The organism is Streptomyces sp. UW30 (genome assembly GCF_008042075.1).
Taxonomy (GTDB): Bacteria; Actinomycetota; Actinomycetes; order Streptomycetales; family Streptomycetaceae; genus Streptomyces.
On the sequence record NZ_RDBN01000037.1, the window covers coordinates 1,117,133 to 1,174,184 of the forward strand.

General features: G+C 71.0%; 54 protein-coding genes and 1 pseudogene (1 of these 55 only partly in view). 37 read left to right on the forward strand and 18 right to left on the reverse strand.

Annotated elements, in window-relative coordinates:
• The coding region (locus EAO75_RS23760; RefSeq protein ID WP_410092474.1) for a hypothetical protein at positions 1-1,297 on the forward strand (1,297 nt) is incomplete at its 5' end.
• Positions 1,294-2,541: a type VII secretion-associated serine protease mycosin gene (gene mycP, locus EAO75_RS23765; protein WP_147997067.1), complete on the forward strand. Its 1,248-nt coding sequence runs from the start codon at positions 1,294-1,296 to the stop codon at positions 2,539-2,541. The genes EAO75_RS23760 and mycP, both read left to right, overlap by 4 nt.
• A 12-nt stretch (positions 2,542-2,553) precedes the next feature.
• Here mycP and EAO75_RS23770 read toward each other — a convergent pair whose 3' ends face one another.
• Complete coding sequence (locus EAO75_RS23770) at positions 2,554-3,555, reverse strand: serine hydrolase (protein ID WP_147997068.1); 1,002 nt, start codon at positions 3,553-3,555, stop codon at positions 2,554-2,556.
• Between the two features lie 149 nt (positions 3,556-3,704).
• On the opposite strand from EAO75_RS23770, the gene EAO75_RS23775 reads away from it, so the two are divergent.
• Positions 3,705-4,436 (forward strand): SseB family protein, encoded by a 732-nt coding sequence (locus EAO75_RS23775; protein WP_147997069.1) that lies wholly within the window; start codon positions 3,705-3,707, stop codon positions 4,434-4,436.
• A 3-nt stretch (positions 4,437-4,439) separates the two neighbouring features.
• Here EAO75_RS23775 and EAO75_RS23780 read toward each other — a convergent pair whose 3' ends face one another.
• On the reverse strand, positions 4,440-4,796 hold the full coding sequence (locus tag EAO75_RS23780) for a DUF1844 domain-containing protein (RefSeq protein ID WP_147997070.1): 357 nt from the start codon (positions 4,794-4,796) through the stop codon (positions 4,440-4,442).
• Positions 4,797-4,799: 3 nt separating this feature from the next.
• Positions 4,800-5,597 carry a 4'-phosphopantetheinyl transferase family protein gene (locus tag EAO75_RS23785; protein ID WP_187284559.1) on the reverse strand — a complete coding sequence of 266 codons (798 nt, stop codon included), beginning with the start codon at positions 5,595-5,597 and terminating at the stop codon, positions 4,800-4,802.
• Positions 5,598-5,920: 323 nt separating this feature from the next.
• On the opposite strand from EAO75_RS23785, the pseudogene infC reads away from it, so the two are divergent.
• The 10 genes and pseudogenes from infC to EAO75_RS23835 all read left to right on the forward strand — a co-directional run bounded on the left by infC (position 5,921) and on the right by EAO75_RS23835 (position 16,859).
• A pseudogene (gene infC, locus EAO75_RS23790) lies at positions 5,921-6,617 on the forward strand (translation initiation factor IF-3).
• Positions 6,618-6,726: 109 nt separating this feature from the next.
• A complete protein-coding gene (gene rpmI / locus EAO75_RS23795) occupies positions 6,727-6,921 on the forward strand; it encodes a 50S ribosomal protein L35 (RefSeq protein WP_147997072.1) in 195 nt (64 codons plus the stop codon).
• A gap of 101 nt (positions 6,922-7,022) precedes the next feature.
• Positions 7,023-7,406 carry a 50S ribosomal protein L20 gene (gene rplT, locus EAO75_RS23800; RefSeq protein ID WP_006141703.1) on the forward strand — a complete coding sequence of 128 codons (384 nt, stop codon included), beginning with the start codon at positions 7,023-7,025 and terminating at the stop codon, positions 7,404-7,406.
• 100 nt (positions 7,407-7,506) lie between these two features.
• Positions 7,507-8,355 carry a TrmH family RNA methyltransferase gene (locus EAO75_RS23805; protein ID WP_147997073.1) on the forward strand — a complete coding sequence of 283 codons (849 nt, stop codon included), beginning with the start codon at positions 7,507-7,509 and terminating at the stop codon, positions 8,353-8,355.
• Positions 8,356-8,408: 53 nt separating this feature from the next.
• Complete coding sequence (locus EAO75_RS23810) at positions 8,409-9,545, forward strand: ATP-binding protein (RefSeq protein WP_147997074.1); 1,137 nt, start codon at positions 8,409-8,411, stop codon at positions 9,543-9,545.
• Between the two features lie 136 nt (positions 9,546-9,681).
• Positions 9,682-10,803: a phenylalanine--tRNA ligase subunit alpha gene (gene pheS / locus EAO75_RS23815; RefSeq protein ID WP_147997075.1), complete on the forward strand. Its 1,122-nt coding sequence runs from the start codon at positions 9,682-9,684 to the stop codon at positions 10,801-10,803.
• A complete protein-coding gene (gene pheT / locus EAO75_RS23820) occupies positions 10,803-13,316 on the forward strand; it encodes a phenylalanine--tRNA ligase subunit beta (protein WP_147997076.1) in 2,514 nt (837 codons plus the stop codon). The genes pheS and pheT overlap by 1 nt, the downstream gene beginning before the upstream one ends.
• Positions 13,317-13,533: 217 nt before the next feature.
• Complete coding sequence (locus EAO75_RS23825; protein WP_147997077.1) at positions 13,534-14,607, forward strand: PP2C family protein-serine/threonine phosphatase; 1,074 nt, start codon at positions 13,534-13,536, stop codon at positions 14,605-14,607.
• Positions 14,608-14,887: 280 nt separating this feature from the next.
• Positions 14,888-16,228, forward strand: a complete 1,341-nt coding sequence (locus EAO75_RS23830) for a transcriptional regulator (protein ID WP_147997078.1) — start codon at positions 14,888-14,890, stop codon at positions 16,226-16,228.
• Positions 16,229-16,313: 85 nt separating this feature from the next.
• Positions 16,314-16,859, forward strand: coding sequence for an NUDIX hydrolase (locus EAO75_RS23835; protein WP_147997079.1), 546 nt, complete (start codon positions 16,314-16,316; stop codon positions 16,857-16,859).
• A gap of 30 nt (positions 16,860-16,889) precedes the next feature.
• On the opposite strand, the gene EAO75_RS23840 is transcribed toward EAO75_RS23835, so the two are convergent.
• Positions 16,890-17,147, reverse strand: coding sequence for a hypothetical protein (locus EAO75_RS23840; protein ID WP_147997080.1), 258 nt, complete (start codon positions 17,145-17,147; stop codon positions 16,890-16,892).
• Between the two features lie 192 nt (positions 17,148-17,339).
• The gene (locus EAO75_RS23845) at positions 17,340-18,212 is read right to left on the reverse strand and encodes a 3-hydroxybutyryl-CoA dehydrogenase (protein WP_147997081.1); all 873 of its coding nucleotides are present in this window, start codon (positions 18,210-18,212) and stop codon (positions 17,340-17,342) included.
• A gap of 193 nt (positions 18,213-18,405) precedes the next feature.
• Here EAO75_RS23845 and EAO75_RS23850 point away from each other — a divergent pair, with 193 nt between their 5' ends.
• Complete coding sequence (locus EAO75_RS23850; RefSeq protein ID WP_147997082.1) at positions 18,406-19,668, forward strand: glycoside hydrolase family 10 protein; 1,263 nt, start codon at positions 18,406-18,408, stop codon at positions 19,666-19,668.
• Between the two features lie 50 nt (positions 19,669-19,718).
• Here EAO75_RS23850 and EAO75_RS23855 read toward each other — a convergent pair whose 3' ends face one another.
• Together EAO75_RS23855 and EAO75_RS23860 are read right to left on the reverse strand one after the other, a co-directional pair.
• Positions 19,719-19,916, reverse strand: coding sequence for a DUF1918 domain-containing protein (locus EAO75_RS23855; RefSeq protein ID WP_147997083.1), 198 nt, complete (start codon positions 19,914-19,916; stop codon positions 19,719-19,721).
• Between the two features lie 94 nt (positions 19,917-20,010).
• Positions 20,011-20,973, reverse strand: coding sequence for a DMT family transporter (locus EAO75_RS23860; RefSeq protein WP_147997084.1), 963 nt, complete (start codon positions 20,971-20,973; stop codon positions 20,011-20,013).
• On the opposite strand from EAO75_RS23860, the gene EAO75_RS23865 reads away from it, so the two are divergent.
• The 3 genes from EAO75_RS23865 to EAO75_RS23875 all read left to right on the forward strand — a co-directional run bounded on the left by EAO75_RS23865 (position 20,972) and on the right by EAO75_RS23875 (position 23,763).
• Entirely contained in the window at positions 20,972-22,417 is a 1,446-nt protein-coding gene (locus tag EAO75_RS23865; protein WP_147997085.1) for a PLP-dependent aminotransferase family protein, read from the forward strand. The genes EAO75_RS23860 and EAO75_RS23865 overlap by 2 nt on opposite strands.
• Positions 22,418-22,569: 152 nt before the next feature.
• On the forward strand, positions 22,570-23,004 hold the full coding sequence (locus tag EAO75_RS23870; RefSeq protein ID WP_147997086.1) for a GNAT family N-acetyltransferase: 435 nt from the start codon (positions 22,570-22,572) through the stop codon (positions 23,002-23,004).
• Positions 23,005-23,169: 165 nt separating this feature from the next.
• A complete protein-coding gene (locus EAO75_RS23875) occupies positions 23,170-23,763 on the forward strand; it encodes a histidine phosphatase family protein (protein WP_147997087.1) in 594 nt (197 codons plus the stop codon).
• Here the strand turns inward: EAO75_RS23875 and EAO75_RS23880 are convergent.
• On the reverse strand, positions 23,745-24,188 hold the full coding sequence (locus EAO75_RS23880) for a DUF6314 family protein (RefSeq protein ID WP_147997088.1): 444 nt from the start codon (positions 24,186-24,188) through the stop codon (positions 23,745-23,747). The two genes, EAO75_RS23875 and EAO75_RS23880, sit on opposite strands and share 19 nt — an antisense overlap.
• Before the next feature lie 126 nt (positions 24,189-24,314).
• On the opposite strand from EAO75_RS23880, the gene EAO75_RS23885 reads away from it, so the two are divergent.
• Positions 24,315-26,792, forward strand: a complete 2,478-nt coding sequence (locus tag EAO75_RS23885; RefSeq protein WP_147997089.1) for an alpha-L-arabinofuranosidase C-terminal domain-containing protein — start codon at positions 24,315-24,317, stop codon at positions 26,790-26,792.
• A gap of 48 nt (positions 26,793-26,840) precedes the next feature.
• On the opposite strand, the gene EAO75_RS23890 is transcribed toward EAO75_RS23885, so the two are convergent.
• The gene (locus EAO75_RS23890; protein ID WP_147997090.1) at positions 26,841-27,524 is read right to left on the reverse strand and encodes a DUF6215 domain-containing protein; all 684 of its coding nucleotides are present in this window, start codon (positions 27,522-27,524) and stop codon (positions 26,841-26,843) included.
• A gap of 170 nt (positions 27,525-27,694) precedes the next feature.
• On the opposite strand from EAO75_RS23890, the gene argC reads away from it, so the two are divergent.
• Genes argC through EAO75_RS23915 form a run of 5 tightly spaced genes read left to right on the forward strand, consistent with a single transcriptional unit; the run spans position 27,695 to position 32,549 of the window.
• Entirely contained in the window at positions 27,695-28,723 is a 1,029-nt protein-coding gene (gene argC, locus EAO75_RS23895; RefSeq protein ID WP_147997091.1) for an N-acetyl-gamma-glutamyl-phosphate reductase, read from the forward strand.
• Complete coding sequence (gene argJ, locus EAO75_RS23900; RefSeq protein ID WP_147997092.1) at positions 28,720-29,871, forward strand: bifunctional glutamate N-acetyltransferase/amino-acid acetyltransferase ArgJ; 1,152 nt, start codon at positions 28,720-28,722, stop codon at positions 29,869-29,871. Before argC ends, argJ begins: the two co-directional genes overlap by 4 nt.
• Positions 29,868-30,782 (forward strand): acetylglutamate kinase, encoded by a 915-nt coding sequence (gene argB, locus EAO75_RS23905; protein WP_147997093.1) that lies wholly within the window; start codon positions 29,868-29,870, stop codon positions 30,780-30,782. The genes argJ and argB overlap by 4 nt, the downstream gene beginning before the upstream one ends.
• Complete coding sequence (locus EAO75_RS23910) at positions 30,779-31,984, forward strand: acetylornithine transaminase (protein ID WP_147997094.1); 1,206 nt, start codon at positions 30,779-30,781, stop codon at positions 31,982-31,984. Before argB ends, EAO75_RS23910 begins: the two co-directional genes overlap by 4 nt.
• A gap of 19 nt (positions 31,985-32,003) precedes the next feature.
• Entirely contained in the window at positions 32,004-32,549 is a 546-nt protein-coding gene (locus EAO75_RS23915; RefSeq protein ID WP_147997095.1) for an arginine repressor, read from the forward strand.
• A 161-nt stretch (positions 32,550-32,710) separates the two neighbouring features.
• Here the strand turns inward: EAO75_RS23915 and EAO75_RS23920 are convergent, their stop codons facing one another.
• The 6 genes from EAO75_RS23920 to EAO75_RS23945 form a co-directional block, all read right to left on the reverse strand.
• A complete protein-coding gene (locus EAO75_RS23920; RefSeq protein ID WP_261989391.1) occupies positions 32,711-33,514 on the reverse strand; it encodes an FAD:protein FMN transferase in 804 nt (267 codons plus the stop codon).
• A complete protein-coding gene (locus EAO75_RS23925) occupies positions 33,507-34,580 on the reverse strand; it encodes an FMN-binding protein (protein WP_147997096.1) in 1,074 nt (357 codons plus the stop codon). Before EAO75_RS23925 ends, EAO75_RS23920 begins: the two co-directional genes overlap by 8 nt.
• Positions 34,581-34,617: 37 nt before the next feature.
• Positions 34,618-36,000 carry a ferric reductase-like transmembrane domain-containing protein gene (locus tag EAO75_RS23930; protein WP_187284560.1) on the reverse strand — a complete coding sequence of 461 codons (1,383 nt, stop codon included), beginning with the start codon at positions 35,998-36,000 and terminating at the stop codon, positions 34,618-34,620.
• A 95-nt stretch (positions 36,001-36,095) separates the two neighbouring features.
• Positions 36,096-36,797, reverse strand: a complete 702-nt coding sequence (locus tag EAO75_RS23935; RefSeq protein WP_147997097.1) for a L,D-transpeptidase — start codon at positions 36,795-36,797, stop codon at positions 36,096-36,098.
• A 3-nt stretch (positions 36,798-36,800) separates the two neighbouring features.
• Entirely contained in the window at positions 36,801-37,388 is a 588-nt protein-coding gene (locus tag EAO75_RS23940) for a pyridoxamine 5'-phosphate oxidase family protein (RefSeq protein ID WP_147997098.1), read from the reverse strand.
• 128 nt (positions 37,389-37,516) lie between these two features.
• Complete coding sequence (locus EAO75_RS23945) at positions 37,517-38,365, reverse strand: hypothetical protein (RefSeq protein ID WP_147997099.1); 849 nt, start codon at positions 38,363-38,365, stop codon at positions 37,517-37,519.
• Positions 38,366-38,637: 272 nt separating this feature from the next.
• Between EAO75_RS23945 and argH the strand changes: the two genes are divergently transcribed.
• The 4 genes from argH to EAO75_RS23965 all read left to right on the forward strand — a co-directional run bounded on the left by argH (position 38,638) and on the right by EAO75_RS23965 (position 43,352).
• On the forward strand, positions 38,638-40,071 hold the full coding sequence (argH, locus tag EAO75_RS23950) for an argininosuccinate lyase (protein ID WP_147997100.1): 1,434 nt from the start codon (positions 38,638-38,640) through the stop codon (positions 40,069-40,071).
• A 151-nt stretch (positions 40,072-40,222) separates the two neighbouring features.
• On the forward strand, positions 40,223-41,194 hold the full coding sequence (locus EAO75_RS23955; RefSeq protein ID WP_147997101.1) for an aldo/keto reductase: 972 nt from the start codon (positions 40,223-40,225) through the stop codon (positions 41,192-41,194).
• Between the two features lie 80 nt (positions 41,195-41,274).
• On the forward strand, positions 41,275-41,826 hold the full coding sequence (locus tag EAO75_RS23960; RefSeq protein WP_222723981.1) for a TetR/AcrR family transcriptional regulator: 552 nt from the start codon (positions 41,275-41,277) through the stop codon (positions 41,824-41,826).
• Positions 41,823-43,352, forward strand: a complete 1,530-nt coding sequence (locus EAO75_RS23965; protein ID WP_147997103.1) for an MFS transporter — start codon at positions 41,823-41,825, stop codon at positions 43,350-43,352. Before EAO75_RS23960 ends, EAO75_RS23965 begins: the two co-directional genes overlap by 4 nt.
• Positions 43,353-43,500: 148 nt before the next feature.
• Here EAO75_RS23965 and EAO75_RS23970 read toward each other — a convergent pair whose 3' ends face one another.
• Positions 43,501-44,175, reverse strand: a complete 675-nt coding sequence (locus EAO75_RS23970) for a lysophospholipid acyltransferase family protein (protein WP_147997104.1) — start codon at positions 44,173-44,175, stop codon at positions 43,501-43,503.
• Between the two features lie 367 nt (positions 44,176-44,542).
• On the opposite strand from EAO75_RS23970, the gene EAO75_RS23975 reads away from it, so the two are divergent.
• The 3 genes from EAO75_RS23975 (at position 44,543) to EAO75_RS23985 (ending at position 46,845) form a co-directional block, all read left to right on the forward strand.
• Complete coding sequence (locus EAO75_RS23975; protein ID WP_147997105.1) at positions 44,543-45,718, forward strand: glycerophosphodiester phosphodiesterase; 1,176 nt, start codon at positions 44,543-44,545, stop codon at positions 45,716-45,718.
• 74 nt (positions 45,719-45,792) lie between these two features.
• The gene (locus tag EAO75_RS23980; RefSeq protein ID WP_147997106.1) at positions 45,793-46,302 is read left to right on the forward strand and encodes a sigma-70 family RNA polymerase sigma factor; all 510 of its coding nucleotides are present in this window, start codon (positions 45,793-45,795) and stop codon (positions 46,300-46,302) included.
• A 45-nt stretch (positions 46,303-46,347) separates the two neighbouring features.
• Positions 46,348-46,845 carry a GNAT family N-acetyltransferase gene (locus tag EAO75_RS23985; protein WP_147997107.1) on the forward strand — a complete coding sequence of 166 codons (498 nt, stop codon included), beginning with the start codon at positions 46,348-46,350 and terminating at the stop codon, positions 46,843-46,845.
• Here the strand turns inward: EAO75_RS23985 and EAO75_RS23990 are convergent.
• Both EAO75_RS23990 and EAO75_RS23995 read right to left on the reverse strand, forming a co-directional pair.
• Entirely contained in the window at positions 46,835-47,272 is a 438-nt protein-coding gene (locus tag EAO75_RS23990; protein WP_405579509.1) for a hypothetical protein, read from the reverse strand. The two genes, EAO75_RS23985 and EAO75_RS23990, sit on opposite strands and share 11 nt — an antisense overlap.
• A complete protein-coding gene (locus EAO75_RS23995; protein ID WP_147997109.1) occupies positions 47,253-47,612 on the reverse strand; it encodes a hypothetical protein in 360 nt (119 codons plus the stop codon). The genes EAO75_RS23990 and EAO75_RS23995 overlap by 20 nt, the downstream gene beginning before the upstream one ends.
• Before the next feature lie 69 nt (positions 47,613-47,681).
• Between EAO75_RS23995 and EAO75_RS24000 the strand changes: the two genes are divergently transcribed.
• From EAO75_RS24000 to cobT, 7 genes are all read left to right on the forward strand, one after another.
• Positions 47,682-48,329 (forward strand): HAD family hydrolase, encoded by a 648-nt coding sequence (locus tag EAO75_RS24000; protein WP_147997110.1) that lies wholly within the window; start codon positions 47,682-47,684, stop codon positions 48,327-48,329.
• Positions 48,330-48,646: 317 nt separating this feature from the next.
• Positions 48,647-49,681, forward strand: coding sequence for a methionine ABC transporter ATP-binding protein (locus tag EAO75_RS24005; protein ID WP_147997111.1), 1,035 nt, complete (start codon positions 48,647-48,649; stop codon positions 49,679-49,681).
• Entirely contained in the window at positions 49,678-50,403 is a 726-nt protein-coding gene (locus EAO75_RS24010; protein ID WP_147997112.1) for a methionine ABC transporter permease, read from the forward strand. The genes EAO75_RS24005 and EAO75_RS24010 overlap by 4 nt, the downstream gene beginning before the upstream one ends.
• Before the next feature lie 75 nt (positions 50,404-50,478).
• Entirely contained in the window at positions 50,479-51,312 is an 834-nt protein-coding gene (locus EAO75_RS24015; RefSeq protein ID WP_147997113.1) for a MetQ/NlpA family ABC transporter substrate-binding protein, read from the forward strand.
• A 161-nt stretch (positions 51,313-51,473) separates the two neighbouring features.
• Positions 51,474-52,112: a GNAT family N-acetyltransferase gene (locus EAO75_RS24020; protein WP_147997114.1), complete on the forward strand. Its 639-nt coding sequence runs from the start codon at positions 51,474-51,476 to the stop codon at positions 52,110-52,112.
• A gap of 114 nt (positions 52,113-52,226) precedes the next feature.
• A complete protein-coding gene (gene cbiE / locus EAO75_RS24025) occupies positions 52,227-53,435 on the forward strand; it encodes a precorrin-6y C5,15-methyltransferase (decarboxylating) subunit CbiE (protein WP_147997115.1) in 1,209 nt (402 codons plus the stop codon).
• Between the two features lie 368 nt (positions 53,436-53,803).
• Positions 53,804-57,052, forward strand: partial view of a nicotinate-nucleotide--dimethylbenzimidazole phosphoribosyltransferase gene (cobT, locus tag EAO75_RS24030; protein ID WP_147997116.1) — the 5' portion only. 855 nt of this gene lie beyond the right edge of the window; 3,249 of the gene's 4,104 nt are visible here — the first part of the coding sequence; its start codon is at positions 53,804-53,806; its stop codon lies beyond the right edge, outside the window.

The window sequence follows — 57,052 nt, forward strand, 5'->3', positions numbered from 1 at the left end:
GTCTTCTGTTTCTCCGTCTGCCCCGCCCGGCACGGACTGCTCCGACCAGGCACGCATACCCGCACCGAGGGAGCGTCATCCCGGCACGACGCGCGGCCGGCCCGCACCCGGCCGCCGTACGGGCGCCCCCGCCGAGACCGCCGCGGAGATGACCTTCCGCCTGCGCCCGATCCCCGCGGACCCGCCGGCCACCGACTCCGGCAACCGCCCCTCCACCGCTTGCGCGCAGGGTTCCCTCGGCACGCCTCCCCATCCGGGCCAGGCTCCCGCCGAGTCCCCCCGGCGCAGCCCCTCCGCTCCACTGCCTCCGATGCGTCCTGCTCAGGCGCCCTCGGCCGGCAACGGCTACGGAGGGTCGGGCTCCGCCGGTGCCTCGGGCGCGATGCCGTACGAGGCGGGCGGCCAGGGAACCTCCGCACCGTTCTCCCCCGACCCGTCTCTGTCCTGGAGTGCGCCGATGACGTCGGGTTCCGGGCGGCCCGTCGTGTCGTTCGGGGAGCCCGAGGGGTACGACGAGCAGGCGCGGCCGCGTCGGCTCGGGATGCGGATCCGGCCCCGGATCGCCGTGGCCGCCGCCTGTGTCGTGCTCGGCGTCGGGCTCATCGGCGGTGCCGTGACCGGAAGTTGGCTGGTCGGGGAGCCGGGTGACGACGGTGCGCGGGACACCTTCGCCGCGGCCGGGAACCTGTGGCACGGCGTTCCCGTCGACCAGCTGTTCCCGCCCACCGTGATCGGGAAGGGCGCCGGACCCGGCGGTGCCGACCGGATCTGGACGCGGATCGCCGTCGCCCCCGACACCGGCTGCGCCGGCGCCTTCGACCCGTTGCTGCGCAAGGCCCTCGCCCCCGTCGGCTGCGAGCGCCTCCTGCGCGCCACCTACACCGACGCCACCCAGAGCTACGTCACGACCGTCGGTCTGCTCTTCACCGACGCCGACGCCGCCGCGATGCGCTCGCTCGACAGCAGGTTCACCAGGGAGGGCCTCGACCGCCGTACGGACCTCATGCCCCGTCCGTACGCAGCGAAGGGCACCCCGGCCGCCGGATTCGGCGACGAGCAGCGCGCCTCCTGGACCATTTCCGTCCTCACCGACGCACCCGTCGTCGTCTACGCCGTCTCCGGCTGGGCCGACGGCCGCACCGTCGACGACCCCCAGCCCGCCGAGGAGGCCATGGACTCCGGCGCCACCACGGCCGTCGCCCAGGCCGGCCTCGGCCACGAGGCACAGGGCCTCGCCGACCGCATGGAACGCGCCCTGCGCAAGAACGTCGGTCCGTCCACGGAGCAGTCGTCATGAACGCCGGCACGAACCCAGGTACGCGGACCTGCCTGAACGGCGCGGCTTCCGGCGCCGTGACCAGTGGTGTGAAGCACCTCGTGACCCGACGCACCGGCCCCCTCGCCGCCCTCCTCGGCGCCTGCCTCGCCCTCCTGCCGCCCACCGCCGCGCACGCCGACTCCATACGCGCCCAGCAATGGGCCCTGGAGGCCATGCACACCGAGGAGGCCTGGCAGACCACCAAGGGCAGGGGCGTCACCGTCGCCGTCCTCGACACCGGTGTCGAGGCCGACCACCCCGACCTCGCCGGCAACGTCCTCGAAGGCAAGGACATGGTCGGTTTCGGCGCCGACCGCGGCGACCGCGCCTGGGCCCGGCACGGCACCGCCATGGCCGGCATCATCGCCGGCCACGGACACGGGGCGGGCGGCGGCGACGGCGTCATGGGCATCGCCCCCGAGACCAAGATCCTCCCCGTCCGGGTCATCCTGGAGGACGGCGACCCGGCCCGCGCCAAGGCCCGCAGCAGCCGCGGCAACGCCCTCGCCGAAGGCATCCGCTGGGCCGCCGACCACGGCGCCGACGTCATCAACCTCTCCCTCGGCGACGACTCCAAGTCCGCCCACCCCGAGGCCGGCGAGGACGAGGCCGTCCAGTACGCCCTGAAAAAGGGCGCCGTCGTCGTCGCCTCGGCCGGCAACGGCGGCGAGAAGGGCGACCACATCTCCTACCCGGCCGCCTACCCGGGCGTCATCGCCGCGACCGCCGTCGACCGCTACGGCACCCGCGCCTCCTTCTCCACCCGCCGCTGGTACGCCACCGTCAGCGCGCCCGGCGAAAAGGTCGTCATCGCCGACCCCGACCACAAGTACTACGAGGGCTGGGGCACCAGTGCCGCGGCCGCCTTCGTCTCCGGCGCGGTGGCCCTGGTCAAGGCCGCCCACCCGGGCCTGACCCCGGCCCAGATCAAGAAGCTCCTCGAGGACACGGCCCGAGGCGCCCCGGCCGACGGCCGCGACGACTCCCGCGGCTACGGCTTCGTGGACCCGGCCGCCGCCATCAAGAAGGCCGCCGGCATGAAGCCGGACGACCTGAAGGCCGCGGCGTACGGCGAGGAGTACTTCGGCTCGGGCCCGGACGCGGCCGAGTCGGACGACGACGCGACGAGCTGGACCGCCTGGCTCGCGGGCGGCGCCGGCGGCCTCCTGCTGCTGTCGTCGGTCGTCGTGTGGCGGGGCCGCCGCGGACGGTACGGCCTCTAGCCGACAGGTCCGCTACGAGGAGACGGCGGATGTCGCGGGAGCCGGGGAACCGGACGCGGCCTCCCCGGTGAACACCGACACCGCGGCTCGTGCCGCCGCCTCGACGAGCGAAACACCCTTCGCCTTCGTCGAGTTGCCGTCGGAGAGCACCGCCACCAGGTAGCCGTGGCCGGCCACCGTCACCCGCCCGATGCTGTTGATGTCCCACAGCCCGGTGGCGGTGCGCGGCAGCCAGCCGTTCTTCAGCGCCCACGCGGAGCCGTCGCCGGCGGCCGACACCCCCCACCGCTGGTCGACCGCGACCTGCTCCATCAGCCCCGTGAGATACACCCGCGAGTCCGCGCTCAGCTCCGAGTCCTCCCCGAACACCTGGCGCAGCAGCGTGAGTTGATCGGCCGCCGTGGTCTGGGTCAGTCCCCAGTACATGCCGTCGCCGCCGGCGGTGTCCGTGAGCCCGAGCCGCTCATTGGCCGTGTCCAGCCCGCCCGCCTTCCCGATCGTCCGCCACAGGGCCGACGCGGCGGTGTTGTCGCTGTTCTCGATCATGCTCGTGGCGTACGACTTCTCCGCCGCGGTGAGCTCGCGCCCCGCGTCCTGAGCCTGGAGCAGCAGCGCGGCCAGGATGTCGACCTTGACGATGCTCGCGGTGTCGAAGCCGCCGGTTTCGTACGCGGCGCTCGCATCGGACGTCAGGTCCAGCACCGCCACCGACACCGCGGCGCCGTCCTCGACGGTGACCGCCTTCATGGCCCCGGCCAGCAGCGCGTCGTGGTCCACCGTCGGCTCCGCCACCGGATCCACCGAAGCCTCCCCACCCGCGCGGGCCGCGATCGACGCCGAGGGCGACGGCGTCGCCGCCGACGATACGGCCCGTACCCCGGAGTGCGCCCGCGCCTTCACATACGCGGTGCCCCCGGCCGCGGTGCCCAGCACGACGACGGTGGCGAGGGCGCCGTGCAGCAGGGGGCGGCGTCGGGGGGTGCGGGCGCGGCGGCCGACTCTGGAGGACTCCATGCAGCCGATCTTCGGGGCTGCGTCTATGTGTGCCGTGAGACGGACGTTAGAGGCGTGTCAGAGAAACGGAGATTCAGGGGGCGGGTGTCACGCCCGGGTTACCGGGGCCGCACAAGCGCAGCAGCATCCCCCCGATAGGGTCGTTGACCGTGGCGAACAAGAACATTCCCGACTCTCCCTTCTCCGACGACGACGGCTGCGCCGACCCACGACTGACTGCCGCGCTGGCGGCCTGGGCCGAGGACCGCACCGCCGAGGGCCCGGTCCTCGAAGCGCTCAAGGGCGCCCGGCTGCTCGTCCCCGTCGTGGCCCTGCTCGGCGAGGTCGAGGAGGACGAGAACGGGCTGCGCCGCGAGAAGACCAGCGACATGGCCGTACCGACCCTGAAGGCCGGGAACCGCACCGCCCTGCCCGCCTTCACGTCCACCGACTCCCTCGCCCGCTGGGACCCGGCGGCCCGCCCGGTCGCCGTACCCCTGCACCAGGCCCTTCAGGCCGCCGCGCACGAGAAGGCGGACACGATCGTGCTGGACATGGCCGGTCCGGTGACCTACGAGCTGACGGGGCGCGCGCTGCTCGCACTCGCCGAGGGGCGTACGACGACGGATCCGCTGGTCGACCCGGCCGTGCGGGAGGCGGTGCGCGCCGCGGTGGCCGCCGTGCCCGCAGTGCTCCGCGCCCACCTCGGACCCGGTCGGGCCGACGGCACCCTGGCCCTCGTCGTGGACGCCTCCGCCGTACCCGCCGAGGCCGCGCGTGCGGTCGCCGATCGGCTCGCCGCCGACGAAACACTGAGGGCCCGCCTGGTGCGCGGCCTCGACCTGGCACTGCTGCCGGCCGGGACGACGCCACCGGGCGAGCCCCTGTACGTCCGAGGGTGAAACCTAGCCGTAGACCGGCCCGGTGTACTTCTCGCCGGGGCCCTGACCGGGCTCGTCCGGGACGATCGAGGCCTCGCGGAAGGCCAGCTGGAGCGACTTCAGGCCGTCGCGCAGCGGCGCCGCGTGGAACGAGCTGATCTCGGTCGCGCTCGCGTCCAGCAGCCCGGCGAGGGCGTGCACCAGTTTGCGGGCCTCGTCCAGGTCCTTGTACTTGTCGCCCTCGTCGGTCAGACCGAGCTTCACGGCGGCGGCGCTCATCAGATTGACGGCGACCGTCACGATCACCTCGACCGCCGGGACCTCGGCGATGTCGCGGGTCATGGCGTCGAAGTCGGACGGCGGCGGCGTACTGTCGGTCATCGCTCACATCTCTTTCAGGGCGCGGAACTCCCTCAGCGTAGTTGACCGGCCCAGGGAGCCCGGCGGGAGCGCCGCCAGGTGCCAGGCCTGGCTGATCGCAGGCTCCGGCGCGGAGGGGTAGCGCGTGACGGATACGTCGCCTTCCCCCGCCGTGGACCCGGCCGGGCGGCTGACGGCCACGGTCGTGTCGGGCAGCGGCGGCGGGTTCTCCACCGTCCACAGCCGCGCCGGGCTCGACGTCGTGTCCCGCACCCTGCCGCGCTCGGCCTCGGGTTCGGTGTCCCAGCGGCGCAGATCGACGCTCATCCCCACCCCCACGGCCTTCAGCACCGCCTCCTTGCGGGTCCAGCAGCGGTAGAAGCCGAGCAACCTCTCCCGGGGCTCCGTGAGCCCGTCCAGCCAGGCGACCTCCGCCGGGGCGAGGGCGCTGAGGCTGAGGCCGGGCAGGTCGACCGGCCGGTGCGTCTCGATGTCCACGCCGACGGCGGCCGTGCTCACCGCCAGGGCGCCGTAGCCCTCCGAACGGCTCATGCTGATCCACAGGGACGTCTCGGGCCACACCACACGCGGCGGCCCGTGGCCGGCGTCCCCGCAGCCGGGGCAGGGGTGGTTGCCCAGCACGATGTCGCCGCCGGGCACACCGAGCAGGTCCGCGAGGATCGTCCGCACCGCCACCCGCGCCGCCGTGAAGTGCGCCCCGAGCGGCTCCCGCAGGGCCGCTGCCCGCTGTCGCTCCTCCTCGCTGAGTACGTCACGATGGAGGACGTCCTCGGCGGACCAGAGCCAGATCGACGTGGGCATGCGGCCGACCCTAACCGCGTGGTTAGCGGTCCTTGCAGAATTTGGTACGCTGGTTCTCGACCGGTCGGTCATGTACCGACCCACAAGTGGAGGCTCCGATCTCCCACCTGGCCGTCCCCCGGGACGGCGGGTCACCCCGGTCAGGCGGCCACCATCGTTCCGTACGGACGATGGAGTCGCCCGAAAGCGCGCCCCGCGATCATTGCGGCGGTGCTCCGGCAGTGCTTTGGAGCCCCGTCTTGTGATCGTCCGGGGCATTTTTTGTGCTTCGGCGCGGTTAGGTCTGTCGAAAAGAGACAAACGCGGCCGTCCGCCAGATGGCCGTGTGGTGCTAACCGAGGAGGATCCATCAGCGCCGAGCCCCGCATCAACGACCGGATTCGCGTTCCCGAGGTGCGACTTGTCGGTCCCAGTGGCGAGCAGGTGGGCATTGTCCCGCTGGCCAAGGCACTGGAGCTTGCGCAGGAGTACGACCTGGACCTGGTCGAGGTCGCGGCGAACGCCCGTCCGCCCGTGTGCAAGCTCATGGACTACGGGAAGTTCAAGTACGAGTCGGCCATGAAGGCCCGTGAGGCGCGCAAGAACCAGGCGCACACGGTCATCAAGGAGATGAAGCTCCGGCCGAAGATCGACCCGCACGACTATGACACCAAGAAGGGTCACGTCGTCCGGTTCCTCAAGCAGGGCGACAAGGTCAAGATCACGATCATGTTCCGTGGTCGCGAGCAGTCCCGGCCGGAGCTCGGCTACCGACTGCTGCAGCGTCTCGCGGAGGACGTTCAGGAGCTCGGGTTCGTGGAGTCGAACCCCAAGCAGGACGGCCGGAACATGATCATGGTTCTCGGTCCGCACAAGAAGAAGACCGAGGCGATGGCCGAGGCCCGCCAGGCGCAGGAAGCCCGCAAGGCCGAAGCGAAGGCCAACCCCGGCAAGTCGCAGAACGCCGCGGAGTCCGACCACGAAGTGGACCACGAAGTGGACGACGTCGAGGCCCCTGCCGAGGCTTCCGCCGAGGCGTGATCCCAGGGACGCGAGTCCCCAGGATGTAACCGAAACAAGAGCGACGCTCCACCGTGCCCGGTTTCACGACCGGGCACCGGAGCGCCACCCATGAGGAGAGAACGGCGCTATGCCGAAGAACAAGACGCACAGCGGTGCCAAGAAGCGCTTCCGGGTGACCGGCTCCGGCAAGGTGCTCCGCCAGCGGGCGAACCGTCGCCACTACCTGGAGCACAAGTCGTCGACGCTGACGCGCCGCCTCGCCGGCACCGTCGAGGTCGCCTCCGGCGACGCCGCCAAGGTCAAGAAGCTTCTCGGTCGGTAGTCGGTTCGTCCCGCGAGTCGCGGGGCACCGCACGAAAGCACCGAAACCAAGCCGTTCTCGGGTCACGTCACCACACGGGCCCGGCTACAAGGAGTTAACAAGTGGCACGCGTCAAGCGGGCAGTCAACGCCCACAAGAAGCGCCGGGCGATCCTCGAGCAGGCCTCCGGCTACCGCGGTCAGCGCTCTCGCCTGTACCGCAAGGCCAAGGAGCAGGTCACCCACTCGCTGGTCTACAACTACAACGACCGCAAGAAGCGCAAGGGTGACTTCCGCCAGCTGTGGATCCAGCGCATCAACGCCGCTGCCCGCGCCAACGGCATCACGTACAACCGCTTCATCCAGGGTCTGAAGGCCGCCAACGTCGAGGTGGACCGCAAGATCCTCGCCGAGCTGGCCGTCAACGACGCGAACGCGTTCGCCGCGCTCGTCGAGGTCGCCCAGAAGGCGCTGCCGAGCGACGTCAACGCCCCGAAGGCGGCGTGACGCTGCGACGGCTCCAGCCGACGTGACTGAAGGGACCCGCAGGCCGAGGAGGTCTGCGGGTCCTGTTGTTCGTGAACCTCAGAACTCCAAGGTGAAGCCCATGCCCCCCGTCAGCCCCGAGCTGATCTCCCCCCGTTCCCCTCGCGTTCTGGCCGCCCGGCGGCTCGCCAAGCGGAACTTCCGGGGCAAGGACCGCCTGTTCCTCGCGGAGGGGCCGCAGGCGGTGCGGGAGGCGGCGGCCTACGCATCCACGCTCGTGGAGCTGTTCACGACCGTCGAGGCCGCGGAGCGGTACGCCGACATCATCGGCGAGGCCCGGGCCGCGGGCGCGCGCGTGCACCTCGCCGCCGAGCAGGTGATCGCGGACATCTCCACCACCGTCACACCGCAGGGACTCGTCGGCGTCTGCCGGTTCGTCGACACCCCCTTCGAGGAGATCCTCGCCGCCCGGCCCAAGCTCGTGGCCGTGCTCGCGCATGTGCGCGACCCCGGCAACGCCGGGACCGTGCTGCGGTGCGCCGACGCCGCCGGCGCCGAGGCCGTCGTCCTCACCGACGCTTCGGTGGATCTGTACAACCCCAAGGCCGTACGGGCCTCCGTGGGCTCCCTGTTCCACCTTCCCGTCGCCGTCGGTGTGCCCGTCGACCAGGCCGTGGCCGGCCTCCAGGGCGCCGGGGTGCGGATCCTCGCCGCCGACGGCGCCGGGGACCGGGACCTCGACGACGAGCTCGACAAGGGGAGCATGGGCGGGCCGACCGCCTGGGTGTTCGGGAACGAGGCGTGGGGGCTCCCGGAGGAGACGCGCGCGCTGGCCGACGCCGTCGTGCGCGTCCCGATCCACGGGAAGGCCGAGAGCCTGAACCTCGCCACCGCCGCCGCCGTATGTCTCTATGCGTCGGCCCGTGCACAGCGCGCCTCCGGAGGGTGCCGCACCGTCACCGAGAGCTAGTAGGGTGACCAGCTCGGGGGCCCCTCAGCCGTCGTGAGAGGTGGGGTACGGGGATGAGTGTCGGCACGAGCAGCGCACCGGGGGCACGGGAGGTGCGGCGGCAGTCCGCGTCCCGGTCCGGTGATCCCGCCGAGCTCGGCTTCGATCCCGACGACCTGCCCGACGGCCTCGTCGTCGCCGACGAACACGGGCACGTCATCTGCTTCAACGCCGCCGCCGAGCGCATCACCGCCGTCCGTGCCGCCGACGCCCTCGGGCAGCGCCTGGAGAAGGCCCTGCCGTTAGAGGACCTGGAGGGGCGGCGCTGGTGGCAGCTGACCGACCCCTACGGCGGGCTGGCCATCAGGCGCAGGCAGCCCGAGCGCAACCTCCTGCTGCCCGGCGGGCGGGAGGTGCTGGTCTCCGCGCGCTACGTCCGCACCGAGCCGACCGGGCCCGTCCGCCGCGTCGTCGTCTCCCTGCGGGACACCGAGGCCCGCCGGCGCACCGAGCGCAGTCACGCCGAGCTGATCGCGACGGTCGCCCACGAGCTGCGCTCCCCGCTGACCTCCGTCAAGGGCTTCACCGCCACGCTCCTCGCCAAGTGGGAACGCTTCACCGACGACCAGAAGCGGCTCATGCTGGAGACCGTCGACGCCGACGCGGACCGCGTCACCCGGCTCATCGCCGAGCTGCTCGACATCTCCCGCATCGACTCCGGGCGCCTCGAGGTGCGCCGCCAGCCCGTCGACATCGGCGCGGCCGTGGGACGGCACATGCAGGCCTACGTCGCCGCCGGCCAGCCCGCCGACCGGTTCCTGCTGCGCCTGGAGCAGCCGCTGCCCGCCCTGTGGGCCGACCCCGACAAGATCGACCAGGTGCTCAGCAACCTCATCGAAAATGCGGTGCGGCACGGCGAGGGAACGGTCACCATTGACATCACGGCCACGGCGTCCCCCCGCGAGGGCGAGGACACCGGCACGTCGGTCACCGTGAGCGACGAGGGGCCCGGTATCCCGGAGGAGTCCATGAACCGCGTCTTCACCCGCTTCTGGCGGGGCAGCAAGCGCGGCGGCACGGGCCTCGGGCTCTACATCGTCAAGGGCATCGTCGAGGCCCACGGCGGCACCATCACGGTCGGCCGCGCCCCCGGCGCCGGCGCACAGTTCCGATTTACGTTGCCCGTGGCGGCACCGGCCTTCCTGGCCTGAGGCACCACGGGCGCATTCGCATTCCTCAACCCCGTTAGACTCGGCCATTGGCACCTTTGTGTCCACAACCAGAGACGAATCGTCTCCCGGTCGAAGACGGGGCACTTCAGCCAGCCAATCGGAAGCACGGGAAGAGATGTCCGCACCCAATAAGTCGTACGACCCTGTAGAGGTCGAGGCCTTGAAACCGGAAGAGATCGAGCGCATGCGGGACGAGGCGCTCGCCGCCTTCGCCGCCGCGGACTCACTCGACGCCCTCCAGGAGGCCAAGGTCGCCCACACCGGCGGCACCTCCCCGCTGGCCCTCGCCAACCGCGAGATCGGCGCCCTGCCCCCGCACGCCAAGGCCGATGCCGGCAAGCGTGTGGGCCAGGCACGCGGCGCCGTGAACAAGGGCCTCGCCGCCCGCCAGGCCGAGCTGGAGGCCGAGCGCGACCAGCGGGTGCTGGTCGAGGAGGCCGTGGACGTCACCCTGCCGTACGACCGCGTACCGGCCGGCGCCCGCCACCCGCTGACCACCCTGTCGGAGCGCATCGAGGACGTCTTCGTGGCCATGGGCTACGAGGTCGCCGAGGGCCCGCAGGTCGAGGCCGAGTGGTTCAACTTCGACGCGCTGAACATCGGCCCGGACCACCCCGCGCGCGGCGAGGCCGACACCTTCTTCGTGCAGGGTCCGGACGGCGGCTCCGAGTCCGGTGTCGTGCTGCGCACCCACACCTCGCCCGTGCAGATCCGCTCGCTGCTCGAACGTGAGCTGCCGGTCTACGTGATCTGCCCCGGCGTGGTCTACCGCACCGACGAGCTGGACGCCACGCACACCCCGGTCTTCCGCCAGGTCGAGCTGCTGGCCGTGGACGAGGGCCTGACCATGGCCGACCTCAAGGGGACCATGGACCACATGGTCCAGGCCCTGTTCGGCGAGGGCATGAAGACCCGGCTGCGGCCCAACTTCTTCCCCTTCACCGAGCCGTCCGCCGAGATGGACATGGTGTGTTACGTCTGCCGCGGCGAGTCCGTCGGCAACCCCGACCGACCCTGCCGTACCTGCGGCAGCGAGGGATGGATCGAGCTCGGCGGCTGCGGCATGGTCAACCCGAAGGTGCTCACCGCCTGCGGCGTGGACCCCGAGAAGTACAGCGGCTTCGCCTTCGGGTTCGGCATCGAGCGGATGCTGATGTTCCGCCACAACGTCGAGGACATGCGAGACATGGTCGAGGGTGACGTCCGGTTCACCCGGCCGTTCGGGATGGAGATCTGATGCGGGTCCCGCTTTCTTGGCTGCGGGAGTACGTCGACCTGCCGGCCATCGAAACCGGCCGTGACGTCCAGGCCAAGCTCATTTCCGCCGGTCTGGAGGTCGAGACCGTCGAGCAGCTCGGCGACGGCCTCAAGGGCCCCCTCGTCGTCGGCCAGGTGCTGACCATCGAGGAGCTGACGGAGTTCAAGAAGCCCATCCGCTTCTGCACCGTCGACGTCGGCCAGGCCAACGGCACCGGCGAGCCCCAGGAACTCATCTGCGGCGCCCGGAACTTCGCCGTCGGCGACAAGGTCGTCGTCGTCCTCCCCGGCGCCGTGCTTCCCGGTGGCTTCTCGATCGCCGCGCGCAAGACCTACGGCCGTGTCTCGCACGGCATGATCTGCTCCACCAGCGAGCTGGGCATGGGCGACGACGGCACGCACGGCATCATCGTGCTGCCGCCGGAGACCGAGGTCGGCAAGGACGCCATCGAGCTGCTCGAACTGGTCGACGAGGTCCTGGACATCGCCGTCACCGCCAACCGCGGCGACTGCCTGTCCATCCGCGGCGTCGCCCGCGAGACCGCCATCGCCTACGGCCTCCCGCTGCGCGACCCGGCGCTGCTCGACGTGCCCGGCCCGAACGCCTTCGGCTACCCGGTGCAGGTCTCCGACCCGATGGGCTGCGACCGCTTCACCGCCCGCACGGTGAGCGGCCTCAGCCCCGAGGCGCGCTCGCCGGTCTGGCTCCAGCGGCGCCTGCAGAAGGTCGGCATGCGCCCGATCTCGCTCGCCGTCGACGTCACCAACTACGTGATGATGGAGCTCGGCCAGCCGCTGCACGCCTACGACCGGGGCCTGGTCCAGGGCACCATCGGTGTGCGCCGGGCCGAGGAGGGCGAGAAGCTCGTCACCCTCGACGGCGTCGAGCGGGAGCTGCACTCCGAGGACCTCGTCATCACCGACGAGCGCGGCCCGATCGGCCTCGCGGGCGTCATGGGCGGCGCCAACACGGAGATCGCCGACCACGACAACGTCGAGAACGCCTCCAGCGAGATCGTCATCGAGGCCGCCCACTTCGACCAGGTCTCCATCGCGCGTACGGCCCGCCGGCACAAGCTGTCCTCCGAGGCGMCCCGCCGCTTCGAGCGCGGCGTCGACCCGGCGGCGGCCGCCGCGGCCGCCCAGCGCACCGTCGACCTGCTGGTCCTGCTCGCGGGCGGCACCGCCGACGCCGGTGTCACCGAGGTCGTCACGCCGTCCGCGCCGCACACCATCACCGTCCCGGCCAACCACCCGGACAAGGTCGCGGGCGTCGAGTACGGCCGCGAGACCGTCGTACGCCGGCTCCAGGAGATCGGCTGCGACGTGTACGGGCAGGACGAGCTGATCGTCACCGTGCCGTCCTGGCGGCCCGACCTCCTCGAGCCGAACGACCTGGCCGAAGAGGTCATCCGTCTGGAGGGCTACGAGAACCTGCCCTCCACCCTGCCCAAGCCGCCGTCCGGCCGTGGCCTGACCCACCGTCAGCGCCTGCACCGCCGGGTCGGCCGCGCGCTGGCCGGAGCGGGTTACGTCGAGGCACCGAACTACCCCTTCGTCAGCGAGCAGGTCTTCGACCAGCTCGGCCTGGCCGCCGACGACCCGGCCCGCCGCGTCGTCAAGCTGGTCAACCCGCTGAACGACGAGGAGCCCGCGCTGCGTACGTCGCTGCTGCCGGGTCTGCTCGGCGCGCTGCGGCGCAACGACGGGCGCGGTTCGCACGACCTGGCGCTGTTCGAGACCGGGCTGGTCTTCCTCCCGAACGAGGAGCGGGGTGCCGCCGGTCATCTGCCGGTCGACCGCCGTCCGACCGACGAGGAGCTCGCCGCCCTGAACGCCGTGCTGCCCGAGCAGCCGCGGCACGTGGCCGTCGTCCTCGCCGGTGCGCGTGAGCAGGCCGGCTGGTGGGGCGCGGGCCGCCCGGCCGACTGGGCCGACGCGATCGAGGCGGCACGGCTCGTGGCCCGTGAGGCCGGAGCCGAACTGATCGTGCGGGGCGGCCAGTACGGGCCGTGGCACCCCGGACGCTGCGCCGAGCTCGTCGTGGTCGTCGCCGGCGCGGAGACGGTCGTCGGACACGCGGGCGAGCTGCACCCCCGGGTGCTCAAGGCCCTCGGTCTGCCCGCGCGCACCTGTGCGATGGAGCTGGACCTGGACGCCCTTGAGCAGGTCGGTGACGGCACGCCCCAGGCGCCGAGCATCTCCACGTTCCCCGTTGCCACGCAGGATGTCGCCCTCGTGGTGGACAAGCCGGTGCCGGCCGCCGAGGTCGAGGCCGCGCTGCGTGAGGGTGCGGGTGAACTCCTCGAGGGGATCCGGCTGTTCGACGTGTACGTCAATGACGAGCAGCTTGGTGACGGGAAGAAGTCGCTGGCGTATGCGTTGCGCTTCCGTGCGGGTGACCGGACTCTGACCGTCGACGAGGCTTCGGCGGCTCGGGACGCGGCGGTTGCCCTGGCGGGCGAGCGTACGGGGGCTGTCCTGAGGGGCTGAGTGCCGTGGGGGACTGCGTTGTTCGCCGGTTGCGGGTTGTTCGTGGCTGGTCGCGCAGTTCCCCGCGCCCCTGTCGGGGCGCGTTGCGGTCACCTCACTCAATAGGGTGACTTCTCCGGGTGATCCGGTACTTCCGGACCCTCACTCGACAGAATCGGACCGGCCTTTCGAGGTCGGTCCGATCTGCGTTGTCAGGGCCTATTGGGGGGCCATCGGCATGTTCCGCATCAAGCCTCGGGTTCCCCGCAAGGTGCTCGCATTGGGGCTGCCCACCGCGTGGGGCGCGATGGCGATCACCTACAAGCTGGCCTGCCCGCTCGCCCAGCAGGACAGCCTCGGTGCCCGGGTCGTCACGAGCGCCGTGTTCTTCGCCGTGGGGACCGGTCTGATCCTGCACGTCCGCCAGGCCCTGCTGCGTGAGCTCAAGCAGGTCCGCGAAGTCGCCGGTGCCGCGCAGAGCGTCCTGCTGCGGCCCCTGCCGCCGCGCATCGACGGGCTGAACGTCGCCGCCGCCCAGCTCTCCGCGGATCGCGACGCCCGCGTCGGCGGTGACCTGTACGAGGTCATCGCCACCGAGCAGGGCGTACGCGTGATCATGGGCGATGTACGCGGGCACGGCATCTCCGCCATCGGCACGGTCGCCGCCGTCCTCGGCAGCTTCCGCGAGGCCGTCCACGACGAACCCGACCTGGGCCGGGTGCTGCACAGACTGGACCGCGCCCTGGCCCGGCACCTGCGGGAGCGAGCACGGGACGAGCACCCCGCCTCGGGTCGTGAGCCCGACAACCCGGTCTCCGAGGAGTTCGTCACCGTCCTGCTGCTGGAGATCGCCCCGGACGGCGAGATCACCGCCCTCAACTGCGGTCACCCCTGGCCGTATCTGCTGAGTGGCACCTCCGTCGAACCCCTCGCCCGCACCGACCCCCTCCCACCGCTCGGCCCGTTCCCGCTCCCGGCCGAACCGACCCCGCTGCCCTGCGGGGCTCTGCCGCCCGGCGACTCGCTGGTCCTGTACACGGACGGCGTCGAGGACGCACGGGACGCGAGAGGCCGGTTCTTTTCCCTGCAGGCGGCCCTCATCGGGGCCGTACACCACCATCCGGCCACCCCCCAGCTGATCCTGCGCACCCTCTTCACCGGGCTCCTCCGCCACACAAGGGGCAGGCAGGCGGACGACATAGCCCTACTGGTCCTACGCAACGATCGAGCGAGGTTCCACTGCGACCCCCTGGGAGCGCGGGGAACCGCGCGACCGGCCACACACAACCCGCAGCCGACCAACTACCTCTAGCCCAAAGGTGATCGGTCGCACTGCCAAACCGGCTCGGCGACGCCGTCCGCCCCGCCACGGAGTGTCGGGCAGGCAGCTGGGCGGACGGCGCGGAAGCGGGCCGCCGCACTGTACGAGGGGGAGCCGACGGCCCGGCCGGCCTCTTGCGAGGCATTTCAGTCAACCGGCAGGAAACTCTCCGCAACAGCGCGCGCACGCTACGGATTCGCGTACTCCGTTCACACCCCGTGTGAACCGGTTCGCACTACTCTGTCGGCACCGAGCCACCCGGGGGGCATACATGCAGCCCAACACTCTGCTCGACGCGATCCTGGACGAGGCGGGGATATCGCACGCGGGGCTGGCAGCACACGTGAACCAGGCGGGGCGGGCGCGCGGGCTCGCGCTGAGATACGAACACACCGCCGTCGCACGGTGGTTGAAGGGGCAGCGGCCACGCGGCCAGGTGCCCGACCTGATCTGCGAGGTGCTCGCCGGCCGGCTGCACCGTACCGTCACACTCGACGACATCGGTCTCGGCGTCCCCGGCGAACCCAACTCCGCGCACACCACCTCGCTGTCCGGCTTCGTCGAGCGGGCCACTGCCCTGTGGCGCTCCGACGAGCAGCAGCGCCCCCACATACTGGGCGCCCCGGCGGTCACGGGCACGCCCGCCGTGATGCCGGTGTGGGAGTGGGAGAACCCGCCCGAGGACGTGGATGTGTCGCGCGGCGGGCGGCACCGGGTCACCTCCGGCGACATCGACATGCTGCGTGCCGCGCGCACCCACTACGAGCAGATGTACCGCAAGGCGGGCGGCATAGCGACCCGCACCCGGATCGTCGGCTTCCTCAATGCCGAGGCCGCCCCGCTGCTGCGCGGCAGCTACACCGACGCCACCGGGCGCCAACTGCACCGGGCCACGGGCGGGTTGGTGGCCATCGCCGGGATCTGCGCCTACGACTCCGACGCGCACGGGCTCGCCCAGCGCTACTTCCACCAGGCGCTCAGGCTCGCGAAGGCCAGTGGGGACCGGGGGCTCGGTGCGTATGTGATCGCGCTGCTGGTCAACCAGGCGCTGTTCATGCGGGAGTTCCGGCAGGCCGTCGCCTTCGCGGAGGCCGCGCTGCGGGCCGCCGGCAAGCACATCACCCCCGCGCTCGCCTCCGATCTGTACGCGATGCAGGCGAAGGCGTACGCCCACCTCGGCGACGGCACGAGCGCGCTGTCCTGCATCCGGCGTGCCGAGCAGGCCGCCGATCGTATCCACCGCGGATACGAACCCGACGAAACGGGCTATGTCCAGCCCGGACTCGTCAACGTCCAGGTGGCGGAGGCGCTGCTGAGTCTCGGAGAGCTGGCGGCCGCGGGGGAGCACGCCGCGGCCGCCGTCGACAATCCCGCCCACGACCGGGGCCGGGTGCACCGGCTGGCCATGCTCAGCACGATCGAGCTGCGCCAGGGCAACGCCGACAAGGCGGTGGCCACCGCGGTGCAGATGGCCGAGCAGGCGCGGGGAATGGAGTCCCAGCGCCTGCGCGACAGACTTCGCGCGGTGCGCGAACACCTGGCGCGCAGCGGCGGCGCGGGTACCGCCGAGGCCGCCGAACTCATCGACGGAGCGCTGCGCGTACCGCTGTAGGCCGGTGCACGCGGGTACTCGAACACCGACACCTCATAGTCCCTGCTGCGATATTGCCACTTACTCGACGGAAGGTGGCAGAACCGTGCAGTGGACGAAACAGAACGAACAAACTGTGTATGAAAACCGCTGGTTCACCGTCAACCTGGCAGACGTGGAACTGCCCGACGGCCGGCACCTGGACCACTTCCTCATACGGATGCGGCCGGTCGCCGTGGCGACGGTGGTCAACGAGGCGGGCGAGGTCCTCCTCCTGTGGCGCCACCGCTTCATCACCGACAGCTGGGGGTGGGAACTCGCGGCGGGCGTCGTCGAGGACGGCGAGGACATCGCCCGCGCGGCCGCCAGGGAGCTCGAGGAGGAGACCGGCTGGCGGCCGGGACCTCTGCACCACCTCATGAGCGTGGAGCCCTCCAGCGGGCTCACCGACGCCCGGCACCACATCTACTGGGCCGACGAGGGCGAGTACGTCGGGCATCCCGTGGACGACTTCGAGTCGGACCGCCGGGAATGGGTCCCGCTCAAGCTCGTCCCCGACATGGTCGCCCGTGGGGAGGTCCCGGCCGCCAACATGGCGGCCGCGTTACTGATGCTGCACCACCTCAGGCTCGGGCAGGACGTCCTGCCCTGATGACGTCCCCGAGCGTGCGCCCCACCGCGGCTAGTGCCCCACGGCCTGCCAGATCGCCACGACGAGAGCACCCACGGCGGTGATGGCGGCGACCGCGGGCAGCGGCCAGCGCGCGTGTTCCAGTGTGTTGATCCGGGTGTTCAGCTCGTCGAGTTCCTTGGCGCTCTCCTCGGTGCGGTGCGTGAGCAGAGCCAGCCCGCCCTCCACGCGGGCGTAGGCGACGTCCAGTCGACGTCGTAACTCTGCGAGTTCTCCTTGTACGACGGGATGCTCGGGATCGGCGGTCACTTGCCGCTCCTTTCCGTAGTCGTCTCGAATCCCTGGCATGCGCAGGGAAAGTGAACTCGCCTGGTGGGCGCCTGGGGAGAGTGTGCGAGGGGCATATGCGAGCCCGGAGCGCACACGGTGTGTGAATGACGCGGGCCCGGCACCATCTCGGTGCCGGGCCCGTGTACTTGGCCGGAATCTGACCGACTGTAATCAGCCGTAGGTGTAGAAGCCGGAGCCGGACTTGCGCCCCAGCCGGCCCGCGTCGACCATGCGCTGGAGCAGCGGGGGAGCGGCGTACAGCGGCTCCTTGAACTCGTCGTACATGCTCTGCGCCACCGAGGCGACCGTGTCCAGACCGATGAGGTCGGACAGCTTCAGCGGGCCCATCGGGTGAGCGCAGCCGAGCTCCATGCCGTTGTCGATGTCCTCACGGCTGGCGATACCGGACTCGAACATCCGGATCGCGGAGAGCAGATACGGGATCAGCAGCGCGTTCACCACGAAGCCCGAGCGGTCCTGAGCGCGGATGGCGTGCTTGCCCAGCAGCTTCTCGGCGAAGGACTGGGCGCGGGCGATCGTGCCCTCGGAGGTGGTGAGGGCCGGGATCAGCTCGACGAGCTTTTGAACCGGTGCCGGGTTGAAGAAGTGCACGCCGATGACCTGGTCGGGGCGCGAGGTGGCGACGGCGAGCCGCACCAGCGGGATCGAGGAGGTGTTGGAGGCGAGGATCGCGTCCGGCCGGGTCACGACCTGGTCGAGCACCTGGAAGATCTCGGTCTTCACCTGCTCGTTCTCGACGACGGCCTCGATCACCAGGTCGCGGTCGGCGAATTCGCCGAGGTCGGTGGTGAAGGACAGCCGGGCCTGGGTCTCGTCCAGCTCCTCCGCGCTGATCTTGCCGCGCTCGGCGGCCTTGGCCAGGGAGCTGAACAGCCGGGTGCGGCCGATCTCCAGGGCCTCGCCGGTGGTCTCGGCGACCTTCACGTCCAGTCCGGAGCGGGCGCACACCTCGGCGATGCCCGCTCCCATCTGGCCGCAGCCCACCACACCGACGCGTGCAATATCTCCGGAGATGCCGGTCACATCGACCCCTTCGCTGATCCACGAATGCGGCAGGTCCCCCGTTGTTCGGCGCCTGCTCCAAACCTGCACGTTACCTTCGGCGAAGCTTGATCGATCATTCGGGTGCCGCATGAAAGGCTGACGCGGGACTGTCCGGAACGCTCGGATCTGTCCCAGGGTGGGGCCATTGACCACGGCACACGGAGGTACGAAGATGCAGCACCGGAAGTCCTGGCTGTCACGACGGGCGTTCACGGTGACCGCACTGTCGGCACTCGTGGCGTCAGGCGGCGCGACGGCGACCGGTTCCGCCATGGCGGACGGAGCGAACCCGAACCGGCGCTGGCCGACCCGCGAGATGCGCGGCGTCTGGCTGGCGACCGTCGCCAACCGGGACTGGCCCTCCAAGCAGGGGCTCACCGCGGACGAGCAGCGCGCCGAACTGATCGCCCACCTCGACACGGCCGCGAGCTGCCGGCTGAACACGGTGATCCTCCAGGTACGGCCCACCGCGGACGCCCTGTGGCCCTCGCCGTACGAGCCGTGGTCGCTCGTCCTCACCGGCACCCAGGGCCAGGACCCCGGCTGGGACCCGCTCGGCACGGCCGTGGAGGAGGCCCACGCGCGCGGTCTTCAGCTGCACGCGTGGTTCAACCCGTACCGCATCGCCAACCACACGGACCTCGACCGGCTGGCCGAGACCCACCCCGCCCGCCGGCATCCGGACTGGGTGGTGCCGTACGGCGGCAAGCTGTACTACAACCCGGGGCTGCCCGAGGTCCGCTCCTTCGTGCAGCAGGCGATGCTCGACGCGGTGGCGCGCTACCCCGTCGACGCGGTCCACTTCGACGACTACTTCTACCCCTACCCGGTCGCGGGCCAGAGCTTCGACGACGACGAGGCCTACGACCGCTACGGCGGCGGCTTCACGGTCAGGGCCGACTGGCGACGGGACAACATCGACAAGCTGATCCAGGAGATGGCGACCGGCATCAAGTGGCTCCGGCCCGACACGCAGTTCGGTATCAGCCCGTTCGGGGTGTGGCGCAACGCCAGTACCGACCCGCTCGGCTCCGACACCCGGGGCGGCGTCGAGACGTACGACGACCTGTACGCGGACACCCGCAAGTGGGTCCGTGAGGGCTGGATCGACTACATCTGCCCGCAGCTGTACTGGAACGTCGGCTTCGCCGCCGCCGACTACGCCAAGCTCCTGCCGTGGTGGGCCGAGGTCGCGCGGGGCAGCAGGACGCAGCTCTACGTCGGCGAGGCCCTGTACAAGGCCGGGGACGCCGCGCAGCCCGCGGCCTGGCAGGACCCGGCCGAGCTGTCACGGCATCTCACGCTGGCCAAGGACCATCCGGAGGCACGCGGTCACGTCTACTTCGCCGCGAAGGACATGGCGGCGGACCGGATCGGGGCCATGGCGCGGGTGGTCGCCGACCACTACCCGCGGCCGGCGATTGTCCCGCGCTGATCCGCTCGCCCGGACTGCGCCCGGCCGTCCGGCCGGGACGCGCCGCCGGACTACCTGCTCATCGTGTTCCTGTGACGGATCTCGGTGTCGGGGCCGGGGGAGCACAGACCCTCGTGCCCGTCCTCGAAACGGACGCGGTACGGGGGGTTGCCCTCCTGGCCCAGGATTTCGACGATCTCGCCGACCTTGTCGTGTTGCCCGACCACCCTGCCGTGCTGGACAAGCTGGTCGCCCACGGTTGCACGCATCTCTTGGGCCTCCTCACCAGGTGCGGGAGCAGCGATCCGTGGCCTTGAGTCTACGGCGTGGAGCGGTGGTTGGAAGTGGGTCGTCAGGGCCCGCTCAGCCACGCGCCCGCTGAGTCACGGCGATACACACGAGCACCGCCGCGGCCGTCAGCGGGGCGGCCACTGTCAGGTGCTCGCCCAGCAGCAGCACCGACCACACCAGTGTGAGCAGGGGCTGGGCCAACTGCAACTGGCTGGCCTTCGGGATGCCGATGGCGGCCATGCCCCGGTACCAGACGACCAGACCGAGGAACTGCGAGCCCGCGGCGACCCAGAGCAGTCCGGTCACACCGTGCCAGGTCAGTTGCACGGGCTCGTACGACAGCGCCACGGCGGCGGCCGCCGCGCCGATCGGCAGACACAGCACCAGCGCCCAGCCGATCACCTGCCAGCCCGGCATGACGCGGGCCAGCCGGCCGCCCTCGGTGTAGCCGGCCGCGCAGACCAGCAGTGCCGCGAAGAGATACAGGTCGGCGGTGGTCAGGGCGCCGCCGCTCTGCTGCACCGTGAAGGCGACCACCGCGGCCGCGCCCGCGAGCGCGGCCAGCCAGAAGGTGCGCGAGGGGCGGGTGCCGACGCGCAGGGCGGAGAACAGGGCGGTGGTCAGCGGGAGCAGGCCGACCACGACGGCCGCGTGCGCGGTGGTGGACGTCCGGAGCGCGAGGGTGGTGAGCAGGGGGAAGCCGACCACCACTCCGGCGGCGACCACGGCGAGGCCCGCCCAGTGCCTGCGGGCGGGGAGCGGCACGCGCAGGGCGAGCAGACAGCCGCCCGCGATGAGGGCGGCGAGGACGCTGCGGACGGCTACCAGGGACCAGGGGCCGAAGCTCTCCAGTCCCCACGCGGTGGCGGGGAAGGTGAGGGAGAACGCCGCGACGCCCAGAGCGGCCTGGAGGGTGCCGCCGAGGGCCGCCCTGGCCGGGGTGGCCGCAGTGCCGGGCGCGCCCGGAGCGGCAGGGGTCGGCTCGGCGGTGACTGCTATCGAGCTCTGAGCGGTAGCGCTATCCTTGGTCCTCATGCAAGAGCGTAGCAGTGTCGGTGAACTGGCGGATCAGCTGCGGCGGGAGCTCAACCGCTACTCTCCAGGTGGAAAGCTGCCGTCGAGCCGGGCCCTTGTCGAGCGGTACCGGGTGAGCCCGGTGACCGTCTCCCGCGCCCTCGGACAGCTGGCCGCCGAGGGGCTCGTGGTGACCCGGCCCGGCGCCGGAGCGTTCCGGGCCGAGGCGCACCCACGGACCGCGGCCGCCGGGGACACCTCCTGGCAGGAGGTCACCCTCAGCGCGGAAGGCGGCGCGGAGCTCGTCCCGCGGTCGGTGGACGCGTCGGGGGTACTGGTCTCGCTCGCCGCTCCGGCGCCCGGCGTGATCGAGTTCAACGGTGGCTATCTGCACCAGTCGTTGCAGCCCGAGCGGGCGATGGCCGCCGCGCTGGCGCGGGCCGGCCGACGGCCCGGGGCGTGGGGGAGGCCGCCCATGGAGGGGCTGCCGGAGCTGCGGGAGTGGTTCGCGCGCAGCATCGGCGGGCCCGGCGGTGCCGTGACGGCGGCCGAGGTGCTGATCACCGCGGGCGGCCAGTCGGCGCTCACTACGGCACTCAGGGCGCTGGCGCCGCCAGGGGCGCCGGTGCTGGTGGAGTCACCGACGTACCCGGGCATGCTGGCGATCGCCCGCGCGGCCGGACTGCGTCCGATTCCCGTCCCGGTCGATGCGGACGGCGTACGGCCGTCCCTGCTCGCCGACGCGTTCCGCGCGACCGGCGCCCGCGTCTTCGTCTGTCAGCCGCTGTTCCAGAACCCGACCGGTGCGATGCTCGCCCCCGACCGGCGGGCCGAGGTGCTGCGCATCGCGCGCGAGGCCGGTGCCTTCGTCGTCGAGGACGACTTCGTACGACGGCTGGTGCACGAGGACGCCGGGCCGCTGCCGCGTCCGCTGGCCGCCGACGACCCCGACGGCGTCGTCGTCCACGTCTGCTCGCTGACCAAGGCGACCTCGCCGAGCTTCCGGGTCAGTGCGCTCGCCGCCCGCGGCCCGGTGCTGGAGCGGCTGCGCGCGATCCAGGTCGTCGACAGCTTCTTCGTGCCGCGACCGATGCAGGAGGCTGCGCTGGAACTGGTCGGCTCGCCCGCCTGGCCACGCCATCTGCGGGCGATCTCCGCCGAGTTGAAGACCCGCCGCGACACGATGACGGCCGCCCTGCGCCTCGAACTCCCCGACCTCTCCCTCCCGCACATCCCGTCCGGCGGCTACCACCTGTGGCTCCGCCTGCCCGACGGCACCGAGGAGTCCGCGCTCACCTCGGCCGCCCTGCGCGCGGGCGTCGCGATCACCCCCGGCCGCCCGTACTTCAGCGCGGAGCCTCCGGCCGGGCACCTGCGGTTGAGCTTCGCGGCCGTGGCGGGGGCGGGGGAGATCACGGAGGGGGTGCGGCGGCTGCGGGCGGCTTGGGACGAAGTGCTCCAGTAGCCGGGCAGCGCTGGTCCCACGTGTCGTAGCACGGCTCGGCCAAGGGTGCATCGGGCCCTCGTACCGCTCTTGGAGCCACGCGTGGTCCGCGGCCGTCGCCCACCGGGGAAATCCGCTCGACGCCGGTGCCCCCCTCCTGCGAATCTCGCCGCATGACCGACACCCCGCCCCTCGCCGAGGGCTACGAGATCTCCACCGACCCCGACCGCGTCGACGCCGAGCGCGTGCACCGGTGGCTGTCCACCGACGCGTACTGGGCGATGGGGCGGGAGCGGGAGAAGCAGGACCGGGCGATCGAGGGTTCGCTGAACTTCGGGGTGTACGAGACGGTTTCGGGGGAGCAGGTGGCGTATGCCCGGGTCGTCACCGACCGGGCGACCTTCGCGTGGCTGTGCGACGTGTACGTCGACCCGTCGGTGCGCGGCAAGGGGGTCGGGACGGCGCTCGTCGGGGCCGTACGCGAGCAGGTGCGGTCGTACGGGGTGAAGCGGGTGCTGCTCGCCACGCACGACGCGCACGGGGTCTACGAGAAGCTCGGCTTCGCGCCGCTGGAGTACCCGGACCGGTGGATGGCGCTTTCCTTCTAGGTCGGGCGTCTTCCGGGTCCGGGCGCCGTGCTTGAACTTTCCAACTGCTCGTTTTCCAGCAACTTGTCCGTCTGATCCTGACCCCGCAGTAAAGCTTCGCCAACCCTCGGTGACAGCTGCACAACCACTCTTGACCTGCGCACTTTCGCGTCACACCATCGCCGCATGCCACTTCGGGTCACGTTCGTCGCAGCCGCGCGCAGCTCGCCGCTGCTCGCGGAGCGCTTCCAGGACGACCGGCCGCTGGACCAGGCCGGCTGGGAGGAGGTGCAGCAGGTCGCGCGGGAGCTGCTGCCGCTCGCAGCGGCCGAGCTGCGCTACTGCTCGCCGACCCCACGCAGCCGTGCCACCGGCGACGCCCTGGGCTATGCCCCGCTGGTGCAACTCGCCCTGCGCGACTGTGACATGGGCCGCTGGCGCGGGCTCACGCTCGGCGAGGCGATGGCCCGCGAGCCGGAGGCGGTGGACGCCTGGCTGGCCGACCCGCGCGCCACACCGCACGGCGGCGAATCGCTGCTCGGGTTCATCGGCCGCGTCGGCGGCTGGCTCGACACCCGGCCCGTGGAGGACGGCGGCCGGATCGTCGCCGTGGCCGAACCGTCCGTGATCCGCGCCGCCCTGGTGTACGCCCTGAAGGCGCCGCCGTCGACGTACTGGAACATCGACGTCCGCCCCCTGTCGACGACCACGGTCACCGGTCGCGCGGGCCGCTGGAACCTCCGCTTCGAAGCGGCGTCGACTCAGCCCTCGCGCGCGTAGTCGGTGGTGAGGACCAGGTCCTTGGCCGGGCCGCGCACGCGCCAGAGGGTCCGCCAGTGGTCCTCGTCGAGGACGGTGAACTCGCCCCGGTAGACGTCGGCCGAGCAGGGATGGTCGGCGACATGCCGGCCGGAGGTCAGGTCCAGGTCGTGGAAGGGCCTTCCGTCGGCGAACCGCACGTCCACCGTGCCCGGTGAACTGCCCGGCAGGAAGCGCAGCGTCCGCTCCGCGGGGCGCGGGACGCTCTGCCAGACGAATGTGCCGGACTCGCGGTGCAGCAGCCCGCCGCCCTCCAGTGGGCCGAAAACCGTCGTGCCCGAGAACTCCCCTGTCCCCTCGCTCGCGAGATCCCGCACGGTCCGCTCGGCCCGCCAGCGCCCGGCCAGATACGTCAGCGCATCCGGAACCGGCCAGAACTCGCCCATGCGCTCCTCGCTTCCGACACTTTCGATCCTGCTCGACCCGTTGACGCTCTTCCGCCCCCTCCCTATCTTGCCGTTCGAAGTGCTGATCAGCGTTTGATATTTCGAACAACGAGCCGCGGAGTATCCATGTCACGCACCCGCTGGAGATACGGCACGGCCGCCACCGCCCTGTTGGTGGCGGCCGGCCTCATCCCCACCGTCAACGCTCACGCCGAGGACGTCACCGACTACTCGATCACCGTCGACCCCACCGCCCAGGGCGCGAAGATCGACGACACGATGTACGGCGTCTTCTTCGAGGACATCAACCGGGCCGCGGACGGTGGTCTGTACGCCGAGCTCGTGCAGAACCGGTCCTTCGAGTACTCCACGGACGACAACCGGTCGTACACGCCCCTCACCTCCTGGACGGTCGTCGGCACGGGCCAGGTCGTGAACGACGCCGGCCGCCTGAACGAGCGCAACCGCAACTACCTCTCCCTGGGCGCCGGTTCATCCGTCACGAACGCCGGCTACAACACGGGCATCCGCGTCGAGCAGGGCAAGAAGTACGACTTCTCGGCGTGGGCCCGCGCCGGGAGCGGCACCACGTTGAGCGTCGCCCTCAAGGACGCCGCCGGTGCGCTGGGCACCGCCCGCCAGGTGGCCGTGAAGGGCGACTGGGCCCAGTACAGGGCGACGTTCACCGCGACCCGCACCAGCAACCGCGGTCGCCTCGCCGTCGCCGCCACCGACGCGGCCGCCCTCGACATGGTGTCGCTGTTCCCGCGCGACACCTACCGGAACCAGCCGAACGGCCTGCGCAAGGACCTCGCCGAGAAGATCGCCGCCCTGCACCCGGGCTTCGTGCGCTTCCCCGGCGGCTGCCTGGTCAACACCGGCTCCATGGAGGACTACAGCGAGGCCTCCGGCTGGCAGCGCAAGCGCTCCTACCAGTGGAAGGACACCGTCGGCCCGGTCGAGCAGCGCGCGACGAATTCCAACTTCTGGGGCTACAACCAGAGTTACGGCCTCGGCTACTTCGAGTACTTCCGCTTCTCCGAGGACATCGGCGCCATGCCGCTGCCCGTCGTCCCGGCCCTGGTGACCGGCTGCGGCCAGAACAAGGCCGTCGACGACGAGGCGCTGGTAAGGCGGCACATCCAGGACACCCTCGACCTCATCGAGTTCGCCAACGGGCCGGCGACCTCGAAGTGGGGCAAGGTCCGTGCCCGGATGGGCCACCCCAAGCCCTTCCGCCTCACTCACCTGGAGGTCGGCAACGAGGAGAACCTGCCCCACGAGTTCTTCTCCCGCTTCCAGCAGTTCCGCGCCGCGATCGAGGCCAAGTACCCCGACATCACGGTCATCTCCAACTCCGGCCCGGACGACAGCGGCACGACCTTCGACACCGCCTGGAAGCTGAACCGCGAGGCGAACGTCGCGATGGTCGACGAGCACTACTACAACAGCCCCAACTGGTTCCTCCAGAACAACGACCGCTACGACTCCTACGACAGGAACGGCCCGAAGGTCTTCCTCGGCGAGTACGCCTCCCAGGGCAACGCCTGGAAGAACGGCCTCTCCGAAGCCGCGTTCATGACCGGCCTGGAGCGCAACGCGGACGTCGTCAAGCTCGCCTCGTACGCCCCGCTGCTCGCCAACGAGGACTATGTCCAGTGGCGGCCGGACCTGGTGTGGTTCAACAACCGCGCCTCCTGGAACTCCACGAACTACGAGGTCCAGAAGCTGTTCATGAACAACGTGGGCGACCGGGTGGTCCCCTCGAAGGCGACGACCACGCCGGACGTCAGCGGCCCGATCGCCGGCGCCGTCGGTCTGTCGACGTGGGCGACCAGTGCCGCGTACGACGACGTGTCGGTCACGGCGGCGGACGGCTCGACGCTGCTGAGCGACGACTTCTCCGGTGACGCCTCGAAGTGGACGCACACGGGCGGCGGCAGCTGGAGCGTCACGGACGGGCAGTACGTGCAGACGGACGCCGCTGCCGAGAACACGATGGTCTCGGCCGGCGACCCGACCTGGCACGACTACGACCTGCATGTGAAGGCCACCAAGAAGTCCGGCAAGGAGGGCTTCCTCGTCGCCTTCGGTGTCAAGGACACCGGCAACTACTACTGGTGGAACCTGGGCGGCTGGAACAACACCCAGTCCGCGATCGAGCAGGCCGTGGACGGCGGCAAGGGCACGCTGATGACGAAGGCCGGGTCGATCGAGACGGGCCGCGCCTATGACATCGACATCAAGGTGCGCGGCCGCCAGGTCACCCTGTACCTCGACGGTCAGGAATGGGGCGGCTTCACCGACGACAAGCCGGCCGAGCCGTTCCGCCAGGTCGCCACCTCGGACGCCCGCACCGGTGACCTGATCGTCAAGGTCGTCAACGCCCAGCCGGCCGAGGCCCGCACCGCCATCGACCTGGGCGGCGCCAAGGTCGCCGGCACGGCCAGGGTCACCACCCTGGCCGCCGACCAGGACGCGGTGAACACAGAGACGGACGCGCCGGTCACCCCGACGACGTCGACCGTCTCCGGGGTCGCCGCCAAGTTCACGTACACCTTCCCCGCGAACTCCGTGACCTTCCTGCGGATCAAGCAGAGGTGACGGCATCCGGATGGGCGCTGTCCGCGGACAGCGCCCATCCGGCACGCATCAGCTGCCGGCGGCCCACCCCGGGACCGTCGGCAGGATCTTCTCGGCGACCCGCAGCAGTACGGCGTCGTCCGGCACCATGCCGTCCGAGCGCCACAGGGTCACGTCGAAGGACCCGCCGCCGTCCTTCGCGTCCTGCGCCACCATCAGGGAGCGGAGCGGGACCCCCGGACCGCTGTCGGTGTCGCCCCCGTCGAGACGGAAGCTGATTCTGATCGTGCGGTCCGAGTACAGGACCGCCGGACGGCCCAGAACCGTGCGCTGCTTCGGCTCTCCGAGCAGCTCATGGGCCCCGGCCACGGGAAGGTCGTCGTAGGTGGCCGAGAGCGTCACGGTGTAGGTGTCGAACTCGATCTCGGCGGTGGGCATCGGGATGTCCTTGCCGCCCTCCAGTCCGACGGAGCCGTCGTTGCTCTGGACGGTCTTCGCGCTCTCCGCCGGTGTGCCCAGCAGCTCGGCGAGGTCCTTACGGTGCAGTGCCTCGCACAGCTGCGCCCCGGTCACCCGTCCGGTCGGCTTTCCGGGTTCCTCGTCGGAGCAGGTGGCGGGGGGTGGGCCACTGTTCCCGGGCCTCGCCTCGGAAACCCACAGAGCGCCACCGATCGCGGCGAACAGCGCCACCGCCGCGAAGGCCTGTCTCCATGCGTTCGGGCCCTTCACGGGCGCGCCGACGTCTTCGGCCATGTCCCCCACCTGCCGTGATCCCCTGATGTTCGCCCGGGGACACTAGCTCAGGGGCATGTCCAGGACAAAGCTGGTTTTTCTCGGCCCGCTCCGGGCGCGGGTCACGGTGAAGCGTGATTGCATAAACCTGCGGCGATACGTATAGTCATGCCGTCTAAGAGGAGGATTCCATGGCGGTACGTGCGGCAGTGGCCGGAGCGAGCGGATATGCGGGCGGGGAACTGTTGCGTCTGCTCCTGGCCCACCCCGAGGTCGAGACAGGAGCCCTGACCGCCAACTCGAACGCCGGGCAGCGGCTCGGTGCGCTCCAGCCGCACCTGCTGCCCCTCGCCGACCGCGTGCTCCAGGAGACGACCCCCGAGGTCCTCGCCGGGCACGACGTCGTCTTCCTCGCCCTGCCGCACGGACAGTCCGCCGCCGTCGCCGAGCAGCTCGGCCCGGATGTGCTGGTCGTCGACATGGGCGCCGACTTCCGGCTGAAGGACGCGGGCGACTGGGAGACGTTCTACGGCTCCCCGCACGCCGGCACCTGGCCGTACGGCCTTCCCGAGCTGCCGGGTGGCCGCGCCGCGCTGGAGGGGTCCAAGCGCATCGCGGTACCCGGCTGTTACCCGACCGCCGTCTCGCTCGCCCTCTTCCCGGCCTACGCCGCCGGCCTCGCCGAGCCCGAGGCCGTGATCGTCGCCGCCTCCGGCACGTCCGGCGCGGGCAAGGCGCCCAAGCCGCATCTGCTGGGCAGCGAGGTCATGGGCTCCATGACGCCGTACGGCGTCGGCGGCGGCCACCGGCACACGCCCGAGATGATCCAGAACCTCAGCGCGGCCGCGGGGGAGCGGGTCTCCGTCTCCTTCACGCCGACCCTCGCGCCGATGCCGCGCGGCATCCTCGCCACGTGCACCGCGAGCGCGCGCCCCGGTGTCACGGCGGACTCCGTCCGCGCCGCCTACGACAAGGCCTTCGCCGACGAGCCCTTCGTCCACCTCCTCCCGGAGGGGCAGTGGCCCGCCACGGCGTCCGTCTACGGTTCGAACGCAGTTCAGGTGCAGGTCGCATTCGACGCCGCCGCGAACCGCATCATCGCGATCAGCGCCATCGACAACCTGACCAAGGGAACGGCCGGCGGCGCCGTCCAGAGCATGAACATCGCCCTCGGGTTTCACGAGAACACCGGGCTTTCCACGATCGGAGTCGCACCGTGAGTGTCACGGCAGCCAAGGGATTCACGGCGGCGGGCATCGCCGCCGGGATCAAGGAGAACGGCAACCCGGACCTGGCCCTCGTGGTCAACAACGGGCCCCGCCGTGCCGCCGCCGGTGTCTTCACCTCCAACCGTGTGAAGGCAGCGCCGGTGCTGTGGTCCGAGCAGGTGCTGAAGAGCGGCGCGGTGTCCGCCGTCGTCCTCAACTCCGGTGGCGCCAACGCCTGTACGGGGCCGAAGGGCTTCCAGGACACCCACGCCACCGCCGAGAAGGTCGCCGAGGTGCTCGGGCGGGGCGCCATCGAGGTCGCCGTCTGCTCGACCGGCCTGATCGGTGTGCTGCTGCCCATGGACAAGCTGCTCCCGGGCGTCGGGACCGCCGCCGCCCAGCTCTCCGAGCACGGCGGCGAGAAGGCCGCCATCGCCATCAAGACCACGGACACCGTCCACAAGACGTCCGTCGTGACGAAGGACGGCTGGACCGTCGGCGGGATGGCGAAGGGCGCCGGCATGCTCGCCCCCGGCCTCGCCACCATGCTCGTCGTCCTCACCACCGACGCCGCCCTCGACAACGACGTACTGGACAAGGCGCTCCGGGCGGCGACGCGCACGACCTTCGACCGCGTCGACTCCGACGGCTGCATGTCCACCAACGACACCGTGCTGCTGCTCGCCTCCGGGGCGGCCGACGTCACTCCGGAGTACGCCGAGTTCGCCGAGGCAGTGCGGGCCGTCTGCGACGACCTCGGTCAGCAGCTGATCCGGGACGCCGAGGGCGCCAGCAAGGACATCAAGGTCGAGGTCATCAACGCCGCGACCGAGGACGACGCCGTCGAGGTGGGCCGCTCCATCGCCCGCAACAACCTCCTCAAGTGCGCCATCCACGGCGAGGACCCCAACTGGGGCCGCGTCCTGTCCGCGATCGGCACGACGGCCGCCGCCTTCGAGCCGGACCAGCTCAACGTCGCCATCAACGGCGTCTGGGTCTGCAAGGACGGCGGCGTCGGCGAGGACCGCGACAAGGTCGACATGCGCTACCGCGAGGTGCACATCGTCGCCGACCTCGCCGCGGGCTCCGAGACCGCCACCATCTGGACCAACGACCTGACCGCCGACTACGTCCACGAGAACAGCGCCTACTCCTCATGAGCAACTCACCCGCGCGCAAGCACACCGCGCTCCCCAAGGCCCAGATCCTCATCGAGGCGCTGCCCTGGCTCGTCCGGCACAACGGCAAGACCGTCGTCATCAAGTTCGGCGGCAACGCCATGATCGACGAGGAACTGAAGGCAGCCTTCGCCCAGGACGTCGTCTTCCTGCATCACGCCGGGCTCAAGCCGGTCGTCGTGCACGGCGGCGGCCCGCAGATCAGCGCCGCCCTCGACAAGCACGGCATCGTCAGCGAGTTCAAGGCCGGACTCAGGGTCACCACCGAGGACGCCATGGACGTCGTACGGATGGTGCTGGCCGGGCAGGTCCAGCGGGAACTGGTCGGACTGCTCAACCAGCACGGCCCGCTCGCCGTCGGCCTGACCGGCGAGGACGCGCACACCATCACCGCCACCCGGCACCAGCCCGAGATCGACGGTGAACTCGTCGACATCGGCCGGGTCGGCGAGATCACCGACATCGACACGGGCGCGATCGAGGCGCTGCTGGCCGACGGCCGGATCCCGGTCGTCTCGTCGATCGCCCGGAGCCAGGACGACCACCATGTCTACAACGTCAATGCTGATACGGCGGCTGCGGCACTCGCTGCTGCTCTTGGCGCCGAAACCCTCATGGTCCTCACGGACGTCGAGGGCCTCTACGAGGACTGGCCCAACTCCGACGAGGTGATCAGCCGCCTCACCGCTTCCCAACTGGAGAAGCTGCTGCCGGAGTTGAGCTCCGGCATGGTGCCGAAGATGGAGGGCTGCCTGCACGCCGTGCGGGGCGGCGTGAACACCGCCCGGGTCCTCGACGGCCGGGTCCAGCACTCCATCCTGCTGGAGATCTTCACCGACGAAGGAATCGGCACGATGGTCGTGCCGGACGCGCCTGAGGGGGACGCCGAATGACCGGGACCGCGACAAACGCCGAGTACGCCGAGCGGTGGCAGGGCTCGCTCATGAACAACTACGGCACCCCGCGGCTCCCTCTCGTACGCGGCGAGGGCCTCAAGGTCTGGGACGCGGAGGGCCGCCAGTACCTCGACTTCGTCGGTGGCATCGCGACCAACGCGCTCGGGCACGCCCACCCCGCGATCGTCGAGGCCGTCAGCAAGCAGATCGCGTCTCTCGGTCACATCTCCAACTTCTTCATGGCCGAGCCGACCGTCGCCCTCGCCGAACGGCTCCTGGAGCTCTTCGGCCGGGACGGCAAGGTCTTCTTCTGCAACTCCGGCGCCGAGGCCAACGAGACCGCGTTCAAGATCGGCCGGCTGACCGGGCGCACCCACATGGTCGCCACCGACGGCGGCTTCCACGGCCGCACGATGGGCGCCCTCGCGCTCACCGGCCAGCCCGCCAAGCAGGAACCGTTCCTGCCGCTGCCGGGCGACGTCACGCACGTGCCGTACGGCGACGCGCAGGCGCTGGCCGCGGCGGTGACCGAGGAGACGGCCCTGGTGATCATCGAGCCGGTCCAGGGCGAGAACGGCGTCGTGGTCCCGCCGGCCGGCTATCTCAAGGCGGCGCGGGCGATCACCGCGGCCACCGGGGCGCTGCTGGTCCTGGACGAGGTGCAGACCGGCACCGGGCGGACCGGGAACTGGTTCGCGTACCAGGCCCACGAGGGCGTCCTGCCGGACGTCGTCACCCTCGCCAAGCAGCTCGGCGGCGGGCTGCCGCTGGGCGCGACGGTCGCGTTCGGGCGGGCGGCGGAGCTGCTCAAGCCCGGGCAGCACGGGACGACCTTCGGGGGGAACCCCGTCGCGTGTGCCGCGGGGCTGGCCGTACTGGACACGATCGCGAACGACGGGTTGCTGGAGAACGTCAAGCGGCAGAGCGAGAAGTTGCGCGACGGAATCGAGGCTCTCGATCACCGGCTGATCGATTATGTCCGGGGTGCGGGCCTGCTCCTGGGTATCGTGCTCACCGAGCCGCTCGCCGCCAAGGTGCAGCAGGTGGCTCAGGACGCCGGATTCCTGGTGAACGCGCCCGCCCCCGATGTCGTACGGCTCATGCCGCCGCTGAACCTCGGGGACGATCAAGTGGAGGCGCTTCTTCAGGCCCTTCCCGGCATCCTGGACGGGGCCGACACGGCCGACGGGGAAGGATGATCCGGAGAATGAGACGACGATGAGTCAGGCGCAGGAGCACGAGCACAACGGAGCCGCCGGGGTTTCCGTGCCGCAGACCCGCACCGCGCGTCACCGCCGGATCGTGGACATCCTCAACCGGCAGCCGGTGCGGTCGCAGAGTCAGCTGGCGAAGCTGCTCGCCGACGACGGGCTGAGTGTCACTCAGGCGACGCTGTCCAGGGATCTGGACGAGCTGAACGCGGTGAAGATCCGTAACAACGACGGTGACCTGATCTACGCGGTGCCGAGCGAGGGGGGTTTCCGGACCCCTCGGGCGCCGTTGGGGGAGTCGGCGAAGGAAGAGCGGATGCGGCGGTTGTCGCAGGAGTTGCTGATCTCTGCGGAGGCTTCTGCGAACCTCGTGGTCCTGCGGACCCCTCCGGGGGCTGCGCAGTTCCTTGCCTCGGCCATCGACCAGGCTGAGCTGCACGACATTCTCGGCACGATCGCCGGTGACGACACGTTGCTGTTGATCAGCCGGAATCCGACGGGTGGGCAGGCTCTCGCCGATCACTTGCTGAGGCTGGCTCAGAACGGACACTGAGCGGGGTGGTGGGGTTGTGAGCCGGCTGCGGGTGGTTCGTGGCTCGCGCATTCGCCGCGCCCCTGAAACCCGCTGAGCTGCGGGCAGTCGTGCCGCTCGGGCGGCTCCCGACCCAAAGAAGCGGCACCCCGCCGGCGCGGGCGCACGTACCCACGCTCACCTCAGCCCAGACGCGCCGCCAGTCCCCCCGTGCACCGCACCTCGTCGCCCGCCGTGATCAGCAGGGCCTCCACGTCCGGCAGGGACTCCAGCCAGCGCAGGCCCTGACGCGAGCCCATCGCGAAGGCCGCTGTTGCCCAGCAGTCCGCCCAGGTCAGCTGGGGGGCGACCACCGTGACCGCCACCAGGTCCGTCACCGCGGAGCGGCCCGTGCTGGGGTCGACTATGTGGGCGCCGCGTTCCGCCGTGCCGGAGGTGGCCACCGCCAGTTCGTCCAGCCCCGCCGCGGAGATCACCGCGGCCAGGCCGCCCGGGCGCAGCGGGTCGGACACGCCCACGCGCCAGGGGAGTTGAGGGCCGGGCACGCCGAGGAGCTGGACGTCGCCGCCGCCGTTGACGCTGACTCCGGTCACGCCGGGGACGTCCGCGATGCGGCGGGCCGCACGTTCGACCGACCAGCCCTTGACGATGCCCGTCGGGTCGAAGCGGCCCTCGTACGTCGTGCTGAACCAGCCCTCGCTGAGCCGCTCCGCCTCGGCGCCCAGGTCGAGGATCTCGGTGACCTCGGGGTCGCACTCGTCGATGGTCAGCTGCCCGCGCGCCAGCCGGGAGATCTGGCTGTCGTCGCGGTAGGTGCTGAACACCTCGTCGACCCGGTGCAGCCCGGCGACCGCCTCCTGAAGCGCCGACTGCACGGCACCGGAATCCCCGCCGCGGACGTCGAAGGAGAAGACCGTCCCCATGACCTCCTCCGCATGACGTACCGCTGCGGGCGCTTCTGTCGGATCCGCCACGGTGTCAGCCACCGGCCTGGTCCAGAGCCGACTGGAGGGACTCCTTGTAGCCGGCGCTGGTGTACGTGGCCCCGGACACCGCGTCGATGTCGGCGCTGCCGGCCGCCACGGCCGCCTGGTTGAGCTTGGGTACGGCGTCGGCGGTGACCTGGTCGCTCCGGCCGCCCTTGGGTGCCTGGACCGTCTCGGCCTTGGTGATCTTGCCGCCGGCGACGGTGACACGGACCTGAACCGCCCCGTACTGGGTCTGCGAGACGCTGCCCGTGACCGTGCGGGCCTGAGCGGCGCCGCCCCCCGAACTCTGGGAGCCGGAGCCCTGTGCCGAACCGGCGCTCGCCTTCGCCTTGTCCAGGGCCGACTGGAGGGATTCCTTGTAGCCGGCGCTGGTGTAGGTGGCTCCGGAGACGGCGTCGATGTCGGCGGTTCCGGCGGCCACGGCGGCCTGGTTGAGCTTGGGTACGGCGTTGGCGGTGACCTGGTCGCTCCGGCCGCCCTTGGGTGCCTGGATCGTCTCGGCCTTGGTGATCTTGCCGCCGGCGACGGTGACACGGACCTGAACCGCCCCGTACTGGGTCTGGACGGCGTCGCCGGTGACGGTGGCGGCCTGGGCGGAGCCGCCCGAGCCCTGGGAGCCGGCGCTCGCGTTCGCCTTGTCGATCGCCGACTGGACGGACTTCTTGTAGCCGGCGCTGGTGTACGTCGCCCCGGAGACCGCGTCGATGTTCGCGCTCTGCGCGGCGACCACCGCCTGGTTGAGCTTGGGTACGGCGTTGGCGGTGATCTGGTCGCTCTGGCCGCCCTTGGGTGCCTGGACCGCCTCGGCCTTGGCGATCTTGCCGTTGGCCACGGTCAGCCGCACCTGCACGGCGCCGTACTGGGTCTGCGCCGCGTCACCGGTGACCGTGCCGGACGCCGCCTGGGCGCCGCCCTGGGCCGAGGCCGCCGGCGGTGCGCCGACGCCCGCCGCCTGCGCGGAACCCGGGTCGGACGCCGGCTTCAGCGACAGCAGCAGCACGATCCCGGACACGGTGGCCGCGCCGGCCAGCACGAACCGCCGGATGGGGTGACTCTTCCTCATGGCTTCTACAGCTCCTGAAGTCTTGAAGTCCCGTCGCTCACATCTCGAACGACTCGTGATGGATGCGGCGGGCGGGCACACCCGCGCCGCGCAGTGCTTCGTAGACGGACTGTGCGAAGCCGGCCGGCCCGCACATGAAGACGTCGTGCTGGTCGATGTCGGGCAGCTTCTGCTGCAGCCGCTCCGCCGAGATGTCGGGCCGCTCGCCGTCGGGGCTGTTGACCGCGTACATCAGCCGGGCGCCGCGCTCGTCGGCGATCTTGGACAGCTCGTCCCACAGCGCCAGGTCCTGGGTGCTGTTGGCCCGGTAGAGCAGGGTGATGTCGCCGGACGCGCCGGGCAGCGTCTCGAAAAGGGCCCGCATCGGGGTGATGCCGACGCCGCCCGCGACCAGCAGCACCTTGCCTCGGCTGCGGCGCTGGGCGGTCAGGGCGCCGTACGGACCCTCGGCCCACACCTTGGTGCCGGGCCTCAGGTCGCGCAGCCGGGACGTGTGGTCGCCGATCGCCTTGACCGTGATGCGCAGCATGTCGGGGCGGGGCGCCGCCGACAGGGAGTACGGGTGGGAGCTGAACCGCATGCCCGGCGCCTTGAAGCGCCAGCGGAAGAACTGCCCCGCCTCCGCGCCCATCCGATGCAGCTTGCGGCCGCCGATCAGCACCGACACGATGCCCGGCGTCTCCTCGATGACCGCCTCGACATACATCCGGTGCCGCAGATTGAGGCGGATCGGAGTGAGGATCCGGTACCAGACCACCGCCGCGGTCACCGCCCCGTACAGCCCGTACCAGAAGGTCTTGGCGAGGGGCTCGACGGCGAACTCGTTGCCGGTGGTGATCTGGTGCCAGAACGTCAGATAAACGGCCGCGTACGTCAGCAGGTGCACGTGGTACCAGGTGTCGTACGGGATCCGGCGGCGGATGCCGCCGATCGAGATGAACGCGATGAAGAAGAGCAGCCCGGTGCCGATGGCCGCCTTGCCCATGTCCGGCAGCGTGTTCACCGAGTCGATCGTCTGCTGGACGATGTCGCCGAGCGTCTTGCCGGCCTGGAGCGCGTACCCCCACATGATGAGGAAGACGTGCGCGATGACCAGGCAGACCGTGTACCGGCCGCTCATCGCGTGCCAGCGCGCCGTCCGGTCCGAGCCCACCCGCCGCTCCAGCGCGGGCACCCGCGCCATCTGGAGCACCACGAGCGCCATCAGGTAGCCCGCGAGCAGACCGGTGATCCGGCCCGCGGCGATGATCTTGGCGGTGTTGTCCGCGAGGGACGGCGTGTTGTCCCACCACAGCCACAGCACCGCCGCCGCGCCCGCCCATAGGGCGATCACCAACGGTACGGCCGGGGAGCGGCGCGGGCGGATGCGGCGCATCGTCTGGCGTCGGGCGGCACGGCCGCCCGCGAGCGTGGTGGTCACGGTTCCTCCGGGGACGGGAGCAAGGGGAGTGCGTGGGCGTGGTCCCTTGGCCCAGAGATACGTGCGGGGAGGTCCGTGTGTTCAGCGGTATTCGCTCAGTACCGGGTGATGGCTGTCGGCCCGTTCGCCGTGCCGATCGCGATGTGCGGTCTCCGTAGCGGTTCGGCCCACTTGAGGATGCGCCGCATGGCGTCCGCGGGCACCGACACACAACCGGCCGTCGCCCCACGCCCCTTCACATGGAGGAAGATCCCGGCGCCGCGCCCCTTCACCGGACGCGCGTAGTTGAAGCCGATGACCAGCGCGTGCGCGTACAGCGCTCCGTACGAGATCAGGTGCTCGGACTCGGCGGCCCGGCAGTCGCGCGCCCGCGGCTCGGTCCAGCGGTTGTAGACGCGGGAGTCGTTGTCCTGGCACCACCAGGAGCCCTTGTGCACGCGCCGGTACTTGTACGCCGTCCCGCGCGGGGCCGCCTTGATGCCGAAGGCGTACGGCAGCCCGTAGAGCCCCGTCGGCGTGGTGTTCGTGCTCTGCTTGCGTCTGGTGCCCTCGACGAGGCCCTTCGCCCCGAACCGGGCCGATGCGGATCCGGCCCTCACCCACCGGCCGTCGACACGGTCCCACCAGGTGACCGTCCCCGACGTCGAGCGGGCCCGGTGCGCGACGGCGGTGATCAGCTGGGTGCCGCCCCCGGTGTCGGCCATGCGCGCGGGCAGCGGCCGCGGCGGTCCTTCGCCCGGCGCGGCGCCGAGCACGAGGAGGGAGGCGGACGCGAGGGCGACGACACCGGGGCGCATGGCTCAGACGCTAGACGGGGGCAGCGGCAACGGCAGCCCGGGTAGGCCATCCAGGCTGCTCGCGATGTACTCCTTCTTGGCGAAGTACGCGCTGAGGGAGTCGTCGTCCTCCCGGGCGAACCGCTTGCCGTGCAGGTCGCGGTCCTCGTCGTACGTCATCAGGGGGACCGCGTAGCCGCAGGAGTCGCGGATGTGCTCGGCCCGCACGACGACGATCGCACGCAGGCCGTGCAGGGACGGGTCGATGTCGGGGAAGTGGCCGAGCAGTTCCTTGAACCGCGGGTCGTCGCGGAAGACCGCCTCACCCTGGCCGTGCACCCGCACGATGTTGGGCGGCCCCTGGAAGGCGCACCACATGAGGGTGATGCGGCCGTTCTCCCGCAGGTGCGCGATGGTCTCGGCGTTGGAGCCGGCGAAGTCGAGGTAGGCCAGCGTGAGTTCGTCGAGGATCGCGAAGGAGCCCTTGAGGCCCTTGGGGGAGAGGTTGACCGTCCCGTCGGCCGACAGGGGCGCGGTCGCGGTGAAGAAGAGCGGCTGCTCTTCGATGAAGGTGCGGAGCCTGCCGTCTATGCGTTCATGAGTTTTTCCCACGTCCACCGAGTATGGACGGGGATCGTTCGCCTGTCTAAGGAATTGCGGGGTCCATTTGACGTCACCTCGACGTCACCATGGCCGCCCCGGCCGGCGTGCCAACGGGGCGGCCATGGCTGCCTGTCACCTCACTTGGTGAGCGTGCAGGCGGCGAGGGAGGCGAGTCCCTGCGGCTTGGCCGCCGTACGGCCGATGGAGATGGCGATGCGGTCGATCGTCGACACCCGCTTGTCCTTCAGAGGGCCGAGGATGGCGTTCTGGACGAAGTTGGGCCCGCCCTGGCCGACCGAGGACGCGAGTCGGTTGTTCGCCTCCTGGATCTGGGTGTTGAGCAGGGCGAGGTTGCGGTCGACCTCGGCCTTCGCGGTCGCGGGGACCGCTGGGAGCTTCGACTTCACGTCGGGGCAGGAGATGGCGCCCGCGGCGTTGGCATTGCCTGTGTTGCCCGCGTTTCCGGTATTTCCGCTGTTCCCCGTGTTGCCGCCTGCCTGCTGCGTCGGGGTCGCGGCGGCCGCGTTCCCGTTCGCGTTGAGGGTGCACGGCGCCAGCGAGTCCAGGCCCTGCGGTCTGGCGGCCGTGCGGCCGATGGCCGTCGCCATGCGGTTGATCGTCGCCACCCGCTTGTCCTTGAGGGGGCCGAGGATGGCGTTCTGGACGAAGTTGGGCCCGCCTTGGCCCACGGTGTCCACCAGCCGCTTGTTCGCCTCCTGGATCTGCGTGTTGAGCAGCGCGAGGTTGCGGTCGATCTCCGCCTTCGCGGTCGCGGGGACCGCCGGGAGCTTCGACTTCACGTCGGGGCACGAGACCGTGCCGGGTCCGGCCAGTGTCCGGGCGTTCGTGCCGCCGCTCTTCGAGGACGCGGTCGTCTCCCCGGCGAGGGCGAACCCGGCGATCACCGTGCCGGACAGCGCCACCGCGGCGGCGCCGCCGATGAACGTGACGCGACGCTTGTTGTACTTCGGAAGAGCCCTGGACATGCGGATGCCTCACTCGGGTTCGAGGTGTCGTCGTTTACGAACGCGGCGCCTGCGTTCGGCGAGAAGTACGGGAAAGCGGTTTCTCGCGTTCAAAGGGCGGCGCGAATTCCCACCATCGGCCGTCCGAATTGACGAATCATGCAGACCTCTGCATACTCATGCAAGTCAATGCATGGTGAGCGTGGTGACTGCGCACTAGCCTGACGACCGCCTCCTCGTTCACGCCACGAGGAGGCGGTGCCACACCCGGACCCTCCCGAGGAGCACAGCGAGTGAGCAGCAACAGCGGTGACGTACGGCTCTGGGGCGGCCGTTTCGCCGACGGTCCCGCCGAGGCCCTGGCCAAGCTGTCCGCGTCCGTCCACTTCGACTGGCGGCTGGCGCCCTACGACATCGCCGGTTCGCGTGCCCACGCGCGCGTGCTGCACAAGGCGGGGCTGCTCACCGAGGACGAGTTGCAGCGCATGATCGCCGGGCTGGACCGGCTGGAGGCGGACGTGGCCGCCGGCGACTTCGTGGGCACGATCGCCGACGAGGACGTCCACACCGCGCTGGAGCGGGGCCTGCTGGAGCGCCTCGGCCCGGACCTGGGCGGCAAGCTGCGCGCCGGCCGGTCCCGCAACGACCAGGTCGCGACCCTCTTCCGGATGTACCTGCGCGACCACGCCCGCGTCATCGGCGGCCTGATCGCGGACCTCCAGGACGCGCTGGTCGGCCTCGCGGAAGCTCACCCGGACGTGGCCATGCCCGGCCGCACCCACCTCCAGCACGCTCAGCCGGTGCTCTTCGCCCACCACGTCCTGGCGCACGTCCAGTCCCTGTCCCGGGACGCCGAGCGGCTGCGCCAGTGGGACGAGCGGACGGCCGTTTCGCCGTACGGCTCGGGCGCCCTCGCGGGTTCCTCCCTCGGTCTGGACCCGGAGTCGGTGGCGAAGGACCTCGGCTTCGAGCACGGTTCGGCCGCCAACTCGATCGACGGCACGGCCTCCCGTGACTTCGTCGCCGAGTTCGCCTTCATCACCGCGATGATCGGTGTGAACCTCTCCCGGATCGCCGAGGAGGTCATCATCTGGAACACGAAGGAGTTCTCCTTCGTGACCCTGCACGACGCGTTCTCCACGGGCTCGTCGATCATGCCGCAGAAGAAGAACCCGGACATCGCCGAGCTGGCGCGCGGCAAGTCCGGCCGCCTGATCGGCAACCTGACGGGTCTCATGGCGACCCTCAAGGCCCTCCCCCTCGCCTACAACCGCGACCTCCAGGAGGACAAGGAGCCGGTCTTCGACTCCTGTGACCAGCTGGAGGTCCTGCTCCCCGCCTTCACCGGCATGATGGCGACCCTCACCGTCCACCGCGAGCGCATGGAGGAACTGGCCCCGGCCGGCTTCTCCCTCGCCACCGACATCGCCGAGTGGCTGGTCAAGCAGGGCGTCCCCTTCCGGGTGGCCCACGAGGTCGCCGGCGAGTGCGTCAAGGTGGCCGAGGCCGAGGGCAAGGAACTGGACGGCCTGACGGACGAGCAGTTCGCGAAGATCAGCGCCCACCTGACGCCGGAGGTGCGGACGGTGCTCAACGTGCCGGGAGCGCTGGCGTCCCGCAACGGCCGTGGGGGTACGGCACCGAGTGCGGTGGCGATCCAGCTGGCAGAGGTGAAGCGGGACGTGGCGGCGCAGCACGAGTGGGCGACGGCCAAGAAGGCGCGTTAGGGCAGCGCCCCCAGGGGCGCGGGGAACCGCGCGACAAGCCACGACGATCCCGCACTCGCCATCACACCGCACAACCCGAGGTCTGAAGCGAAGGMCATCGCGGGTTACGTTGGTCGACAGCCGTACCGGACCCGACCGAACGGAGCCCGCGATGCCCTTCGCCCGACTGGCCACCGCAACAACCCCCACCTGCCACATCGGACTGGGCCTCGCCGCAGTGGGCCGCCCCGGCTACATCAACCTCGGCCGGGACAACGACCTCGGAGACAACCGCAGCGCCGAAGCGCTGCGCACCCGCACCCACGAACTCCTCGACGCCGCCTACGCCCAGGGCGTCCGCTACTTCGACGCGGCCCGCTCCTACGGCCGTTCCGAGGGGTTCCTGGCGGACTGGCTGAACGCCCGCCCCGACATCGACGACATCGTCGTAGGCAGCAAATGGGGCTACACCTACACCGCCGACTGGACCACCGACGCCGAGAAGCACGAGGTCAAGGACCACAGCCTCCAGACCTACGAACGCCAGCGCGCCGAGACCGACGCCCTGCTCGGCGACCGGCTCGACCTCTACCAGATCCACTCGGTGACCCCGGACAGCTCCGCCCTCACCGACAAGGACCTCCACGCCAGGCTGGCCGAAGCCGCGGCCGCCGGCCTCACCATCGGCTTCTCCACCAGCGGTCCCGCCCAGGCCGACGCCATCCGCGCCGCCCTCGCGGTGACCGTCGACGGCGAGCCCCTCTTCCGTACCGTCCAGTCGACGTACAACGCCCTGGAGACCTCGGCCGCCCCCGCACTCGCCGAGGCCCATGACGCCGGGCTCACGGTGATCGTCAAGGAGGGCATGGCCAACGGGCGGCTGGCGGACCCGTACGCGCCGGACGCGCTCAAGGCGGTCGCCGAGGAGACGTCTCTCGGCTGCGACGCCGTCGCCCTCGCGCTGGTCCTGCGTCAGCCCTGGGCCGGCGTGGTCCTCTCCGGCGCCGCGACGACCGTACAGCTCGCGTCCAACCTGCATGCCGCCGTCGTCGACCTCGACGAGGATCAGCTGGAGAGCCTGGCGGCGCTGGTGGAGGAGCCGGGCGCGTACTGGGGGCGGCGCGGGCAGCTGCCCTGGCACTGAGACACCCTGCGTGCAGGAGACCGTGAGCTTCGCATGCCTTGAATGAGACAATGATGTCTCACATGGGCTATGGTCGTCTCATGGCCGTCGATCGTGACCACGTGCTGCGCGCTGCCGCCGCCCTGCTGACCCGTAAATCCACCGCGACCATGGACGAGGTCGCCAAAGCCGCCGGCATCAGCCGCGCCACACTGCACCGGCAGTTCGCCGGGCGGGACGCGCTCGTGCGGGCGCTGGAGTCGCTCGGCATCGCGGAGTGCGAGGCCGCGGTGGACTCGGCGCGGCTGGACGAGGGGCCGGCGAGTGACGCCGTGCACCGGCTGGTCCGCGAGATCGAGCCCGCGGCCGGACTGCTCGCCTTCCTCTACACGGAGAACCAGCTCTTCGAGGGCGAGCAGCAGAACGCGGGCTGGGCGCGCATCGACGACCGGATCGCCGCGCTCTTCAGACGCGGCCAGCAAAGCGGCGAGTTCCGTATCGACCTCAGCCCGCTCTGGCTCACCGAGGCGCTCTACGGCCTCCTGGGCTCTGCGGCCTGGGCGGTCGCGGAAGGCCGGGTCGCCCGCAACGACTTCACCCACATGATCGTCGAGCTGCTGCTCGGCGGCGCAATCCGGAGAGAGGAATCATGACCAGCACCCTGCAGTCGGCGACCACGACCGAGGCGGTGACCAAGCGCCCCGGTCGTTGGCTGGCGCTGTCCGTCCTCGTGCTCGCCGTGCTGCTGGTGGCCGTCGACGCGACCGTCCTCGGCCTCGCGACCCCCTACATCAGCGAGGACCTGAAGCCCTCCGGCACCCAGCTCCTGTGGATAGGCGACGTCTACTCCTTCGTGATCGCCGGTCTGCTCGTCTCGATGGGCAGCCTCGGCGACCGCATCGGCCGCAAGCGGATCCTGCTCGTCGGCGCCACGGCGTTCGGCGCGATATCCGTGCTCAACGCCTATGCGACGACGCCGGAGATGTTGATCGTCGCGCGCGCACTGCTCGGTGTCGCCGGCGCCACCCTGATGCCGGCCACGCTCGCCCTGATCCGCAACCTCTTCCACGACCCGCGCGAGCGCAGCCTCGCCATCGGCATCTGGGGCGCGACCGCGTCCGCCGGTACCGCCGTCGGCCCGATCGTCGGTGGCTTCCTGCTCGAACACTTCTGGTGGGGCTCGGTCTTCCTGATCAACCTGCCCGTGATGGCGGTCCTGGTCGTCGTCGGCATCAAGCTGCTGCCGGAGTCGCGCAACCCGAACCCCGGTCCCTGGGACATGATCAGCGTCGTCCTGTCGCTCGTCGGCATGATCGGCGTCGTGTACGCCGTCAAGGAGGCGGCCGCAGTCGGCTTCACGTGGACCATGCTCGCCGCGGGCCTGCTGGGCGCGGCCGCGCTGTACGGCTTCGTACGCCGCCAGCTCACCCTGCCGGCCCCGCTGCTGGACATGCGGCTGTTCCGCAGCCGCGGCTTCAGCGGCGCGGTACTGGCCGACCTGCTCACCATCCTCGGCCTGTCCGGCCTGGTCTTCTTCCTCTCCCAGTTCCTGCAACTCGTGCAGGGCAGGGGTCCGTTCGAGGCGGGTCTGGCCGAACTGCCCGCCGCGATCGGCGCGGTCGTGGCCGGTCTGATCGCCGGTCGCGCGGCCCGCCGCTTCTCGGTACGGGTCGTGGTCTCCGGCGGCCTCGCGGGGATCGGCCTCGCCCTGGCCGCGCTCACGGTGATCGACCGCACGACGGGCTACCCCCTGCTCGGCGCCGCCCTCCTGGTCGTCGGCATCGGCGCGGGCTTCTCCTTCACCGTGACGTCCGACGTGATTCTGTCCTCCGTACCGAAGGAGCAGGCGGGCGCGGCGAGCGCCGTCTCCGAGACGGCGTACGAGCTGGGCGCGGCGCTGGGTATCGCCGTGCTGGGCTCGATCGTGACGGGCGTCTACCGGGACTTCACGGGCCCGACGGGTACGCCGGCCGAGGCCCACGAGTCGCTGGGCGGCGCGGTGGAGGCGGCGGCCGGAATGCCGGCGCAGACGTCCGAGGCGATGCTGGACGCGGCCCGCAGTTCCTTCGTCGACGGCCTCGCCCTGGCGTCGGGAGTCGGGGCGGCCGTACTGCTGGCGGCGGCGGTGGCAGCGTGGTTCCTCCTGCGCGGCCAACGCCTGGAGAACGCCGCTTCGTAGCGGAGCACACGAACGGCGGGCCGCCGACCGAGCGGCCCGCCTGTGTAGCGCCCCGAAGGGGCGCGGGGAACTGCGCGACAAACCACGACGGACCCGCGGTCGACCGACAGCCGGCAGTCCCTCGAACCGCCCGGCCGAACCGGCGGAGCTACGCCGCTTCCTTGGCCTTGCTCGCGTACATGTCCACGTACTCCTGCCCCGACAACCGCATGACCTCAGCCATCACGGAGTCGGTCACGGCCCGCAGCACATACCGATCCCGGTCCATCCCCTCGTACCGGGAGAACTCCATCGCCTCCCCGAACCGCACCGTCACCTTCCGAGGCCGGGGCATCCCCGCCCCACCCGGCTGGATCTTGTCCGTGCCGATCATGGCGAACGGGACGACCGGCGCCCCGGTCATCAGCGTGAGGCGCGCGATGCCGGTGCGCCCCCGGTACAGCCGTCCGTCGGGCGAGCGCGTGCCCTCGGGGTAGATCCCGAAGACCTTGCCCTCCTCCAGGATCCGACGTCCGGTCATCAGCGCCGCGACGCCGCCCCGGCCACCGTCCCGGTCCACCGGGATCATGCCGACGCCCGTGAAGAACCAGGCCATCAGGCGGCCCTTGATGCCCTTGCCGGTGACGTACTCGTCCTTGCCGATGAAGAGGACCTGACGGTCGCAGACCAGCGGGAGGATCATCGAGTCGATGAAGGTGACGTGGTTGCCGGCCAGGATGACCGGACCGTCACCCGGGATGTGCTCCGCGCCCTCCACCTGTGGGCGGAACATCAGGCGCATGATCGGTCCGAGCACTGCCTTGATGAGCGCGAAGCGGGACAACGGGCCCTCCGGTGTCAAGGGATTCGTAGAAGTCTGTGCAGGTGAGGACGATACTCGCGGTTCAGGGGGTCCCGCACATCGGGTGGCCCGACTTCACTCAGGTCTTACTCGCCGTTGACCCACGTTTACCTGCGGTGACGCGCCGTGAACCGTCCGTAACACGCACGCAATGATGTGACGGACATCGCTCGCGGGCGCTCTGTGCGGGTGCCCCGCAGGTCCGCGGTGAATCCCGACGCGTCGTCACCTCGCCCTTCTCACGCGACATCCGGAGTCCCCCGCGAGTTACGCCCCGGGTCTCCCGCCTGTCATGGACGCGCACCTACGATCGGCGCGCATCGATGAGGAGAAGGCAGGAAGGGCGCTCATGGGAACCCAGGAGAACGAGCAGACGGCCGAGACCGGTCGGCGGAGGCTTCTCGGCGCGGCCGTGCTCGGCGCGGGCAGTGCGGTCCTCGGCCTGTCCGGAACGGCGAGGGCCGCGGAGGCCCGGCACGGAGGCGGTGGCGTGAGCGGTGGTGTGAAGAGCCTGCCCAAGCCGACGATCATCGGCCATCGCGGCGCGAGCGGCTACCGGCCCGAGCACACCCTGGGCTCCTACCAGCTGGCCCTCGACATGGGCGCCGACATCGTCGAGGCGGGTGACCTGGTGCCCACCAAGGACGGCCATCTCGTCTGCCGGCACGAGCCCGAGATCGGCGGCACGACCGACGTCGCTGACCACCCCGAGTTCGCCGACCGCAAGAAGACGAAGTCCCTCGACGGCGTCGCCACGACCGGCTGGTTCACCGAGGACTTCACGCTCGCCGAGCTGAAGACGCTGCGCGCGACCGAGCGCATCCCGGCCAACCGCCCGCACAACACCCTCTACAACGGCCGCTGGGAGATCCCGACCTTCGAAGAGGTCCTGAAGTGGCAGGAGGAGCAGACCCGCAGGCGCGGCAAGCAGGTCTGGATCTACCCCGAGCTCAAGCACCCCACCTACTTCCGCAAGCAGGGCCTCGCCCTGGAGGAGCGGGTCGCCAAGGTGCTGCACAAGTACGGCAGGGACAGGCGGAACTCGCCGGTCATCATCCAGTCCTTCGAGCCGACCAGCATCCAGCGCATGAACAAGCTGGTCGACAACCCGCTGGTGGTCCTGCTCTCCGGCGCGACGACCCGTCCCTGGGACTTCGTCGAGACGGGTGACCCGCGCACCGTCGCCGACCTGGTCAAGCCGGCCGGCCTGCGCGAGATCGCCTCCTACGCCCAGGGCATCGGCCCCACCCTGGACCTGGTCATCCCGAAGGACGCGGGCGGCAACCTCACCACGCCCACGACGCTGGTGGCGGACGCGCACAAGGTCGGCCTGATCCTGCACCCCTACACGATGCGCAACGAGAACCCCTTCCTGCCCGCGAACTTCCGCAAGGGCACCGACGCGGACGCCTACGGCGACGTCTTCGGCGCCTACAAGACGTACTTCGCGACCGGCATCGACGGTGTCTTCACCGACAACCCCGACACGGGCCTGCTGGCCCGCGAGGACTTCGTCAACGGCTGAGACCCGCGCCCCGGTTGGGGTGACTGTCGGCCGCCCGGGCAACCCCATGCCCGGGCGGCCGCGTCGTGCCGCATATGACGGACGACCTGGTTGCCGCCCTGCGCCCGCTGCTCGTCGCGGAGGCCCACGCCGAGGCGCCCGCCTCCGGAGCGGAGCCGGGCGACCTGGAACAGGCGGTCTGGCTGCGCCTGCTGGAAAGACTCGACACCGACGGCCCGCCCGCCGACCCGCACCGCTGGCTGCGCAGAGCCGTCCGCTTCGAGGCCCGCCTCAGCCGCCGTACGACGAGCCACGAGCGGCCGTACGAGAACGAGCCCGCCGCCGACACCGATCGCCACGACCCCGAACACCTCGCCCTCGCGGCCGCCCGGCGCCGGGACCTGCGGGACGCCGTGCGGCGCCTGCCCGGCCGCTGCCCCCGACTCGTGGAGGCACTGCTCTCCCCGAACGACCTGACATACCGGGAAATCGCGGGGGAGTTGGGTATCTCACAGGGCAGTCTCGGCCCGGAACGTTCCAGATGCCTGGGATGTCTGCGCCGATTGCTCACACCGGAGGTTGCGGCCCGGAGTACGCGGGGATAGGAGTGGGGGACGACAGGCGATCAGGTGAGCGGGAGGCGTGCGCACATGGGCATGAGCGTGACCATCTCTGCGGCGACCGAGCAGGACGCGGAGCAGATCTTCAGGTTGCAGTACCTGTGCTTCCAGAGCGAAGCGGCGCTGTATGGCAATTACCGCATCGACCCGCTCGTTCAAACCCTGGACTCGGTCCGGGCCGAGGTGACCGCGGACTGCGTCTTCGTGGCCCGGCTCGGCGAGGAGGTGGTCGGCTCCGTCCGCGGCAGCGTCACCGAGGACGGCTCGGCCGCCATCGGCAAGCTCTGCGTCCACCCCCGCCTCCAGGGCCACGGCATCGGCGCCCGCCTCCTGCGCGCCGCGGAAGCCGCCCTGACCGAACAGCGCGGCGCCAAGAGGTTCCGCCTGGAAGCGGGCCACCGCAGCGAGGGCAACCTGCGGCTGTACCGCAAGGTCGGCTACGAGGCGGTGGGCACGTCGAAGGGCGCGGACGGCGTCCCGATGGTCGTCCTGGAAAAGCCGGCGGGCACCTACGCGGCTACTGCTTGACGGTTCGTGCCTTGCGGAGCCAGTACAGGGCCGACAGGGGCAGCAGTACGGGGATGAACAGATACCCCATGCCGTAGTCGGACCAGACGGTCGCGTCGGGGAACGCCGAGGGTTCCACCAGGGTCCAGGTGCCGACGATCAGGACGCCCGCGAGTTCGGCGGCGCAGCACACCAGCGCCGCCTTGCGGGCCCTTTCGCCGCCCCTGACGAGCGTGTACGTGATGAACCCGTACACGAGCCCCGCGACCGCCGACAGCGAGTAGGCGAGCGGTGCCCGGTCGAACTCCGTCGCGATCTGGTACGCCGAGCGCGACACCGCCCCGACGACCATCACGCCGTACAGCCACACCAGCAGGATCCCCGGCCCGCTGATCAGTCGCGTCGGCTTCTCTTCCGTCACGGCCACCTCAGCCTCCCCAGATGTCATAGAGCCGCACCTCCAGCACGGCCAGCACCACACCGCCGGCGGCGACCGTCACCGAACCCCACTTGGACCGCTCGGCCAGCGACATGAAGCCCGCGGCCGGAATGCACGCGAACGAACCCAGCAGATACGCCACGAAGATCGTCGTGCCCTGCTCCGGCTTCTCGCCCCGCGCCAGCAGGACGATCCCGACCACCAGCTGCACCAGGGCCAGTACCGTCACCACGGCCATCCCGATGAAGTGCCAGTCCTTCGTCGGCTGGTCACGGTAGGCCGCCCAGCCGCACCAGGCGGCGAGCAACAGCGCGGCGACCCCGGTCACCAGCGTCAGGGCATCAAACATGCGGCGAGCCTATTACGGCCCAAAAGGCCTGATGCGGCCGCCCCCGGACGGCACCGTAGGGTCGAGGGCATGAAGATCCGTGCACAAGCCCTCCTGTTCGACAACGACGGCACTCTCGTCTCCTCCCTCGCCTCCGTGGACCGCTGCTGGGCGCGGTGGGCCGAGGAGTACGGGATCACGGAGGAGTTCGCCAGGGTCGAGCTGCACGGACGCCCGGCCGTCGAGATAGTCGCCGAACTGCTGCCCGCCGACGTCGTGCCGGAGGCCCTCGCGCGGATCGAGAGCCTGGAGGTGGAGGACGTACCGAACGACGGCGTGCAGCTGCTCCCCGGCACCAAGGCGTTCCTCGACTCGCTGCCCGCCGACCGCTGGGCCGTCGTCACCTCCGCCACCCGCCGCCTCGCCGAGGCCCGCCTCGACGCCGTCGGCATCCTCCCGAAGACGATGATCACCGCCGACGACATCACCCGCGGCAAGCCCGACCCCGAGCCCTACCTCCTCGCCGCCCGCGAACTGGGCGTCGACCCGGCCGACTGCGTCGTCTTCGAGGACGCCCCCGCGGGTCTCGCGGCCGGTCGCGCCGCCGGGATGACCACCGTGGCGTTGACCACAACCCACCAGGCCCACGAGGTCGACGCCGATCTGGTGGTGAAGGACCTGTCGGCCCTGTCCGCGCTGGTCAACGACGGGGGAGTGGAGATCTCCGTCCGCGGCTGAGGGGCGTCCACCGCTGTCCGCAATGCGGACAGCGGTTCTTGGTCACTGCAGTACGTCTGTTTTACTGATCGCATGACCACGACGAGCTGCCGCACCCTTGCGACCGAGGCGACCATGACGCCCGGTGCTCGTTGTATGTGTCGAATGCGCGCCTTCTAGAGGGCCCCTGCACCACTCTGAGCCTCGCGCCCCGAAGCGAGCCGCCGTGGCACGTCCGTACGCCTGTTGCCGTACGTGACCGAGTTGCCCGCGCATGACTTCCCTCCCGTACCAGGGCACACCCACGCCCGCGTACTCGACAGTGACGGAAAACCCCAGTGATCACGACATCAGGCCTGACCAAGGTCTACCGCTCGCGCGGCCGTGAGGTCACCGCCCTGGACGGCGTCGATCTGCACGTCCGCGAAGGCGAGGTGTACGGCGTCATCGGCCAGTCCGGCGCCGGCAAGTCCTCGCTCATCCGCTGCGTCAACCTGCTGGAGCGCCCCACCGCCGGCACGGTGACCGTCGCCGGACAGGACCTCACCGCCCTGGCCGGACGCGGCCCCCGGGCCGGCAAGGAGCTGCGGCAGGCACGCAGCCGTATCGGCATGGTCTTCCAGCACTTCAACCTGCTGTCCTCGCGGACGGTTCAGGACAACGTCGAGCTTCCGCTGGAGATCCTCGGCAAGTCGGGCAAGGAACGCTCCCGCAAGGCGCTCGAACTGCTCGACCTGGTCGGACTGGCCGACAAGGCCAAGGCCTACCCCGCCCAGCTCTCCGGCGGCCAGAAGCAGCGCGTCGGCATCGCCCGCGCGCTGGCCGGCGACCCCAAGGTGCTGCTCTCCGACGAGGCCACCAGCGCCCTCGACCCGGAGACCACCCGCTCCATCCTCCAGCTGCTGCGCGACCTGAACCGGCAGCTGGGCCTGACCGTCCTGCTCATCACGCACGAGATGGACGTCGTGAAGTCGATCTGCGACTCCGCCGCGCTGATGGAGCAGGGCCGCATCGTCGAGTCCGGCACGGTCAGCGAGCTGCTCGCGACCCCCGGCTCGGAACTCGCCTCCGCGCTCTTCCCGGTGGGCGGCGAGGCCTCCGGCGACGACCGCACCGTCGTCGACGTCACCTTCCACGGCGAGGCCGCCACCCAGCCGGTCATCTCCCAGCTGTCGCGGACCTACAACATCGACATCTCGATCCTCGGCGCCGCCATCGACACCGTCGGCGGCCTCCAGGTCGGCCGGATGCGCATCGAACTGCCCGGCCGCTACGAGGACAACGTCGTGCCGATCGGCTTCCTGCGCGAACAGGGCCTGCAGATCGACGTACTGGGCCAGGAGCCCGTTCTGCTGAAGGAAGGCGCCAAGTGACCTGGTCCGAGATGCAGCCCCTGCTGGAGCAGGCGTGTTGGGACACCCTCTACATGGTCGGCTGGTCCACGCTGATCGCCGTTGTCGCCGGACTCCCGCTGGGCATCCTCCTCGTCCTCACCGACCGAGGCGGACTGCTCCAGAACGTCGTCGCCAACAAGGTGATCGGGCAGGTCGTGAACGTCGCCCGCTCGATGCCGTTCATCATCCTGATGGTCGCGCTGATGGGCTTCACGCGCTCGATCACCGGGACGACCATCGGCCGCGAGGCCGCCATCGTGCCGCTCGCGATCGGCGCGATCCCCTTCTTCGCCCGCCTCGTTGAGACGGCTGTCCGCGAAGTGGACGGCGGACTCGTCGAGGCCGTGCAGTCGATGGGCGGCAACACCTGGACCATCGTGCGCAAGGTCCTCGTACCCGAGTCCCTGCCGTCCGTCATCGCCAGCACCACGACCACCGTCGTTGCCCTCATCGGCTACTCCGCCATGGCCGGCACGGTCGGCGCCGGCGGCCTCGGCGACATCGCCATCCGCTACGGCTACCAGCGCTTCGAGACCGAGCTGATGTGGCTCACCGTCGCGATCCTCGCCGTCGTCATCTCTCTCATCCAGTTCGCCGGCGACTACGCGGCCCGCTCCCTGCACCGCCGCGGCGGCCAGTCGGGCCCGGCGCCGAAGCTGCGGCTGCTGAAGGCGTCGACGGCCACGAGCAAGACCGTCTAGGTCCGGTCCGGCTCCCCTTGATCCCCCCGAACACCCATGTCGGGGTCGCACCACCCATAAGGAAAGGCACTTTTCGTGCGTAACACCGCCAAGATCACCACTGCCGTCCTCGCCGCCGGAGCCCTCACCCTCGGGCTTTCCGCCTGCGGCTCGGACAAGGACTCCGGGTCCGACACGAGCGCCCCGCTGAAGATCGCCGCCACGCCCACCCCGCAGGGCGAGATCCTCACCTACGTCAAGGACAACCTCGCCAAGAAGGCCGGCCTCGAACTCGAGGTCAAGGAGTTCACCGACTACGTGACGCCGAACACCGCCGTCCAGCAGGGTGAGGTCGACGCCAACTACTTCCAGCACCAGCCGTACCTGGACGACTTCAACAAGAAGAACGGCACCGACATCGTCGCCGTGCCGAACGCCACGGTGCACCTGGAGCCGCTCGGCGTGTACTCCCAGGGCGTCAAGAAGCTGACGGACCTGAAGAAGGGCGCCTCGATCGCCCTGCCGAACGACACCACCAACGAGGCCCGCGCGCTGAAGCTGCTCGAGGCCAATGGTGTGATCGAGCTCAAGGCGGGCGCCGGCTACGCAGCGACCCCCAAGGACATCGCCTCCAACCCCAAGAACCTCCAGTTCAAGGAGCTCGAGGCGGCCCAGCTGCCGCGCTCCCTCGGTGACGTCGACGCCGCGGTCATCAACGGCAACTACGCCCTGGAGGCCGACCTCAGCCCGGCCAAGGACGCCATCGCCGCCGAGTCGCCCAAGGACAACCCGTACGGCAACTTCCTCGCCGTCAAGAAGGGCAACGAGGACGACCCGCGCGTCAAGAAGCTCGCGAAGCTGCTCACCTCGCCCGAGGTGAAGAAGTTCATCGCGGACAAGTACGACGGCGCGGTCGTCGCGGCGTTCTAAGAGGTCAACCGTTATCTGACGGTGCGTTTACCGCGTATCGCCACGCACGGGGTCCACTCCTTCACCTGGGGTGGACCCCGTGGTGCAGTTCAGTGCTTTCATGCTGCATGCTGGGCAGTTCAGCAGGCCTTGAACGTTCGTCGAAGGTTACGGAGCGTCGCATGACTAGCACCTTCCCCAACATCTCCATCAGCACGGAGCGGTTGGTGCTGCGTCCCCTCGACGAGGACGACGTGCCCGCGCTGGCCGAGATGATGAACGACGAACAGGTCGGCGCCTGGACCGACGTCCCCCAGCCCTTCACCGAGGAGGGCGCCCGCACTTGGATCGCCGAGTACGCCCCGGCGGAGCGGGAGGCCGGCCGCGGACTCGACCTCGCCGTCACCGAGTTCCTCACCCAGCGACTGGTCGGCGTCGTTCAGCTGGCCAAGACGAACTGGCACGTGCGCGCCACCGAGCTGTCGTACATCGTCGCCCCCTGGGCCCGCGGCGAGGGCTACGCCTCCGAGGCCACGCTCGCGACCGCCCAATGGCTGTTCACCGACCAGAAGTTCGAGCGCATCGAGCTGCGCACGGCCGCCGACAACACCGCCTCGCAGCAGGTCGCCCAGAAGATCGGCTGCATCAGCGAGGGCGTCCTGCGCAACGCGTGCATAGCGCACGTCCGCAGGGACGACGGCACCTGGGCCGATGTTCGCACCGACTTCATCGTGTGGAGCCTCCTGCCGGAGGACCTCGACGGCGCCGGGGACCAGCTGGCCGACAGCGGCGGCTTCACCTCGTTCGGCGAGTGGAACTGACTCGAAACCAACCCTCGGGCATCAGGGGCGCCGAAACGGCGACCAGGTACCCTCACGGAGCGCGCCCTCGGGCGCCCCCACGACGACCTGCGCAAACCCTGGAGACTGACGACGATGGCCGACCGCGTCACGGTGATCGGCTGGGACGGCTCGCCGCTGACCGCCGCGGCACGCTCCGCCCTCGGTGCCGCCACGCTCGTGGCCGGTGCCGCCCACCACCTGGCGCTCCCCGAGGTGCCGCCCACCGCCGAGCGCATCCGCCTCGGCAGCGTCGCCCTCGCCGCCCGCCGCATCGCCGGCCACCGCGGCACCGCGGTCGTACTGGCCGACGGCGATCCCGGCTTCTTCGGAGTCGTACGGACCCTGCGCGCACCCGAGTTCGGCCTGGAGGTCGAGGTCGTCCCCGCCGTCTCCTCGGTCGCGGCCGCCTTCGCCCGGGCCGGCATGCCCTGGGACGACGCACAGGTGGTCGTCGCACACCGCCGCACTCTGCGACGCGCGGTGAATGTGTGCCGCGCCCACACCAAGGTCGCCGTCCTCACCTCACCCGGCGCCGGCCCGGCCGAACTCGGCCTGCTCCTGGAGGGCGTCCACCGCACCTTCGTGATCTGTGAGGAACTGGGCACCGAACGCGAACAGGTCACCGTCGTCACCTCCGACAAGGCCGCCGACCACACCTGGCGCGACCCGAACGTCGTCATCGTCATCGGCGCCACGGTCGCCGCGGCGGAGGGGGGATGGATCGCCGGCCGCGACCCGGGCACCGGCCCGCGCGGCTGGACGCTGCCCGCCGAGTCCTACGGCGGCCTCATGAGCGAGAGCGAACTCGAACCGCTGCGCGCGGCCCAACTCGCCCGGCTCGGCCCCCGCGTCGGCGACCTCGTGTGGGACATCGGCTGCGCCAGCGGCGCCTTCGCCACCGAGGCCGCCCGGGCCGGTGCCGCCGTCATCGCCGTCGACCGCGACCCGCAGGCCTGCACCCGCACCGAGGCCAACGCGCGCGCCTTCGGCGTCCAGCTCCAGATCGTCCACGGCGCCGCCCCGCACGTCCTGGAGAACCTCCCCGAGCCGGACGTCGTCCGCGTCGGTGGTGGGGGAGCGGCCGTCGTCTCGGCTGTCGCCGACCGGCGCCCGCAGCGCATCGTCACCCACGCCGCGACCCGTGACGACGCCGAACTCATCGGCCGTGGCCTGACCGAACACGGCTACGACGTCGAGTGCGCCCTCCTGCAGTCCGTCGAACTCGACACGCGGGCCTGGACGGAGCGCGAGCGGAGTGTCGCGTTCCTGCTCAGCGGGGTACTGCCCGACCGCACAGGGTGAGCGCGTACCCGTCCCCGTGATCCTGTTGTCGTACCGCGCGCGGTAGGCTGGCCGATCGTTGTACCGCACTCGGTCGCCCGGCACTTCGTCGGTCAATGTCCGGAAAAACACGCCCCGTTTGGGGAGAGTGTGGTACGGCGAAACCGGGGGACGCGCAACGTGGCGCAGTCCACAGCGGCCTGTCGCGGATCAGCCTGTCGCGACGGTCGAATGGCCAGGACAATGCCACTCAATGGCTTTGTCGCCTTTTTGAGGCGGGTCGTTCGTGCCGCTGGGCAGGCACGCTCGTTCTTCACTGCGGGGGCGGTCGGTGCGCCGCTCCCGGCGAGCTGGTCGTATAAGCACTAACCGATGGGCGAGGGGTACGCATGACCGACACCGGCCAGGTCCCGGGCGAGGGACTGCCGGAGAGCGCAGGCACGGTGGAGCAGCCGGGCGCCCCCGTGGCGCACGGTACGTACACCTACCTCTCCGAGACCACTGCCGAGGACGAAGACCTGCTGATGCCCGGCACCCAAGGGGCCTGGGGCAACGAGGTCGCCCCGCCCATGCCGGAGCCGGTGGTCGAGACCCTGCACGAGCCGGGCCCGCACGAGATCTCGGGCCGCGACAGCGGCTCGGTCGACCTCAGCGGCGTCCGCCTCCCGGGTCCTACGACCCCCACGGCACCCACGACGCCGATCCCCCCGATCACTCCGCGACGCCCCCTGCACCTGGGCCCGCCCACCCCGGACGCCTCCGCCAGCCCGGTCCGCTCACTCGCCGACCGCGGCGCCGTCGGCACACCGGTACGCCAGCCCGGCCCGGCTCCGGTCGGCCCCGAGTACCTTGACGCCACAGTCCCGCAGCCTGCGGCGCCCTGGGGCGCCCCCACTCCCGCCCAGGCCGAGGCCCCCGTGCCGTCGAGCACCGAGGCGGCGGCTGCCGAAACGGTTGTCCCCACCGAGCAACCGGTGGGCGTGGCGCAGGCGGTCGTGGCGCGGGTCGCCACGGAGGCCGGTTCCGTGACGGGCGAGGTTCAAGAGGCCGGCGTGCCGGAGAGCGGATACGACGGTCAGGTGCCGTCGAGTGGTGAGGTGGCGGCGGTCGCTGCGCCCGTCGCCGAGGCGGTGCCCGGTCAGGACGCGGTTCAGGGGCCGGTGGCCGCGGGTGCTGTCGAGGTCACCGGGGACGGGGCTGTTCCGGGGAGCGCAGGGTTCGTGCCCGCCCCCGAGGGCGACCAGGTCTCGCCCGTCGACGCGCCTGTCCCGGACGGAGGCGAGGTCCCGACGGCCGGTACGGCAGCCGGGGACACGCCGGTGAGCGAGCCCGTCCCGGCTGCTGGGCCCCTGCTCGGCGGCGACGGTGCCCAGGACGCCGGGCAGGTCCCGGTGGCCGGCGAGGCTCCGGAGGGCGGCGCTGCGATCGGGCAGGTTCCGGTCGGTGCCGAGGCTGTCGGGGTTGCCGAGGACGTCGAGGTCGCCGAGGCCGTCGTGAGCGAAGAAGCGCACGTCGCCGAGGTACCGGTGGCCGAGCCCGGGCAGGTCGCCCCCATTTCCGAGGGCGACCAGCTCCCCGAGGCGCCCGCTGCTGAGGCCGCTCAGGTGGTCGACGCCCCCGTCCCGCAGAGCGAGCCGCTTCCCGAGGTATCCGTTCCTGACGTCGCGCAGGTCTCCGACGCTCCCGCTCCGGAGGGGGTTCAGGTTCTCGACGGTGCTGTGCCCGAGGCGCCCGCTCCGGTCGCCGAGCCCCTTGCCCCGCAGGCCGTCTCCGCTCCCGAAGCGACCCACCCGCCCGAGGTTGTCCACTTCCCCGAGGCCGCGCAGGCTCCCGAGGCCGCCCAGTTCCCCGAGGCCGCGCAGGTCCTCGTGGATGTCACCCCGGCCACACCGGACGCCGCTCAGGCCCTCCAGTTCGAGGACGCCGAGCACCTCGCAGCCGTCCCGCAGCCGGACGACGCCGTCGCCGCGCCGATCGACGGCGCCCTCGCGGCCGTAGCCGCCGAACCGCTCCCGCAGCCCACGGACCTGGATCAGGCCGCCCATCCGGGCGAGCCCGTCGTCCCGGTCGAGCAGTCCGCTCAGGACCCGCAGCAGGCGCAGGCCCCCGAATCCCTCGTCCCGGACGTGCCCCTCGCGCCGCCCCAGCAGCCGATGCAGGGAGGTGCTCCGACTGAGGCCGACGCGGAGGCACCGGTGGTAGCTGCCGCAGCTGTCGCGCAGCCGTCGGCCCCGTTCCCGGATGCCCCGCAGGCCCCGGACATGGCCGCCGTCCCGAACCCCGTCGAACCGCAACCGGTCCCGGCAGAGGTCGTAGCGGCCGAGACCCCCGAGCCGCCGTTCGTCGCCGAACCCGCCGGTCCGCAGCTCCGGGCCCAGGCTCAGGCCCAGCCCGTACAGATCGCCGAGGACCCGGCTCGCACGCCCGTCGAGCCCACGGCGTCCGGCGAGGGTGAGGCCGCCGTCCTGTCGAGCGGCATCCCCCACGAGCCCGTACCGGACCAGCCCATGGGCCAGTTCGTGCAGGTCGAGGGCTCGGTGCCGACGACCCCCCACCTCGCCCCGACGCCGCCGCAGCCGATCGTGCTGCCCGTGGCGGAGGGACCGGGCCCCGTCATCATGGTGCCCGCACCCCGCGACGGCGGCCCCGAACTCGTACAGCACGCGGACGACCTGGACACCCGGGCCGCCGATCAGGAAGACCAGGAAGACCAGGCGGAAGAGAGCACGGCCGTGGTCGAAGAGACGCGACAGCCCACCGGTCCGGCGGCGCCCGCCTACGACGACGCCGAACGCGAGGCCGTCCTCAAGGTCATGCGCGAGCGCCGCGACATCCGCAACGGCTTCCGCAGCGACCCCATCCCGCACGAGGTCCTGCTCCGGGTCCTGGAGGCCGCCCACACCGCGCCCTCCGTCGGCCACTCCCAGCCCTGGGACTTCGTCGTCATCCGCTCCGCCGACACCCGGCGCACCATGCACGAGCTGGCGACGCGTCAGCGCGAGGCGTACGCCAAGTCCCTCCCCAAGGGCCGGGCGAAGCAGTTCAAGGAACTGAAGATCGAGGCCATCCTCGACACCCCGGTGAACATCGTCGTCACCGCCGACCCGACCCGCGGCGGCCGCCACACCCTCGGCCGGCACACCCAGCCGCAGATGGCGCCGTACTCCGCCGCGCTCGCGGTCGAGAACCTCTGGCTCGCCGCCCGCGCCGAGGGCCTCGGCGTCGGCTGGGTCAGCTTCTTCGACGAGCGCGAGATGGTCCGCGCGCTCGGGCTGCCCGAGCACCTGGAGGTCATCGCCTACCTGTGCGTCGGGTACGTCGACGAGTTCCCGGACGAGCCCGAACTGATGCAGGCCGGCTGGTCCAAGCGCCGCCCGCTGTCGTGGGTCGTGCACGAGGAGACCTACGGCCGCCGCGCCCTGCCCGGCGAGGAGCCGCACGACCTGCTCGCCGAGACCGTCGCCCAGATCCGCCCGCTGGACGCCAAGGCCCTCGGTGAGGCATGGGAGCGGCAGAAGCGGATGACGAAGCCGGCCGGCGCGCTCGGCATGCTGGAGATCATCTCCGCCCAGCTGTCCGGCCTGTCCCGGCAGTGCCCGCCGCCGATCCCGGAGCCCGCGGCCGTCGCGATCTTCGCC

Coding starts and splice junctions, on each gene's coding strand:
- EAO75_RS23915 (WP_147997095.1), top strand. CDS start 32,004: ATGAGTCAGGCGCAGGAGCACGAGCACAACGGAGCCGCCGGGGTTTCC.
- EAO75_RS23885 (WP_147997089.1), top strand. CDS start 24,315: ATGTCACGCACCCGCTGGAGATACGGCACGGCCGCCACCGCCCTGTTG.
- rpmI (WP_147997072.1), top strand. CDS start 6,727: ATGCCGAAGAACAAGACGCACAGCGGTGCCAAGAAGCGCTTCCGGGTG.
- EAO75_RS23810 (WP_147997074.1), top strand. CDS start 8,409: ATGAGTGTCGGCACGAGCAGCGCACCGGGGGCACGGGAGGTGCGGCGG.
- EAO75_RS23785 (WP_187284559.1), bottom strand. CDS start 5,597: ATGCCCACGTCGATCTGGCTCTGGTCCGCCGAGGACGTCCTCCATCGT.
- EAO75_RS23955 (WP_147997101.1), top strand. CDS start 40,223: ATGCCCTTCGCCCGACTGGCCACCGCAACAACCCCCACCTGCCACATC.
- EAO75_RS23880 (WP_147997088.1), bottom strand. CDS start 24,188: ATGGGCGAGTTCTGGCCGGTTCCGGATGCGCTGACGTATCTGGCCGGG.
- EAO75_RS23770 (WP_147997068.1), bottom strand. CDS start 3,555: ATGGAGTCCTCCAGAGTCGGCCGCCGCGCCCGCACCCCCCGACGCCGC.
- EAO75_RS23985 (WP_147997107.1), top strand. CDS start 46,348: ATGGGCATGAGCGTGACCATCTCTGCGGCGACCGAGCAGGACGCGGAG.
- EAO75_RS23780 (WP_147997070.1), bottom strand. CDS start 4,796: ATGACCGACAGTACGCCGCCGCCGTCCGACTTCGACGCCATGACCCGC.
- EAO75_RS23870 (WP_147997086.1), top strand. CDS start 22,570: ATGACCGACACCCCGCCCCTCGCCGAGGGCTACGAGATCTCCACCGAC.
- argB (WP_147997093.1), top strand. CDS start 29,868: ATGAGCAACTCACCCGCGCGCAAGCACACCGCGCTCCCCAAGGCCCAG.
- EAO75_RS23910 (WP_147997094.1), top strand. CDS start 30,779: ATGACCGGGACCGCGACAAACGCCGAGTACGCCGAGCGGTGGCAGGGC.
- EAO75_RS23935 (WP_147997097.1), bottom strand. CDS start 36,797: ATGCGCCCCGGTGTCGTCGCCCTCGCGTCCGCCTCCCTCCTCGTGCTC.
- EAO75_RS23875 (WP_147997087.1), top strand. CDS start 23,170: ATGCCACTTCGGGTCACGTTCGTCGCAGCCGCGCGCAGCTCGCCGCTG.
- EAO75_RS23945 (WP_147997099.1), bottom strand. CDS start 38,365: ATGTCCAGGGCTCTTCCGAAGTACAACAAGCGTCGCGTCACGTTCATC.
- EAO75_RS23960 (WP_222723981.1), top strand. CDS start 41,275: ATGGCCGTCGATCGTGACCACGTGCTGCGCGCTGCCGCCGCCCTGCTG.
- EAO75_RS23825 (WP_147997077.1), top strand. CDS start 13,534: ATGTTCCGCATCAAGCCTCGGGTTCCCCGCAAGGTGCTCGCATTGGGG.
- EAO75_RS23805 (WP_147997073.1), top strand. CDS start 7,507: ATGCCCCCCGTCAGCCCCGAGCTGATCTCCCCCCGTTCCCCTCGCGTT.
- EAO75_RS23980 (WP_147997106.1), top strand. CDS start 45,793: ATGACGGACGACCTGGTTGCCGCCCTGCGCCCGCTGCTCGTCGCGGAG.
- EAO75_RS23860 (WP_147997084.1), bottom strand. CDS start 20,973: ATGAGGACCAAGGATAGCGCTACCGCTCAGAGCTCGATAGCAGTCACC.
- EAO75_RS23850 (WP_147997082.1), top strand. CDS start 18,406: ATGCAGCACCGGAAGTCCTGGCTGTCACGACGGGCGTTCACGGTGACC.
- pheS (WP_147997075.1), top strand. CDS start 9,682: ATGTCCGCACCCAATAAGTCGTACGACCCTGTAGAGGTCGAGGCCTTG.
- EAO75_RS23925 (WP_147997096.1), bottom strand. CDS start 34,580: ATGAGGAAGAGTCACCCCATCCGGCGGTTCGTGCTGGCCGGCGCGGCC.
- EAO75_RS23990 (WP_405579509.1), bottom strand. CDS start 47,272: ATGACATCTGGGGAGGCTGAGGTGGCCGTGACGGAAGAGAAGCCGACG.
- EAO75_RS23865 (WP_147997085.1), top strand. CDS start 20,972: ATGCAAGAGCGTAGCAGTGTCGGTGAACTGGCGGATCAGCTGCGGCGG.
- EAO75_RS24020 (WP_147997114.1), top strand. CDS start 51,474: ATGACTAGCACCTTCCCCAACATCTCCATCAGCACGGAGCGGTTGGTG.
- EAO75_RS23975 (WP_147997105.1), top strand. CDS start 44,543: ATGGGAACCCAGGAGAACGAGCAGACGGCCGAGACCGGTCGGCGGAGG.
- EAO75_RS23995 (WP_147997109.1), bottom strand. CDS start 47,612: ATGTTTGATGCCCTGACGCTGGTGACCGGGGTCGCCGCGCTGTTGCTC.
- EAO75_RS23830 (WP_147997078.1), top strand. CDS start 14,888: ATGCAGCCCAACACTCTGCTCGACGCGATCCTGGACGAGGCGGGGATA.
- EAO75_RS23965 (WP_147997103.1), top strand. CDS start 41,823: ATGACCAGCACCCTGCAGTCGGCGACCACGACCGAGGCGGTGACCAAG.
- EAO75_RS23855 (WP_147997083.1), bottom strand. CDS start 19,916: ATGCGTGCAACCGTGGGCGACCAGCTTGTCCAGCACGGCAGGGTGGTC.
- argC (WP_147997091.1), top strand. CDS start 27,695: ATGGCGGTACGTGCGGCAGTGGCCGGAGCGAGCGGATATGCGGGCGGG.
- EAO75_RS23890 (WP_147997090.1), bottom strand. CDS start 27,524: ATGGCCGAAGACGTCGGCGCGCCCGTGAAGGGCCCGAACGCATGGAGA.
- cbiE (WP_147997115.1), top strand. CDS start 52,227: ATGGCCGACCGCGTCACGGTGATCGGCTGGGACGGCTCGCCGCTGACC.
- mycP (WP_147997067.1), top strand. CDS start 1,294: ATGAACGCCGGCACGAACCCAGGTACGCGGACCTGCCTGAACGGCGCG.
- EAO75_RS24000 (WP_147997110.1), top strand. CDS start 47,682: ATGAAGATCCGTGCACAAGCCCTCCTGTTCGACAACGACGGCACTCTC.